This is a genomic window from Catalinimonas alkaloidigena, assembly GCF_900100765.1.
Taxonomy (GTDB): domain Bacteria; phylum Bacteroidota; class Bacteroidia; order Cytophagales; family Flexibacteraceae; genus Mooreia; species Mooreia alkaloidigena.
In genome coordinates this window covers 346,028-402,473 of sequence record NZ_FNFO01000004.1, presented here as the reverse complement: position 1 = coordinate 402,473, position 56,446 = coordinate 346,028, and the positions used below count along the sequence as shown (strand labels likewise).

At 58.4% G+C, this 56,446-nt stretch carries 53 protein-coding genes (2 of these 53 cut by a window edge); 14 read left to right on the top strand and 39 right to left on the bottom strand.

Annotated elements, in window-relative coordinates; genetic code table 11:
- From BLR44_RS12565 to BLR44_RS12540, 6 genes are all read right to left on the bottom strand, one after another.
- On the bottom strand, window positions 1–418 hold the beginning of the coding sequence (locus BLR44_RS12565) for a BNR repeat-containing protein (RefSeq protein WP_089682336.1). The gene continues 950 nt to the left of window position 1, outside the view; the window shows 418 of its 1,368 coding nt (coding positions 1–418); its start codon is at window positions 416–418; its stop codon lies beyond the left edge, outside the window.
- 130 nt (window positions 419–548) lie between these two features.
- Window positions 549–1,364 carry an alpha/beta fold hydrolase gene (locus BLR44_RS12560; RefSeq protein ID WP_089682334.1) on the bottom strand — a complete coding sequence of 272 codons (816 nt, stop codon included), beginning with the start codon at window positions 1,362–1,364 and terminating at the stop codon, window positions 549–551.
- Window positions 1,365–1,393: 29 nt separating this feature from the next.
- Window positions 1,394–2,050: a response regulator transcription factor gene (locus BLR44_RS12555; RefSeq protein ID WP_089682333.1), complete on the bottom strand. Its 657-nt coding sequence runs from the start codon at window positions 2,048–2,050 to the stop codon at window positions 1,394–1,396.
- A gap of 40 nt (window positions 2,051–2,090) precedes the next feature.
- A complete protein-coding gene (locus BLR44_RS12550) occupies window positions 2,091–2,903 on the bottom strand; it encodes a sensor histidine kinase (RefSeq protein ID WP_143017257.1) in 813 nt (270 codons plus the stop codon).
- On the bottom strand, window positions 2,888–3,520 hold the full coding sequence (locus BLR44_RS12545) for a hypothetical protein (protein ID WP_089682329.1): 633 nt from the start codon (window positions 3,518–3,520) through the stop codon (window positions 2,888–2,890). Before BLR44_RS12545 ends, BLR44_RS12550 begins: the two co-directional genes overlap by 16 nt.
- Before the next feature lie 29 nt (window positions 3,521–3,549).
- Window positions 3,550–4,086 (bottom strand): hypothetical protein, encoded by a 537-nt coding sequence (locus BLR44_RS12540; RefSeq protein ID WP_089682327.1) that lies wholly within the window; start codon window positions 4,084–4,086, stop codon window positions 3,550–3,552.
- Window positions 4,087–4,443: 357 nt separating this feature from the next.
- Between BLR44_RS12540 and BLR44_RS12535 the strand changes: the two genes are divergently transcribed.
- Window positions 4,444–5,556 carry a radical SAM protein gene (locus BLR44_RS12535; RefSeq protein WP_089682325.1) on the top strand — a complete coding sequence of 371 codons (1,113 nt, stop codon included), beginning with the start codon at window positions 4,444–4,446 and terminating at the stop codon, window positions 5,554–5,556.
- Between the two features lie 137 nt (window positions 5,557–5,693).
- On the opposite strand, the gene BLR44_RS12530 is transcribed toward BLR44_RS12535, so the two are convergent.
- Window positions 5,694–6,113, bottom strand: coding sequence for a MarR family winged helix-turn-helix transcriptional regulator (locus BLR44_RS12530; protein ID WP_089682322.1), 420 nt, complete (start codon window positions 6,111–6,113; stop codon window positions 5,694–5,696).
- Window positions 6,114–6,273: 160 nt separating this feature from the next.
- On the opposite strand from BLR44_RS12530, the gene BLR44_RS12525 reads away from it, so the two are divergent.
- The 4 genes from BLR44_RS12525 to BLR44_RS12510 all read left to right on the top strand — a co-directional run bounded on the left by BLR44_RS12525 (window position 6,274) and on the right by BLR44_RS12510 (window position 9,329).
- Entirely contained in the window at window positions 6,274–7,044 is a 771-nt protein-coding gene (locus tag BLR44_RS12525; protein WP_089682320.1) for a LiaF transmembrane domain-containing protein, read from the top strand.
- 66 nt (window positions 7,045–7,110) lie between these two features.
- On the top strand, window positions 7,111–7,473 hold the full coding sequence (locus BLR44_RS12520; protein WP_089682318.1) for a DUF4288 domain-containing protein: 363 nt from the start codon (window positions 7,111–7,113) through the stop codon (window positions 7,471–7,473).
- A gap of 6 nt (window positions 7,474–7,479) precedes the next feature.
- The gene (locus BLR44_RS12515; protein WP_218127062.1) at window positions 7,480–8,592 is read left to right on the top strand and encodes a sensor histidine kinase; all 1,113 of its coding nucleotides are present in this window, start codon (window positions 7,480–7,482) and stop codon (window positions 8,590–8,592) included.
- Complete coding sequence (locus tag BLR44_RS12510; protein ID WP_089682315.1) at window positions 8,589–9,329, top strand: LytR/AlgR family response regulator transcription factor; 741 nt, start codon at window positions 8,589–8,591, stop codon at window positions 9,327–9,329. Before BLR44_RS12515 ends, BLR44_RS12510 begins: the two co-directional genes overlap by 4 nt.
- 21 nt (window positions 9,330–9,350) lie before the next feature.
- On the opposite strand, the gene BLR44_RS12505 is transcribed toward BLR44_RS12510, so the two are convergent.
- From BLR44_RS12505 to BLR44_RS12495, 3 genes are read right to left on the bottom strand one after another with little or no spacing between them, the layout of a single operon-like run.
- A complete protein-coding gene (locus BLR44_RS12505; RefSeq protein ID WP_089682313.1) occupies window positions 9,351–10,124 on the bottom strand; it encodes a cupin domain-containing protein in 774 nt (257 codons plus the stop codon).
- A 12-nt stretch (window positions 10,125–10,136) separates the two neighbouring features.
- The gene (locus BLR44_RS12500) at window positions 10,137–10,838 is read right to left on the bottom strand and encodes a phospholipase D-like domain-containing protein (protein WP_089682311.1); all 702 of its coding nucleotides are present in this window, start codon (window positions 10,836–10,838) and stop codon (window positions 10,137–10,139) included.
- Between the two features lie 10 nt (window positions 10,839–10,848).
- Window positions 10,849–11,244: a VOC family protein gene (locus tag BLR44_RS12495; protein WP_089682309.1), complete on the bottom strand. Its 396-nt coding sequence runs from the start codon at window positions 11,242–11,244 to the stop codon at window positions 10,849–10,851.
- Between the two features lie 645 nt (window positions 11,245–11,889).
- On the opposite strand from BLR44_RS12495, the gene BLR44_RS12490 reads away from it, so the two are divergent.
- Complete coding sequence (locus BLR44_RS12490) at window positions 11,890–15,141, top strand: discoidin domain-containing protein (RefSeq protein WP_176956018.1); 3,252 nt, start codon at window positions 11,890–11,892, stop codon at window positions 15,139–15,141.
- Window positions 15,142–15,214: 73 nt separating this feature from the next.
- On the opposite strand, the gene BLR44_RS12485 is transcribed toward BLR44_RS12490, so the two are convergent.
- The 12 genes from BLR44_RS12485 to BLR44_RS12430 all read right to left on the bottom strand — a co-directional run bounded on the left by BLR44_RS12485 (window position 15,215) and on the right by BLR44_RS12430 (window position 30,833).
- Complete coding sequence (locus tag BLR44_RS12485; protein ID WP_089682306.1) at window positions 15,215–16,282, bottom strand: acyltransferase family protein; 1,068 nt, start codon at window positions 16,280–16,282, stop codon at window positions 15,215–15,217.
- A gap of 534 nt (window positions 16,283–16,816) precedes the next feature.
- Window positions 16,817–17,989 carry a glycosyltransferase family 2 protein gene (locus BLR44_RS12480; RefSeq protein ID WP_089682303.1) on the bottom strand — a complete coding sequence of 391 codons (1,173 nt, stop codon included), beginning with the start codon at window positions 17,987–17,989 and terminating at the stop codon, window positions 16,817–16,819.
- Between the two features lie 51 nt (window positions 17,990–18,040).
- Window positions 18,041–18,964 carry a glycosyltransferase family 2 protein gene (locus tag BLR44_RS12475; protein WP_089682301.1) on the bottom strand — a complete coding sequence of 308 codons (924 nt, stop codon included), beginning with the start codon at window positions 18,962–18,964 and terminating at the stop codon, window positions 18,041–18,043.
- A 57-nt stretch (window positions 18,965–19,021) separates the two neighbouring features.
- Window positions 19,022–20,269 carry a glycosyltransferase gene (locus BLR44_RS12470; RefSeq protein ID WP_089682299.1) on the bottom strand — a complete coding sequence of 416 codons (1,248 nt, stop codon included), beginning with the start codon at window positions 20,267–20,269 and terminating at the stop codon, window positions 19,022–19,024.
- Window positions 20,256–21,704, bottom strand: a complete 1,449-nt coding sequence (locus BLR44_RS12465) for an O-antigen ligase family protein (RefSeq protein WP_089682297.1) — start codon at window positions 21,702–21,704, stop codon at window positions 20,256–20,258. The genes BLR44_RS12470 and BLR44_RS12465 overlap by 14 nt, the downstream gene beginning before the upstream one ends.
- A gap of 30 nt (window positions 21,705–21,734) precedes the next feature.
- Window positions 21,735–22,994: a glycosyltransferase gene (locus BLR44_RS12460; RefSeq protein WP_143017256.1), complete on the bottom strand. Its 1,260-nt coding sequence runs from the start codon at window positions 22,992–22,994 to the stop codon at window positions 21,735–21,737.
- 47 nt (window positions 22,995–23,041) lie between these two features.
- Window positions 23,042–24,406: an oligosaccharide flippase family protein gene (locus BLR44_RS12455; RefSeq protein ID WP_089682292.1), complete on the bottom strand. Its 1,365-nt coding sequence runs from the start codon at window positions 24,404–24,406 to the stop codon at window positions 23,042–23,044.
- 54 nt (window positions 24,407–24,460) lie between these two features.
- Window positions 24,461–26,638, bottom strand: coding sequence for a GumC family protein (locus tag BLR44_RS12450; RefSeq protein WP_089682290.1), 2,178 nt, complete (start codon window positions 26,636–26,638; stop codon window positions 24,461–24,463).
- On the bottom strand, window positions 26,635–27,696 hold the full coding sequence (locus tag BLR44_RS12445; protein ID WP_089682288.1) for a TolC family protein: 1,062 nt from the start codon (window positions 27,694–27,696) through the stop codon (window positions 26,635–26,637). The genes BLR44_RS12450 and BLR44_RS12445 overlap by 4 nt, the downstream gene beginning before the upstream one ends.
- Before the next feature lie 90 nt (window positions 27,697–27,786).
- Window positions 27,787–28,812, bottom strand: coding sequence for a sugar transferase (locus BLR44_RS12440; protein ID WP_176956017.1), 1,026 nt, complete (start codon window positions 28,810–28,812; stop codon window positions 27,787–27,789).
- A 56-nt stretch (window positions 28,813–28,868) separates the two neighbouring features.
- Complete coding sequence (locus BLR44_RS12435; protein WP_143017255.1) at window positions 28,869–29,300, bottom strand: response regulator; 432 nt, start codon at window positions 29,298–29,300, stop codon at window positions 28,869–28,871.
- A 1,278-nt stretch (window positions 29,301–30,578) separates the two neighbouring features.
- Entirely contained in the window at window positions 30,579–30,833 is a 255-nt protein-coding gene (locus BLR44_RS12430) for a PspC domain-containing protein (protein WP_089682283.1), read from the bottom strand.
- Window positions 30,834–31,458: 625 nt separating this feature from the next.
- Here BLR44_RS12430 and BLR44_RS12425 point away from each other — a divergent pair.
- The 4 genes from BLR44_RS12425 (at window position 31,459) to BLR44_RS12410 (ending at window position 35,236) form a co-directional block, all read left to right on the top strand.
- Window positions 31,459–33,678 (top strand): TonB-dependent receptor, encoded by a 2,220-nt coding sequence (locus tag BLR44_RS12425; protein WP_089682280.1) that lies wholly within the window; start codon window positions 31,459–31,461, stop codon window positions 33,676–33,678.
- A 12-nt stretch (window positions 33,679–33,690) separates the two neighbouring features.
- Window positions 33,691–34,329, top strand: a complete 639-nt coding sequence (locus tag BLR44_RS12420) for a hypothetical protein (RefSeq protein WP_089682278.1) — start codon at window positions 33,691–33,693, stop codon at window positions 34,327–34,329.
- Between the two features lie 19 nt (window positions 34,330–34,348).
- The gene (locus BLR44_RS12415) at window positions 34,349–34,810 is read left to right on the top strand and encodes an SgcJ/EcaC family oxidoreductase (protein ID WP_218127061.1); all 462 of its coding nucleotides are present in this window, start codon (window positions 34,349–34,351) and stop codon (window positions 34,808–34,810) included.
- A 210-nt stretch (window positions 34,811–35,020) separates the two neighbouring features.
- A complete protein-coding gene (locus BLR44_RS12410) occupies window positions 35,021–35,236 on the top strand; it encodes a hypothetical protein (protein ID WP_089682276.1) in 216 nt (71 codons plus the stop codon).
- Here BLR44_RS12410 and BLR44_RS12405 read toward each other — a convergent pair.
- The 3 genes from BLR44_RS12405 to BLR44_RS12395 form a co-directional block, all read right to left on the bottom strand.
- On the bottom strand, window positions 35,231–35,590 hold the full coding sequence (locus BLR44_RS12405; protein WP_089682273.1) for a cupin domain-containing protein: 360 nt from the start codon (window positions 35,588–35,590) through the stop codon (window positions 35,231–35,233). The two genes, BLR44_RS12410 and BLR44_RS12405, sit on opposite strands and share 6 nt — an antisense overlap.
- Window positions 35,591–35,663: 73 nt before the next feature.
- A complete protein-coding gene (locus tag BLR44_RS12400) occupies window positions 35,664–36,041 on the bottom strand; it encodes an arsenate reductase family protein (RefSeq protein WP_089682271.1) in 378 nt (125 codons plus the stop codon).
- A gap of 30 nt (window positions 36,042–36,071) precedes the next feature.
- Window positions 36,072–36,707, bottom strand: coding sequence for a histidine phosphatase family protein (locus BLR44_RS12395; protein ID WP_089682269.1), 636 nt, complete (start codon window positions 36,705–36,707; stop codon window positions 36,072–36,074).
- Between the two features lie 92 nt (window positions 36,708–36,799).
- On the opposite strand from BLR44_RS12395, the gene BLR44_RS12390 reads away from it, so the two are divergent.
- The 3 genes from BLR44_RS12390 (at window position 36,800) to BLR44_RS12380 (ending at window position 39,694) form a co-directional block, all read left to right on the top strand.
- The gene (locus BLR44_RS12390) at window positions 36,800–37,189 is read left to right on the top strand and encodes a hotdog fold thioesterase (RefSeq protein ID WP_317042781.1); all 390 of its coding nucleotides are present in this window, start codon (window positions 36,800–36,802) and stop codon (window positions 37,187–37,189) included.
- Between the two features lie 71 nt (window positions 37,190–37,260).
- A complete protein-coding gene (locus BLR44_RS12385) occupies window positions 37,261–38,463 on the top strand; it encodes an isochorismate synthase (protein WP_089682265.1) in 1,203 nt (400 codons plus the stop codon).
- An 85-nt stretch (window positions 38,464–38,548) separates the two neighbouring features.
- Entirely contained in the window at window positions 38,549–39,694 is a 1,146-nt protein-coding gene (locus tag BLR44_RS12380) for a cellulase family glycosylhydrolase (RefSeq protein ID WP_089682263.1), read from the top strand.
- A 173-nt stretch (window positions 39,695–39,867) separates the two neighbouring features.
- Here the strand turns inward: BLR44_RS12380 and BLR44_RS12375 are convergent, their stop codons facing one another.
- The 7 genes from BLR44_RS12375 to BLR44_RS12345 all read right to left on the bottom strand — a co-directional run bounded on the left by BLR44_RS12375 (window position 39,868) and on the right by BLR44_RS12345 (window position 43,112).
- On the bottom strand, window positions 39,868–40,365 hold the full coding sequence (locus BLR44_RS12375; RefSeq protein ID WP_089682261.1) for an SRPBCC family protein: 498 nt from the start codon (window positions 40,363–40,365) through the stop codon (window positions 39,868–39,870).
- Window positions 40,355–40,681 (bottom strand): ArsR/SmtB family transcription factor, encoded by a 327-nt coding sequence (locus tag BLR44_RS12370; protein WP_089682259.1) that lies wholly within the window; start codon window positions 40,679–40,681, stop codon window positions 40,355–40,357. The genes BLR44_RS12375 and BLR44_RS12370 overlap by 11 nt, the downstream gene beginning before the upstream one ends.
- A gap of 151 nt (window positions 40,682–40,832) precedes the next feature.
- Complete coding sequence (locus tag BLR44_RS12365) at window positions 40,833–41,264, bottom strand: VOC family protein (protein ID WP_089682257.1); 432 nt, start codon at window positions 41,262–41,264, stop codon at window positions 40,833–40,835.
- A 38-nt stretch (window positions 41,265–41,302) separates the two neighbouring features.
- Entirely contained in the window at window positions 41,303–41,866 is a 564-nt protein-coding gene (locus tag BLR44_RS12360; RefSeq protein ID WP_089682255.1) for a dihydrofolate reductase family protein, read from the bottom strand.
- A gap of 5 nt (window positions 41,867–41,871) precedes the next feature.
- Window positions 41,872–42,090, bottom strand: coding sequence for a hypothetical protein (locus BLR44_RS12355; RefSeq protein WP_089682253.1), 219 nt, complete (start codon window positions 42,088–42,090; stop codon window positions 41,872–41,874).
- Window positions 42,091–42,291: 201 nt separating this feature from the next.
- A complete protein-coding gene (locus BLR44_RS12350) occupies window positions 42,292–42,723 on the bottom strand; it encodes a hypothetical protein (RefSeq protein WP_089682251.1) in 432 nt (143 codons plus the stop codon).
- A gap of 8 nt (window positions 42,724–42,731) precedes the next feature.
- On the bottom strand, window positions 42,732–43,112 hold the full coding sequence (locus tag BLR44_RS12345; RefSeq protein ID WP_089682249.1) for a nuclear transport factor 2 family protein: 381 nt from the start codon (window positions 43,110–43,112) through the stop codon (window positions 42,732–42,734).
- Window positions 43,113–43,239: 127 nt separating this feature from the next.
- Here BLR44_RS12345 and BLR44_RS12340 point away from each other — a divergent pair, with 127 nt between their 5' ends.
- Window positions 43,240–44,229 carry a GlxA family transcriptional regulator gene (locus BLR44_RS12340; protein WP_089682247.1) on the top strand — a complete coding sequence of 330 codons (990 nt, stop codon included), beginning with the start codon at window positions 43,240–43,242 and terminating at the stop codon, window positions 44,227–44,229.
- Window positions 44,230–44,266: 37 nt separating this feature from the next.
- Here BLR44_RS12340 and BLR44_RS12335 read toward each other — a convergent pair whose 3' ends face one another.
- From BLR44_RS12335 to BLR44_RS28875, 7 genes are all read right to left on the bottom strand, one after another.
- Window positions 44,267–44,992 carry a hypothetical protein gene (locus BLR44_RS12335; protein ID WP_089682245.1) on the bottom strand — a complete coding sequence of 242 codons (726 nt, stop codon included), beginning with the start codon at window positions 44,990–44,992 and terminating at the stop codon, window positions 44,267–44,269.
- A 250-nt stretch (window positions 44,993–45,242) separates the two neighbouring features.
- Complete coding sequence (gene galA, locus BLR44_RS12330) at window positions 45,243–47,666, bottom strand: beta-galactosidase GalA (protein WP_218127060.1); 2,424 nt, start codon at window positions 47,664–47,666, stop codon at window positions 45,243–45,245.
- 14 nt (window positions 47,667–47,680) lie between these two features.
- A complete protein-coding gene (locus BLR44_RS12325) occupies window positions 47,681–50,290 on the bottom strand; it encodes a glycoside hydrolase 5 family protein (protein ID WP_143017254.1) in 2,610 nt (869 codons plus the stop codon).
- 125 nt (window positions 50,291–50,415) lie between these two features.
- The gene (locus BLR44_RS12320; protein WP_089682240.1) at window positions 50,416–51,627 is read right to left on the bottom strand and encodes a glycoside hydrolase family 53 protein; all 1,212 of its coding nucleotides are present in this window, start codon (window positions 51,625–51,627) and stop codon (window positions 50,416–50,418) included.
- Between the two features lie 95 nt (window positions 51,628–51,722).
- On the bottom strand, window positions 51,723–53,210 hold the full coding sequence (locus BLR44_RS12315; RefSeq protein WP_089682238.1) for a RagB/SusD family nutrient uptake outer membrane protein: 1,488 nt from the start codon (window positions 53,208–53,210) through the stop codon (window positions 51,723–51,725).
- A gap of 26 nt (window positions 53,211–53,236) precedes the next feature.
- Complete coding sequence (locus BLR44_RS12310; RefSeq protein WP_245706043.1) at window positions 53,237–56,317, bottom strand: SusC/RagA family TonB-linked outer membrane protein; 3,081 nt, start codon at window positions 56,315–56,317, stop codon at window positions 53,237–53,239.
- Window positions 56,314–56,446 carry the 3' portion of a hypothetical protein gene (locus BLR44_RS28875; RefSeq protein ID WP_176956015.1) on the bottom strand. It continues 29 nt past the right edge of the window, so the window shows 133 of its 162 coding nt (coding positions 30–162); its start codon lies beyond the right edge, outside the window — the gene reads right to left on this strand; it ends in the stop codon at window positions 56,314–56,316. Before BLR44_RS28875 ends, BLR44_RS12310 begins: the two co-directional genes overlap by 4 nt.

Genomic DNA, 56,446 nt, shown 5'->3' with positions numbered 1-56,446 from the left:
CCGTCAGTTCCAGGGAGTTAGGTTCGACGCTGCGGCAGTAGCGCAAGGCATTGTTGTGATGGTCCCACGACAGGTGCAGGTATCCCCGGCCGTCGACCATCAGGCTGATGGCGTTGTGGGCGTCCTCCACGTGGCCTGAATAGGGGGTAGTTTTCGTTTCCCAGTCGGCGGTGCCCAGTCGGCGACGCGCCAGCACCACGCGGCCCTCCGGGTCGTAGAACGCGAGGTACTGCATGCCTTTGTGGCTGACGAGTGCGTTCCGCCGGAAGATGACGGTGTTGATGGAATTGCGTGCCCACCCGTCCGCAATGGGAATCATGCTGGTGGGCGGGGCGGTTTGCAGCGGCGGTGCCGTGCGGCACTGCGCTAGCAGCAGAAGTGCGAACAAAAAGGGCAGAAAGTGGCGAACGGTTCTCATGGGCAGTGGGTAGGGCGTACCGGGGTCACGGCACACAACCAAGGAAAATCAGAGCCGGAAGGATACGCAAAAAAGCGGGAAGGTGCGCGAAAGCGGGGAAATCCGTTCTTTAAACGAACGGCCGCGATGCTCAGTCTTCCTGCAAAAACGCCAGCACGTTTTCGGCAAAAGCTTCGGTGTGGTAGGTACGGTTGTGCTCGCCGGGCACGCGCACGGCCCGAGCATGCGGAAACAGGGCGGCCAGTTCTTCCGCAATGCCGTTGTCGTTGTCCTGATCGCCGGCAATGACCAACACGGGTTGTTGCACGCGGCCCAGCACGTCCGGTGGGGTGGACGGTTGTTCTTTTTGCAGGTACGCCAGGGCCCGCTGGTCCAGGCCCGCTTCCTGCACGTGCCGCACCATGCCAGCCAGTTCCGGCACGTCTTCGCCCATCAGGGCGTGGTAAAACTTCTCCCGGCGGGGCCATTCCGGCTTGGTAAAGGCGGCTCCCATGCCGCCCAGTACCGCCCGGTCGACGCGCGTATCCAACGCCAGTAGGCGTGCTGTGATGATCGAGCCCCGCGAATACCCCACCACCCGGTAATGTGTAATGCCCAGTGCGCTCATCAGCCCCATCAGGTCGCGGGCTTCGGCATCGTTCGCGTACGCTTCCGGCGTATGCGGTTTGTCCGATTGGCCGTTGCCGCGCAGGTCCGGCACGATCACCCGGAAACCGGCGTCCAGCAATTGCTGATAAAGCGCGGTCCGCTTCCAGGAAGTACCATCGACAATGAAGCCGTGGACGAGCAGAACGGGCGCGCCGCTGCCCGCGACTTCGTAGTAAATGCGGGTGCCGTCGAACGAAGTGAAGTACTGCCCGGTAGCGTCGGGTGCCGTTGCCCCAAGGCGGCAAACGGGGGCGAGCAAAAGCACCAGGCTACAGAAGAATACAAGGGAGCGCAACATAGGAGGAGAGGAGACGGCTGGGAGTGAAATCACACGTGGATCAGGCCGTTGCGAATGGCGTACATCACCAGCCCCACGGTATTTTTGGCGCCGATCTTTTCGAACAGGCGCGTGCGGTAGCCTTCCACGGTACGGGTGCTCAGGCAAAGTTGGTCGGCAATCTCGGCACTGGTGTATTCCTGGCAGATCAGGGTGAGCACCTCCAGCTCGCGTTCGTTCAGGTCCACCTGCGCGGCTGGTGGCGGGTCGGGCAGGGCTTGTGGGTTGACCAGCTTCTTGATCAGCGCGACCGACACGCGGTCGTTAAAGTAATACCCCTTGTGCTGAACGGTCGTGACGGCCTCGATGATTTCGTCGGGAGCGGCGTTTTTGAGGAGGTAACCGGCGGCCCCGGCCCGCATCATGTTCAGGATGTACTGGTCGTCGTCGAACATCGACAGGGCCAGCACCTGCGTGTCGGTGTACTTTTGTCGTAAGGCTTCGGTGGCTTTCATGCCGTCCATCATGGGCATTTTGATGTCCATCAGCACCACGTCGACCGGCGTGGCCTGCATCTTGTCGAGCAGGTCGCGGCCGTTTACGGCTTCAATCAACACGTCGATCGCGTCGCATTCGCGGAGGCAGGCGAGTAGCCCTTGTCGGAAAATCTGGTGATCGTCGGCGATGGCTAAGCGGACGGGAGGCATGGCAGGAGGGGAATTGGGGACTGGGCTGAAAGATAGGAGGTTATTTGCTGGAATTCAAGCTGCTGTCGGTCGGGGTGGGAATTATTATCTCCACCCGGGTGCCGCGTTGCGGGGCGCTGTCGAGGTGCATCGAGCCGTTCAGAAGTTGCACCCGGCTCTCCAGGTTTTTCAGGCCAAAGCCGGCCACGACTTTGTCGCGCTCAAAACCGATGCCGTTGTCTTCGAACGTCAGCAGAATGCGGGTCGGTTCGGCCGCGAGCGTGAGGTGCAGTTCCGTCGCCTGCGCGTGTTTGAGGGCGTTGTTGAACAGCTCCTGCGTGATGCGGTAGACCATCACTTCCAGGTGAGCGGCGTAGCGCTGGGTGGAGCCTTCCAGCCGGAGGCGTACGGGCATTCCGGTCAGCGATTCCTGTTTCTGTGCGAATTCGCGCACCGCCTCAAACAGCCCGAAATCCGAAAGGAGGGGCGGGAGGATGTTGCGCACGATCATGCGGATTTCGTTGATGCAGTCGTCGGCCAGTTGACGCGTGTCGCACAGCAGGTCCCGCTGAGGGGGGGGCACCTCGTTGCGTTCGGCCATGGTCAGGAGCCTATGCAGGTTGAGCCGCATGGCCGACAACACCTGCCCCACGCTGTCGTGCAGGTCCTCGGCCAGGCGATGGCGTTCGGCCTCCTGGGCGTCGAGCACAGCTTGGAGCATTTCCCGTTGTTTTTCTGCCTGAAGGCGTTGCAGCTCCAGTTGGTACCGGATGGTGCGCTTCTGGTAGAAAATCACGAACAGGAAAATAAAGACCGTCAGCACCGTCATCATCACGGTACCGACCAACAGAACAGGAATTAAGTCTTCTTGCAAAGTAGTCCGATGCCGAATAACGTGTTAGCAATGATATTGAGAACGGAATGGATGGCCCAATAGGCCGAGTAATCCGTGGCATGCGCATCCATCATGCGATTCCGTAGCATAAAAAGGAAAATGTTTCCGGAAAAATAAATCAACACGCCTGTATTGATCCAGAACCAGGGATGCTTTTCAATGTGCAAGATTTTTTGTTGCGTCAGCATCTGGTAGTAATACAGGAGCGCCAGGCAGGTGAGCAGAATGCTCTGTAGCGTTAAGGGTAAAGAAGGAAAATGCGCCAATCCTCCCCACAACAGTGCATTGGCAATGACCAGCAGCGCAGTTGTAGAAGCCAGTACCAGGAGGCCATACTGCGCCCATTTAGCGGACAAGAGCGCGTAATAGATGTAACAGAAAAAGGACAGGTTCACCAGCAGGAACAGGTGGGTAAGCGGAAGATTCGGGACTCTGTAGGCAGTGGTAACGGTTAGAGTAGTGTCGAATAGGGCTGATATGATGATAAAAAGCGTGAATGTCTTAAGGAGTTGCTCAAGTTGCGCGTAATAAAAAATTCCCGCTATCAGCGGGAAAAAGATAGAAAGAAAAGAAAGATAGGTGAGAACAGTAGACATAAACGGAAGTTTAGCGCATCAGCTGTTTCTTATCGATTGAGAGCATTGCCTTTCCCGCATTGATCGGGACACGTAGTCGCCATTTCGGCTAGCGTAAACGGTACCGGCGCAGCACGAACCGCTGCAGAAGCAGCTTGGGTGCTGTCGTCAGCGCTGCTCTTTTCGGCGGGCGCCGGCGCTTGCTGGGGTTCCTCACCTGGCAGCTGGTCGTTCATGTCGGGCGTAACCCCGGCGATGATCAAGTGCCTTTTTTCGCGGCCGGGCCGTTTGGTCAGGATAAAGTCACTCTTGCCGAACAACAATTTGATCTTCTGGTGCATCGAAAGCGAATCGAGTGCGATGGGGTGCGTATCCTCTTCGGTGCTGTCTTCCACGGCGTAATAAATGCGCAGACCAACGCAGTCGGGTTGCCCTAAAATTTTTTCCAGGATTTTTCGCCCGAAGAAGTGTCCCAGCGTCTGATCGGAGTTACGCTTTCGGTAGTTCGCCGTCCATTTAGCGGCTTTGTCCAGTTCAATGGGGCTGCCTTCTGAGCCATCGAACCGCTTTTGAGGTTTATCTGCCATGAGAGGAGAGTGTGGGTTGATAGGTTTTAGCGGAGGAGCGTATCGAAACGCTGCCTTGGTTGGTCAAGTTATAATTCTTCGGGACTGGATGCAACTACGCCTGACGAACAATCCTCTTATAAAGAAGGGTAATGGTTTAATTTTCAGCGATTTGTGGGACGTGTGGGGCGGAAGCGGACTCGAAATCAGGTGGAACTACGGGGCAGAAAGCGTAGAACTACGCTACACATATGGTAGAAACATCATCCGAATTTCAGGCATTTTCTACCTTGAACTTGGCGTCGGGTTCTGCCACCTTTGTCCTATGTTCTTCGGAACTGCCTCACCGCTGAACGCTGACTTAAACGACGACGCCCTATGCAGTACCACACGTCAACCTCCGCTCCCGTCCATCCTCCCTGCACTGACTGGCCCCTCCCGCATTTCCCCCTCTCGTCGGAACTCCCTACCGACCTGCCGAACGACCTTTCGGGGCGTTCGGCGCTAGTCACGCCTTACCGCCGTCAGGACCGCGTGGTACACCTTCATTGCACGCCTCCCGCCGATGTGGCAACCGCCCCACATGCGCCGACGTCGCCTTCGCTCGATCTGCTGAAAACCTTTCTGCGGGCCGCCTGGCAGGAAGGTTACGACGAGGTCGTCTTTACGGGCGGCGAGCCGTTTCTGTATCCGGACCTGGGGCCGCTTCTGCGCTACACACGTCGCCTGGGTTTTAAGAACCGAGTAGTCACCCACGGCCTGTGGCTCGACCTGGCGCACGTGCAGGCACTACTGCCGTGGATCGACCTGACTGAAATTCGGGTGGACGGACCGCCGCCGTTGCAGCCGTCCGACTCGTTTGCACGGCTGACGCAAAACCTCCAGGCCCTGCATCGGGCGGGGCATGCGTTCGGCCTGGTCCACGTCGTGACCGACGCCAGTTGGGCTTCGTTACTCTGGCTGGCCGATTTTGCGTACGAGCACGGTGCCCGCGAACTACACCTGCGGCCGCCCGTCGCGCCACGCAAAAACGGCAAAATGACGGCGCAACCGCAGGAGCTGCTCTACAAAACGTTCCTGATTGGGCAGTACCTCAAAAGCCAGTATGAGCCGGCCATGCGCGTAGAGCTGGACCTCTGGCCGGTGGCGCAAGTGCCCGACCAGCCCCGCTTTGGGTACCTGGCTTCGGTCTTGAGACCGGATTCGACCGGTGCCTGCCTGCCCACGCGCCTCAGCGACGTGTTGCCCGCCCTGGTCGTAGACGAACAGGGGAATCTGATGCCGCTGGCGTACGGCGTGGCGCAGCGTTTTCGGGTCGGTCACCTGTCGCACCTGGACATCCATCCTGACCTGTTCGACCATTACCTGCAACACCGCTGGCCGAACCTGCAACAGTTTCTGCGGGACGTCTGGCAAGAGCAAACCCACCAAGCAACCCCAACTTTGCTAAACTGGAACGACACCCTCGTGGCCCGAAGCACCGCGGGCTAGGATCGTCCCGGCGCGGCATGCCTTTATCCCTCCGCAGTGGGCCTGTTTCCTCCCACATCCTCCCGCATCCGCGGTCCACTGCAACAGCGTGCGAAAGACGTATCCCTGGAGATAGCGCTTTCACACGCTTTTTTTATCTATTCCAGAGTCGCTTCCAGGTTGGCCACGATCTGCTCCAGCACGCGTAGCGTCGTGGCGTACTGCTCTTCCGAAATACCTTGCAGGGTCTGCGTCCGCAACTGCTGTTGGGTCGTATGCATCCGCGTGTGCTGCTCCCGGCCGACCTCGGTAAGGTGGTAGCGCGCCTGTGCGTCGCGGGTCGCCCAGCCTTCGTCCTGAAAACGAGCCAGCATCGTGTCCAGGCCTGCGCGGTCTGTGAACGGTTGCATCGTCTGCGCCACCTGCACGGCCGTGCTCGGACCCGATTCGTATAACAGGTTCAGTACCTGCCATTCGAGGCGGGTCGCGCGGTGGAGGGCCTGGAGGCGGTCGGCATGGGCCGTAAGGAGCTGGTCGGCACGTTTCAGCCAGTAGCCGATGGGGCGCGTAGAGGACATGGGGCGTCGGGGAGGTTCCCTTCAAAGAAACCCATCGCCACCAGCGGAACCTAACTTTTTACCGACATTATTCGCCGTTTACCGGAATGCACCGGGGCGTGGCGGTGCAGGTTTTGGTAGCGCCTGGGGTTTGGGTTAGTTTTGGGAAAAGCGCATTCTGATGAATTATTCGAAGCATCCACCTCCTACGCGCCTGGGCGACATCCTGGCCGGACTGATTGTCCTGATGGTAGGGTTGGTGCTGCTGCTGGACCAAACAGGCACGGACCTGCCCGACTGGATAACAAGTTGGCCCATGATTCCGCTGACGCTGGGATTGGTGATCGGTGCCAAGACGTTGTTCAAAGGCCCGCCGGTGTGGATGCTCTTCACGGGGTTTGGGCTCGTCTACCTGATTAACTGGATGCATCCCGAAGTGCAAATCGTCAAGTTTGTGTGGCCCGCCGTGGTGATTGCCTTCGCCCTCTGGATGATTCTGGGCCGGCGGCGTGTCTGGCGAAACGAATCGGAAGGGGAGCACTGGAAGCACTGGGACAAGACTTTCCGGGAGCAGTACGAAGACGCAGGTGCGCACCGGAACAAGCAGGACCAACTGGAAGCCATTTCGGTGTTCGGCGCGTGCGAGATGAACATACTCTCTAAAAGCTGGAAAGGCGGGGAGGTCGTCACGCTGTTTGGCGGGGCGGAGATTAACCTCAGTCAGGCCGACATTCAGGGGCATGTGTACCTGGAGGTGGTCCAGATTTTCGGAGGTACGAAGCTGATCATCCCTTCGCACTGGCAGGTCATCTCGTCCGAAATGATATCGGTCTTCGCCGGCATCGAAGACAAGCGCATGCTCCAGAAACCGGCGGGGTTGCAGCAGGAAAAAGTATTGGTCCTGAGCGGCACGGCGGTGTTTGCGGGCATCGAGCTGCTCAGCTATTCGTGACGGTACGAGCGGCACCCGCTCGGGGTTATTTATCCGTCGACACATCTTTCATTCAGCACAAGGCTTATGAACTGGTACGTGGCTAAACTGATTTTTCAGATCGTCTGTGAGGAAGCACCCCATCAGGCCCAATTCGACGAGCAGCTGCGACTGGTCGCCGCCGACAGCGTGCCCGAAGCCCTGGCCAAGGCCCGCCACCTGGGGACGTCGGAACAGGAGCATTTCCTGAACCACCGGCAGCAGCGCGTCGAGTGGCAGTTTGTAGGCGTAACGGAATTGCAGGCGCTGGCCGATTTGCACGACGGCACGGAGCTGCACTATTGCATCACCACACCCGACGACCCCGATCATTATTTGCGTCACCTGCGCGCCCGGGCGTCGGACCTGACCGGGACGGAAGCGTCGCCCCGCGCAGTGCTCACCCCTTAAGCTGTTGTGACCTTGGCCCGTTCGCCCATTTCCGGTTATCAGGCATACCTGTCGTTTGCGGCATGGTGGGTGCTGATTGCGGCCTTTCAGGCCTACGGCTTGCGGGCGTTCGGCTGGGAAGTGGCCATTGCCGACGGGGGCGTTTCCAGCGCGCTGCTGGCGGTAGCGTGCCTGCTCATCAACAAAAACATGCGCTACTACGGCCCGCGCCGCAACCAGTTTGTCTACATGCTGGGCTGGTGCCTGATGCTCGATGTGCTGTGGCTGGTGGCGAGCTACCGCATTTTGTACGGGCTTTATAATCAGGAAAAGGCATTTACGGATTTTCTCTGGCAAACACTGCCCATCCGTTTCGAAATTGCGCTGTTGATTCTGGGCTGCATGGCGATGATGGTGGCGCTGTGGCAAAGCCACGAGGAACAGAAAAGGCACGAGCAACGCAAGACCGACGCCGAAAAGCTGGCCCGCGAGGCCGAACTGTTCAAACTTCACCAGCAGATGCAGCCCCACTTCCTGTTCAACAGCCTGAATTCGGTGATTGCCCTCGTGGGGTCGCGTCCCGAAGAGGCCCGCAAAATGCTGCACCAGCTTTCGGACTTCCTGCGGGGCACGTTGCGTCCGCGCGAAGTCGAATGGGTCACGTTGGCCGACGAACTGCAGCACCTGCAACTTTACCTGGAGATCGAAAAGGTGCGGTTCGGGCATCGCCTGGCCACCTGTTTGGACTACGACGAAGCGGCCGCGTCGGCCCAATTGCCGCCGATGCTGTTGCAGCCCCTTCTGGAAAACGCCATCAAATTCGGCCTGTACGACACGCTGGGCGTGGTGACCATCTCGCTCCGGGCCGAGGTGCAGGACGGCATGCTGCGCGTCACGGTACAGAACCCGTTCGATCCGCAAACGGCTCGCCCCCGGCAGGGCACGGGTTTCGGCCTTGGGGGGGTGAAGCGCCGCCTCTACCTGTTGTTCGGCCGCCACGACCTGCTGGAAACGCAGGTACATGCACCAACGGACGCGGCCCCGGCCCCGCCTGACGAACTGGTGCTGGACCTGGACGGTGAACCGGCCTTCGCCGAGCAACACCTGTTTACGACACTACTTAAAATCCCTCAGTTATGAAACGCGTGGTGATCATCGACGACGAACCGCTGGCCCGCTCGATCCTCCTGGAATACCTGCAACCGCTCGCCGGTGTGGAAGTGGTGCAGGAGTGCAACAACGGCTTCGAAGGCGTGAAGGCCATTCAGCAGCACCAGCCCGACCTGATTTTTCTGGATGTGCAGATGCCCAAAATCAACGGCTTCGAGATGCTGGAACTGCTCGACCAGGCCCCGGCGGTGATCTTCACCACGGCGTTCGAAGAGTACGCCCTCCGCGCGTTCGAGGCACATGCCGTGGATTACCTGCTGAAGCCCATTACCCGGGAACGTTTCGACGTGGCCATGCGCAAGTGGCAGGACCATGCCGCCCCGGCCGATGCCACCCAAACCCAGGCCCTGCTGGAAACAGCCGCGCAGGCACCGGGACAGCGCGACCGGATTGTGGTGCGCCACGGCTCCAAAATCCACATCATCCCCGTGCAACAGGTACATTACCTGGAAGCCAGCGACGATTTCGTGAAGATCCACACCGACCACGGTACGTTTTTGAAAAGTCGTACGATGCAGTACTTCGAACGCGCGCTGCCCGACCAACAGTTTGTGCGCGTACACCGCTCTTACATCGTGCAGGTACAGCAGATTACCCAGATCGATCCGTACCAGAAAGACACCTACGTGGCCATTTTGCGGTCGGGTGCGCAGGTGCCGATCAGCCGGACGGGTTACCCCAGGCTACGCGAGGTGCTGGGCATCTGACGACTGCCCGGCGGTAGCGTTCTATTCCCACTGAAACGCAAAGTATTCGGTGGGGCTGTCGCCGGTGTTGGTGATGGCGTGGGGCACCAGAGACGCCAGAAAAATCAGGTCGCCTGCGGTGGCCGGGCCGCGTTCTTCACCGATCTGTTCTTCGACGTTGCCGCGCAGGGGAAGTATGAATTCCTCGGCCGCGTGGGTATGAGGAGCGTGGCTTTGCAACCCGGCCTTCAGTGTGGTGGCGTGCATTTCGAAGCGCGAAAACATGGCCGTCGCCCGGTTAAAGTAGTCGCGTCGCCCCCCGTTGGCGTTGGCCTGAAGCGGCAGCGCCTGGACGTCGAGCAAGAGCGAGCCGCCCGCCTTCTGCCCGCGAGCAACGTCCATCGGAGCTTTTGACCGATACCGAAAAATGTAGTAGGTGACCGGCGTTGTGCCCGCATTGGTAAACCCGTGGGCATCGCCCGGCAGTGCCAGGGCCACGCTTCCCGGCCCCAAGACGCTTTCCCGGTCGCCGATGGTCACGCGCAGTTGCCCTTCTTTCACAATCACCAGCTCTTCCAGGTCGTCGTGCGTGTGCGGCGGATGCGGAGCCAGGCCCGGGTTCAGGGTCGTTGCGTGGATTTCTAGGTAAGCCAGCGGCGTAGTGCTGCGCTCGTCTACCAGTTGCCGCCGCGCACCGGTACGGGTCGTTTCGGCCGGGTGAGCGTCCCAACGAATCACGCTGGCGGGCAGGGGCGTGGTTTGGGCCAGCGCGTGGGTGGCCATGAACAAAGTACAGAGGAGGTAACGGATCGTCATGGTGGGAAAAGGTTAGGAGAGTAAGGGAACGCAGTCGGTCCAGAGGCGGTCGAAAGTGGCCCGGAAGGCGCTGAGCACGTTCAGGTCGGTCAGGACCGTAATGTTTTCCTGGTTGTAGTGTGAGGCGCTGCGCGTCCAGTTGAAGCTGCCGTTTACGAGCGTGTGCTGGTCGAAGATCGCAAATTTGTGGTGCATGTGGTTCGGGCTGGTGTCGATGCGAACGGCCAGTCCCTCTTCTGCAAAGTGGTACACGTCGCTCCCCCGGTCGTTCGATTTGTCGTTGTCCGTAACGATGCGTACAGCAATGCCCCGCTGGTGCGCCTCGACCAGGGCCCGGCTGATGCGGTCGTCCGAGATGGTAAACACGCAAATGTCGAGCGACAGGCGCGTGTGTTCTACCAGTTGAATGATGCGGTCGGCACAGGCGGAGCCCGGACTGAAATGGGCATCGGCCAGGGGGAGGGTGGCGGTTTCGCGCATCGTGTCGATGGTTTTGATCACGTGCTCCAGCCACCGCAGGGCATCGGGCGCAAACGTAGCGGTCCGCGCATGGGCTTCGACGAGGTCGAACGCACGATTGCGGGCAAAATTGAGGGTGGCGGTATCGTATCGGAACGGGGCCAGGGCCTCCCGCAGGGCCGATTTTTCTTCCTGCGACAGCAGGTAATCTTCGAACGTTCGGGCCAGGCTGGCTTCGAGGGCGTCGTGCGTCATGGGTGATGGGTTACGGATGAATGGGCTCCAACAGGTCCCAGCGATTGCCGTAAAGATCTGCAAAGACCGCGACGGTACCATACGCTTCCTGCCGCGGCTCCTCCAGAAACTGCACGCCTCGCCGACGGAAGGCATGGTAATCGCGCCAGAAATCGTCCGTGTGCAGAAAAAGAAATACCCGTCCGCCGGCCTGATTCCCGACCGAGGCCACCTGCGCGGGCGTGGCGGCCTGCGCCAGCAGCAGGCTCGTCTCCTGCGCACCGGGCGGCGTCACAACTACCCACCGCTTGCCTTCTCCCAGCGGCGTGTCTTCGCGTTTCTCAAAGCCCAGCACTTCGGTATAATAGGTCAGGGCTTCGTCGTAGTCGCGGACCACCAACGTCAGGGCCCCGAGGCGTTGTTTCATCTTTACCTTAAAGAGGGTGCAAAGGAGGGATTGATACTACCAGCCACCTTCACAAACGGCGTTGAGCTGAAAAGCCGGGAGGTGCGAAAGGCAAAGCGCACGTGCCATAAGGTGAAGTTTGGGAGAGGATTTGAGACGCATTTTTGACCTGTGTTTGAGTGGAGGCGTGCGACTGTTTGGTGGGGATGGATAGGCGAATTTGTACAGGTGAGTAATAGGTATGTGGTTGATTGATAGGATTTTATAAAAGAGTGGGACATTTTTGGTAAAATGCAGGAGGGCGTTGGGGATTTGTGAAATAATGTCTACCTTGAGTGAAGTCCACCACGCCTTTCTAATCAATCTCGCTTCCTTCTCTTTTTTAGAGAATTATCTTTTCAGTAAAACGTGCGCCTCCCACGCGTACGGTCGGTAAGCGTTTTTCTCAAAATGGCCGAGGGTACGTCGTACAGTGCAGTACCCTGCCCATCGTTTCGTACTTCCTTTTGAGCGCGTTGTATCCTCCCGCTCTGTCGTACCTGGAGGGGATCAGACCGCTTCCGCCACTCCGTCTGCCCGGCGTTATCTCGATCGCCACTACGTCTCCCAAAAATCCTCAAAAGGCTTTTTGTTCTCCTCGCTATAAAATCAACCCTGGCTATGATTATGTTTAGAAAAAGAATTTCGGTGAGCATTTTTTTGCTCGTCTCGGTATTTGTGGTGGTGACCGCCGTAGCCGTTGGCATTCGTTTTGAGCGGGCCGCCACTTTGGTAGATGATACCAAACTTCTCCTCACGCCGGCGATGATCGTCGGGGGAGGGAACGCCCGGCATCTGGTCGACGAACAGGCTTTGGTGGGCGATCCCGGCACGCAACCCGGCGCCAAGCCCGTCACCGCGTGGCATCCCGGCTGGAGTCCCGCTACCTACCCGGCCAGTATCTACCTCGACCTGGGCAAGAAAACGAAATTGAGCGCCGTTTTTTTACACGACGTGCAGGACATCGGTGATTTCATTGTGTCGTACGGTGCGCCGGGGCAGTGGCAACCGCTTTTTACTGATCCGTTGGAGCATTACCAGATGTGGAACCGGCACGACGTCAACGTGGAGACGCGCTACGTCCGGTTCACCATGACTTCGCCCAAAGCCAACGTGTCGGAAGTGGTGCTCTACGCAGGGGAAGGAAGTGGCCCGACGCCCACGCCCGCACCGGAACCGACGCCCGCGCCAACTCCTGAAACGGTGTGGCTGGAAGCGGAGTGCGCAACGGTCGGGAGCAACTGGCAAGTGCTGAACGAGGCGTCTGCTTCCGCCGGGAAGTACGCAACGGTGAAGGCGGGGATGAACAGCAAAAGCAACGCGCCGACCACTCCGGCCGATCGTGTGCGGTTCAGCTTTTCGGTGGCCGAGGCCGGCGATTTTGCCCTCTTCGCGCGGGTCAATGCCCCGAACGGCGACGACGATTCGTTCTGGGTGCGCCTGAACGGCGGACGCTGGACGGAGTGGAACAGCCTGCGCGGCACCAACGGTTTTGCCTGGAAAAAATGGAGCGCCGCGCTGAACTTGGCCAAGGGAGCCAACACGCTTGATTTTGCCTTCCGCGAAGACGGCGCGCTCCTCGACAAGGTCTACCTGAGTAACGAAGGGACACCGCCTTCCGGCCCAGGCGGCAGTGCTACCAACTGCACCACTACACCGCCCCCCAACAGTGGCGAATCGGCCAAAATTGCGCTGCAACCCGTGATGGTCGTCAACGAATCCAGCCTGGGTGATGCTACGAAGCTGGCCGACGAACAGGAACTGGCCGGTGATCCGCGCAGCGGATCGGGAGGGGCGCCCTCGTCCGAGTGGTGGGCCAGTTGGGAAGAAGCCGATTACCCCGCGCACGCGTTCATCGACCTGGGCCGAACCTACCGCCTGACCGACGTCTATCTGTACGATGCCAATCGGGTTGGCGACATCGTAATTTCGGCCGGAGCGCCCTTTGCTTGGCAGACGCTTTTCACTGATCCGATGCGATTATACAACACATGGAAGCGGCACCGGGTCAATGTGGAGACGCGTTACGTCCGGGTGACGCTCAACTCACCGCTGATCACCACGCCGGAAATCGTGCTCTACGGGAGCCCCGTCGGCAATGCTCCCGCGCCCACGCCGACGCCCCCGGTGGCTTCGCGTCCCACCATGGAGCACCTGATGGGCGTCAACTCGTTTATCGACGTGCCGATCGAAATTGAAGAAGTCGCATCGTTCGTGCGCGAGTACCACAACTGGAACTGGGACGAAGGCAACCAACCCTGGGGCAATCCTGCCAAAACCACCTACCCCGGTTTTCCGAACAACGCCATCAAAGTCAACCCCAGCTATCCGAGCTACAAGTGGCTGTTCGACGAATATTATGCCCTGCGCAAGTCCAAAGGCATCGTGGTGGTGCCCTGCATGCAGGGGAGCGTGAGCTGGCTGACGCCCGATTCGGAAGATAAGCCCCGCAACGCCGGCGCTGCCACCGACGATCCGCGCTCGTACCAGGCCCACGCCAGTTACCTGTACCAGTACGTGGCGCGGTACGGCAGCAAAACGGTGGACGAAAGCCACCTGAAACTGGCGGCCGATCAGCCTAAAAAGACGGGCCTGAATCTGCTGACCTATTTTGAAGACTGGAACGAACAGGACAAGTGGTGGCGGGGCGCGGATGCGGAATTTTCGCCGTATGAATATGCCGCAATGGCCAGCGCCGACTACGACGGGCATCAGCAGAAAATGGGTAAAACATTCGGCGTGAAAAATGCTGATCCCAACGCCAAGATGGTGATGGGGGGGCTGACCTCGCTCAACCTGGAATACGTAAAGACCATGAAGGCCTGGGCCGACCACTACCGGGGCGGAAGCTTCCCGGCCGATGTGCTCAATTTCCACCACTACTGCAATACGGGCGACCGGTGGTACGGCCACGGCGTGAGTCCCGAGGAGGGAAACCTGAAAGAACTGCTCAAAAACCTGGTGACCTACCGCGATCAGTTTCTGCCCGGCGTGGAGATCTGGCTGACCGAATTCGGCTACGATACGCACAAGGACTCGCCCCAGCGCGCTCCGGCCTTCAAGGGATTCTCGGCCGAGGAGGTGCAGGGGCAATGGCTGATGCGGAGCTACCTGGAAATTGCCGCTTCGGGCATCGACCGGGCCACCATGTACATGATCCGCGACCACAACACTACCAGCGGCACCCAGTATTCGACCAGCGGCCTGGTAAGTGACAAAAACCACGGACACAAGCCGAAAATCTCCTGGTATTACACCTACACCATGAAAAATCTGCTGACCGGCGCGCGGTTTGTGAAAGAAATCAATTCGAAAAACAGCCAGGTGAAGGTGTACAAGTTCAGGAATGCCTCTGCCAAGCAGGACATCTACGCGGTGTGGTGCCCCACGAGCAACGCCGTGACGGTCGACGATTTTGAGCTGGCGTTGGAAGGAAATCCTGCCTCAGTCCAACAGGTCAAAGCGGTGCCCAACCGCAAAACGGGGACCCCATCGGCCTTGACGCTAAGCGGCGGCCGCGTACGCGTAAATGTCAGCGAACGGCCCCTCTTCGTCGTCGCCTACGGGACCACGGCGCAGGCGTTGCGCTCGCCTGAGGCGATGACGGAAACGGCTGTGACCGCCGAGGAAAGTGAACTGGAAGTCTATCCCAATCCGGGTGTGGGTACTGTGGAAGTTCACCTGAAGACGCAGGAAGCGTTCCCGGCCGAGGCTACCTATACGTTCCTGACCCTGAACGGTCGAGCCGTCAAAACCGGCAAGGCCACTTCTGCGCAGGGGGGCGGCGTGCTTCGGGTAGAGGGCGTGCCCGCGGGGGTATACATCCTACAGGTACAGAGCGGGGCGAAGGTGTGGCAGACACGCGTGGTGATCAACTGATCAAGGCGCTCTACAAACGAAACGTCACTGCCGCAGACTCCGGCAGTGACGTTTCGTTTGTAGGGGCGCTAATTTACTTGGAAGCCAACGTAGGCACGGGCTGCGGAGCGCTCAGCTTCCGCACTACGTACTTTTTGAACGTGTTGATGTGAGGACTCACTTCGATCAACTGGTAACTCCAGTACGACAGCAGGTACAACAGAACCACAAAACTGGTAAAGAGCACCGCTTCAACGTAGGGAGAAGCCGCGCTTTTGTACGTGAGCTTGAACCAGCCCAGCAGGACCGGGTGCAACAGATACGTCGAATACGAAAGGTTCCCCAGATGCACCAACAGCCGAATCCCCGCGGACTGGATTTTGAAGAACGGTTCGGCCAGGAGAAACATCACTACGCAGGTGCTGGCTACCAGCAGCTTGGTTGGGTGATTCCACCCGCCGACGTACAGCACCGCTACCTGGAAGGCAAGGCCCGCCACCAGCATTGCCAGCTTCCAGCTCGGTTTGAAGTGGGCCACAAATCGTTCGAATCCGAACGCAATGACCAGCCCGATGTTGAACTCATACAGGAAGAAATTGCTGCTGCCCAGCGGCATGTAGTCGAGCAGTTCCAGCACCAACGGCAGCAAGGTCAGCGTGATGAGCGCCAGGCCAATGGCCCGCTTGCGGTCGAGCAGCAGTGCGGCCGAAAGTACGGTGTAGAAAAACATTTCGTAGACCAGCGTCCACCCGACGTACAGAAACGGATAGGTGCCGTGGCCGCTCGGGTTTTCGGAAGGAATCAGCAACAGCGATTGGAGAAGCGACTCTCCTGTGTACTGAGTGTTATACGAGCCGCTGGGAAAGAGCTCGTGCGAGAGCAACAGCAGGAGTGTCGCTGCCCAGTAAGCCGGAAAAATTCTGAGTAAACGGTCAAAGAAAAATTTAACGCCCGTTTTAGTGGATCGATTCAGGGAGTAATACATGATAAATCCACTCAAAACAAAGAAAGCGTCTACTCCGATCGTGCCGTAACGTCCGAAAAAGTGCCAGATTTTATTGTCTACCTCAAACGTGTAAAACGTCTGAACCACGTGGTGCAGCACAACAATCCATGCAGCAAGGGCACGCAAAATCTGTAATCCGTAATATTTATCTTTCATGCCGGAAGAGTGAGAGAAAGAAAAAATGATCTGGTTTTTTGTCGTAGCTAAGTTGCTGGTATCTAGCTAATTGTTCGTAAAAATGTACTAATGGGACAGTGCGTCAAAAGATGAAAGGCTGTCTTAGAAAAATGACATCAACCGAAATGTTTTACCAGCAAACTTAAAGCAAATAAAAGTGAACTACACAACCCTGATTAGCATATCGTGAGCAAATAAAAGTGTGAAATCCCTATTCGGTTGAAATAGAAGGTTTTTTCGATCTTTAATTTCTGTGGAATAGTTTAGTAAGTAACGTCGGGTCCTCAGGCGTGCTCAGAAATGAATGAGTTTTGTGCAATTTTGAGTGTCAAGATTCAAATTTTAGGCCTATAGCGGTGCGTAAAAATCGCGAAGCACATTTTATGTACTTTTTATATAAAAAATCGAAAAATAACTTAGCCGTAGTGAGTGTAACGGCGTAACACGATCTGGATCAAAAAAGTGCATGCCGTGCAGGCAAAACTGTACAGAAATCGTCTGAAGATCAGACCCTCACGCCGCCCGCCGGGCTTTCTCCCAGATGCCCGATTGCTGGCCTTTCATGTAGCGGACCAGCCCCAACATAACGCACCAGTTCATGAAGCTGAAATAGAAGGGCACGAACAGAAGTTTGATGCGTAACCGCTTCTGCTCCAGCAGGTACCCGACCAGCGCGCAGGTGTAGAATGCCAGTTGCGCGACCAGAAGCACTTGGTAGAGGGGGACGGCGGGTGCAAGTAAGAAATTGGTAACCAAAGCCACGATCAGGCAGAACGGCACCACCGCCCACCGCAGCACCCGGTGCGACACGTACTGAAACGTGAGCAGACCGTACCGGAACGGATTGAGCAGGTGCGACAGCCGTCGGATGGACTGAAACCCACCCGCGCTGATTCGGATTTTACGTTTCATCTCTTCTGCTACTGAGAAAGAAGGCTTCTCTAGTGCATAGGCCTCCGGTTCGTAGACGACCTGGTAACCTTGCCCCGTCAGCCGCAGAGAGATGATGAAATCATCGAGAATGGTGTCCGATTCCACCGGTTGGTACAGGTGCGTGCGCATGGAAAACAGTTCGCCCGCCGCGCCTACCACCGTTTGTAGTTCGGAATCGATGCGCTTCAGAAACGATTCGTATTTCCAGTACAACCCTTCGCCCGCCCCGGCGGCATTGTCTTCGGCACTGGCCTGCACCCGTTTCTCTCCGGCCACGCCCCCCACGCTAGGGTCCTCGTAATGGCGAACGAGGTTGCGTATGGCGTCGGGGTTGAGCGACGTGTTGGTATCAGAAAAAACGACCAGCGGGGTCTTTACCCGCTGCATGGCCTGGTTGATCGCCTCGATTTTGCCCCGGCGCGTGCTGCCGCTCACCACCTCGATCTCCGGAATGCTACGGAGATACTCCTGCGTGCCATCGGTCGACCCTTCGGCCACGAACAGGAAATGCAGCTTTCCTTTTGGGTAATCGAGCTGAAACGAATTTTCCAGCTTTTCGGCCAGGCAACTCATCTCGTTGTAGGCCGGGACGACCAGCGTAACGTCGGGCAGTTCGGCCGCTGGCGACACCGTTTTTTTACCAAGCCGCAGGCGTTTGAGGCGCACCATGCCATAAGCGACGAGACCGTAGCCGAGGTAAGTGTACACGATGATGAAAACGGAAATCCAGAAAATGTAGTGCAGCGTAAGCATAGCCAGGACAACAAGGAGTAACAGAACGTGAGATGAAATTTGAGGGGGCGATCAGGCGATGGCGGAGTCTTTCGTAAAATGCCAGCGCAGGGTTTCCCAATAGATCTTGCGTTGTACGCCTGCCTCTTCGCTGCGCACAAACGAAAAATTCAGGTACCAGAGCAGCATGTAGAAGATGGCGCGGGTGCGGTAGAGCCGGTACGACGCGAGCCCGTAGTGTTTCTTCAGGAATAAGTAGAAGCTTTTGTAATTCTGGATGAACATGGCGGACCGGCGCTGGCGCGAGCTCGACTGACCGTAGTGGATGATGTGGGCATCGGCGACGAACCAGGATTGAAAACCCGCCTTGCTGACCCGCAGAAAGTAGTCCATCTCTTCGGCGTAGATGTAAAACTGCTCGTCGAGTAACCCGACCTTGTCGAACACTTCCCGCGAAAACAGCATCACCGCTCCGTGGGCCCAGTCGATTTCGATGGTCTGCTGGTGGTCCCAGTAGCTCATGAAAAAGCGCTTCTGCATGTGGAACCGCTGCAACAGCCCGATCACGAAACGGTTCTCGACGAACGACTTCCAGAAACCGTAAAACGTATTCACCGACTTTTGCAACGAGCCGTCGCCGTTGAACAGCTTGCAGGTAATGATCCCGGCCGTGGGATGCGCCTGCGAAAATGCCAGCATCCGGTCAATGGCTCCGTCGATCACCTTCGTATCGGGATTCAGCAGTAGCAGATGGTCGCCTTTCGCCCGGCGCAGGGCCTGGTTGTTGGCCGCGGCAAATCCCCGGTTGTCTTCGTTGGCGACAAGCACCACTTGGGGGAAATCTTCGCGGACCATGTCGGGCGAGCCGTCGGACGAGTGGTTGTCCACCACAATCACTTCGAACGAATGGTGTTGGATGTCGCTGTAGAGCGAACGGAGGCAGTCGTGTAGTAAGGCTTTGGTGTTCCAGTTGACGATGATAATCGATAGATCCATGACGCAGGGGCCGAGGGTTAGCGTAGAGAAACGGAAGAAAAACGGAGTGCTGGCGGGTTACGCCCGGCTGGCGACGCCGTTATGCATTTTCTTAGACGGGGAGGAATTTGGGTGCATGACCTCTTCGAGGGAGAGGTGGTGGACGGAGCGCGTCACCAGGAAATCGCGGTTGGCTTTTTTCATGCCCAGCAACGATTTGATCTGACTCACGAGGAAGAACGGGATGTCGGCCAAGGCCCTCCACACCATGCGCGGCACCTGCTGGCGCTTAAGAACGAACAGAAAGTTCAGCGCGAACAGAACAAGGCCCCCCGCCAGCAGCAGGCTGTACCCCGGAAAAAGAAACAGGTTGAGGCCGATGAGCGCGAACGTCGCCAGCAGCAGCACCGACAGGGGCGGGTAGACCGTCATCACCCCGAAGTAGAGCTGGTTGAAATTCAGGCGACGCAGCCCACGACCGACGAGCGCCAGGCTGGCCGGAATGCTTTTGAAGAAACCGTTCAGCCAGCGGGTGCGCTGCCGTTGGATAGCCTCTTTGGTGTCGACTTTTTCGTCGTAAACTACCGCCTCCGGGGCGAAGGCAATGCGCACGCCCTGCGCCACCAACTGCCCGTGCAAGATCTTGTCTTCGGCCGCGACCACCTTGCCCGAACGGATGGGCTCGCTGGCCAAGTGCGCTTGGTAAAGGGGCGTCGCCACCGCCATGCCCGACCCCGCAATGGTGGACGAAGAGCCGAGTCGGAACGGCACGAGCCGCACCACAAAGTTGTAATAGAACTCACCGAGGCTGTCCAGACAGGCGATGGCCGTATTCAGGTTTTTGGCTGTTCGCATACCCTGCACCGCCCGGTAACCCGCCTGGAAATAGCCGTTCAGGCAACGCAGGTAGTCGGGGCGCACCAGATTGTCCGGGTCGAACACCACTACTGCATCGTGCGCTTCGGTGAAATGCTCGAGAGCGTAGGCAATGGAGCGGGATTTGGCGTTCAGGGGCACTTCCGGAAACAGAACTGTAAGCGACGGATCGTTGTACCGGAATGCCTTCGCGTCGCAGCCGTCGGCCACCAGGTAAATCCTGTAATGCGGATAGTGCTGTTGCAGCAGCGCGGCGACCAGCGGACCCGCTACGTCGGCATCGCGATAGGCCGTGATGACACAGGCGAAATTCTGGTAGGGACCCGCCTCATCGGGCACGACCTGATTATCTTTTGCCAGCAGCGAGAGCATGCCGCTTGCAAAATGAAAGACCAGAAAAAAGAAGATCAGCGCGGTGAGCACGGCCAGGGCGACATTAAGAACGATCATTTTCTTCGAGGTTAGGGGCGTTGAAAATCATACCGATGGAGAAGTAGATGAAGGGGGCGATGGGAAACTGCCCCCACAGTTCGTTGCCGTAACTGGCGACGATAATGCCTATTGTCCCGGCGTGCAGGGCAATGAGTTTATGGCGCAGGGCCGGCGAGGGGGCTCGGGCAAGGTGCCAGGCGCCTGCCCAACTGATGTACAGCATCAGCATGAGGTAAAAGGTCAGTCCGACCCAGCCCGTTTCGGCCCAGATGCGGACGTACCAACTGTCGGTCGGCATCTGGCCCAGGAATGTATTCGGACTGTAACGTCCCCCCCAGTAGCCGACGCTGCCGATGCCTGCTCCGAACGGCCGGGTCGCGAGGTAATCGGAGAGGCGCTTCTGGTTGTCGAGTCGTACCTGTAGCGACGGGTCATCAACGTTGAGCGCGCTGCGCATGCGGCGGACCTGGTAGAGGTTGTGCCCGACCATCGTGAACTTGAGCAGGCCGATCAGCAGCAGACCCAGGAGGAGGCCGGGGACGATGATTTTGATCTTTTTGTTGAGCAGCAGGTAGGCACCCATTCCGGCAATGACTACGAACAGGGCGCCCCGCGTCCCGGAGATCAACATGCCATACAGGCAAATCGCTGCCGTGGCCCCGTACAGCAGGCGAGCGCCCCAGCGTTGGCTGTTGAGCATACAGATGCCGGCCATCATGCCCGCCTGCGCCTGCGCCGCGCCGAACGTGCCCGCGTCGGTGTAGAATGAAAAGACCCGGAGGTGTCCGAAAATCATGTGGGTTTTGATGGGTCCCGAGGCCAGCCATGCATTTTCGTAGGCGTTGAGTCCCAGGTACAACTGTTTCATGCCGTAGAGGGCCCCCAGTACTGACCAGAGCAACCACGCGTGCATCAGCAGGTCGAGATCGCGATGGCTACGCACGAACAGAAAGGCGAGCACGGTGCACAGTACCATCTGGACCGAGGTGGAGCGGATCGCGTGAAACCACGCTGAAAAGCTGTGCGCCTCCGGGTTCATCACCTCCAGCACCGTGATAATGAGCCACCCCAGCATGAAGAAGATCAGCCCCTTAGGGAGCTTTTTCCATGCCACACGTTTCACCTGCGTTACGGCCGCTACAACCCCCAACAGTAGGAGCGGATCGAGGGCCGAGGAGAGCGGCAGGGCCACGTAGCGGTGCGATCCCGCCGCCACAAAGCTCAACTGAAGACAACAGAACAAGCCCCAGAAGGGGCGGTAGACGCTTATCACGATCACGCCTACTGCCAACGGCAGACATAGGAGTGCCACGCCCGCTTTCACGCCGCCCAGGCTGACCAGAATCGCTACCAGTATTGCCGCAGCCCCCGCACACAGCAGGAAAAGAATTCCCTGTTGGTCAACGGACGGTTGGCCGATGCGGGTCGTACGGGGCCAGGCGACAAGCTTCATGCTGTGGTCAGTAAATGGTCAGTGGTCGGCTCAGTGGGGTAGGAGTTCGTGCGGGGCGAGCACAGGCCGGCCGGCTACGTCGGGAACCGCTTGTGTCTGTTCAACAAGCTGCCAGAACAGCTCCACCCGGTGTGCCCAGGAATTGCCCTGCGCGCGCTGCACCCGTTGCCGGACTTGCATCTCGTCGGCTGGCGCAACCGCGTCGTTAAGCATCTTCACGAAATCGTCGTGCGATTCGGCCAGGTAGATGACGTCGCGGAACGGGGCCAGGTCTTCCGAAAAATTCGTGGTGACGATGGCCTTGCCGGCGGCCAGTTGTTCGTTGAGCTTGAGCGGATAGATGCTCCGCGTGAAGTCGTTCTTCTGGAACGGGATGATGGTGCAGTCCATAAAGTGGAGGTACTGCGGCAGGGCCTCCAGCGGCTTCGGTCCCACGAAAAGTACGTTCTCAAACGCATGGAAATCGGTAGACGTCGACTGCTGGTACTCGTATGGGCCGATAAACAGGAACAGTTTGTCGGTATGGTGCCGGATGACCTTCTCCAGCAGCGCGAAATCGTTTCTGCCTTCCAGATTTCCGATGAAGCCAATCACTTTGCGTGTGTTGCCTTCCAGCTCGGCCGGCACCGGAAACGCGTGCAGCGCCGTTTGAAACAGGGCGGTCTGGGCCGCGTTGGGCAGCAGATGCACCGGTCGCCCTGATTCCCGTTCCAGTACCCGCTTCAGGTTGGTCGACGTCGCCAGCAACAGATCGGCATGGCGCAGCACTTTGCGCTCTTGTTTCGGGCCGTGTTTGCGCAGGGCGTCGATGGCCCGGATGTCGTCGCGTGCCTGGTAGACGTACAGGTCGGGCGTCACGTCCCGTAGCACCTGCGCAACGTAAAATGGGTTGAAGGAATTGAACAGGATAAAGCGGTCGAGCTGGTAGTCGTGCAGGATGGCCCTGATCGTTTTATGCAGGATCTGGTTGTTGACGTATGAGGCCAACTCATACGCCGGTCCGGGTGGCAGGAAATCGAACGAGAGCGTCATGCTGGGGGTAACGGCCACGAAATTCTCGGGCAGATTCGGCACCTGGCGGTAGATGCTTTTCTGGTACAGAATGGCGTCCCGCCGCCGCTTGACAGCGTCCGTATGGCGTTCCGCTACAAATTCCTTAATCGTATAGGGGTAGTCGAGGTAAAACACTTGATTGTGTTTCGCCAGCTCCTTGGCCAGCGCGTAGGCCGCCGACGAGAGGGCACCGTCCCAACGGCTCATTGACAACATGATGATGGGTAAGTTTCTCATAGAAGTTCGAAGTGAAAAGTGGCGAATGCGTTTCGGTCTCGTGAAAATCAAGCGGCTTGTTTGAACACCATGCCGAACACCTGATGGGTCATGCTCCACACGTCCTTTCGGTAAAACTGTTTGAAGTAATACACGATGTTTTTGAGCCGGACCCGCATCTCTTTCCGTAGGATAAATAGCACTACCACCACGTTGACAGCCATCGCCAGGAGCGTTCCCCACAGCGCACCGGGAATGCCGGAGGTGTTGATCAACCCGTAGGAGAGTGCAATGGTCAGGGCGGTTCGGCCAATCAGCAGATAGAAGTTCAGGTCCGGTTTGCCGATCGAATCGATCACGACCCCGAACTGGCGGGAGAACGGCACCAGCAGAATGAGTAGAATGGAGATGCGCAGCAGGGGCGCGGCCTCTCGGTACTCGCTTCCGGCAATCAGCGTGACGATGGGCTCGGCGAAAAACTCCACCAGCAGCAGGGCGGGCAGGCAAAACGCCAGCAGACACGCCACCGACCGTTCGTAGAGGTACTTCACGGCGGGCAGCCCTTCCTCTTCGGCACGTTTGGCACTTTTTGGAAACAGGACCGTCGCCAGCGTGACGATGGGCACTTCGACCAGCGTGTTGACCCGAAAGGCGATCCCGAACAGGCCCACCGCGACCGGCGACAGCAGGCTACTCAACAGCACCTGCGTCACGATGCCGGACAACATGGAGCCCACGTTGGTGCCGAACGAAAATTTGCCGTAATGGAACAGCCGCAGCATCAGGGGCCAGTCGATGTGGCGGGAGAAGCGCAGGTACTTCCGTGAAATCAGCACCGCCACCACCGAGCCGAGCCCTGTGCAGATCCCCTGTGCTATAACCAGTTGCCACAGTGAGATTTCCAGCTCGCTCACTACCGCCACGACAATGACTACGAAGAATGTCACTAGTCGCGTAAAATTGCTGAAGAATACCCCGCGCAGATCGAGGTTCGACTGCTGGGCGTAATTGCACTGGCTGATGGGGATAGACGCTACCACCGTCAGGGTGAAGTACAGAAACATGATGCTCAACTGCGGTGCCCCCGTCCACCGGTCAATCACCGGTGCGGTCAGGTAAAGCAGGCCACAGACCAGGACGGTGAAGAGCACATTCAACACCAGCGAGGCGGTCATCACTCGCCCGTAGCCACCTTCGCCTTTCAGCATGGCGGTGAATTTGATCTGGGCGTTCTGCACCAGCCCGTTGCGGGCCAGTTCTACAAACGCGGCGATGGTGTAAAACAGGGTCCAGGTCCCAAACTCTTCCTTGGTCAGGGTACGTACTAGCAGGTAAAAGCCACCAAACCCAAAGAACAGCGATGCGACCTGCTGCAAGAGCATGTAGGTGCCGGACGTAAACCAGTACGAGGAGACGGAAGCGTAGGTACGCATGCGTTAGCGGGGAGTTGTGGTTGGAAAGGAAAGCGTTTGCCGGGCGATGTCGGCCTAGTAGGTCTTTTCCAAAGAAGGCAAGACGTGGGGCACTTCGTGCGGTAGGGTCTGGGCCGATGCCCTGACGACGCGAGGGACATGATGAGCCGTAGCCTGGGGCTTCAGGCGACCCAGTAGTTGTCTGGCCTGGTTCCATTCCATGCCGTTCAGAAAGCCGTATGCGGGTTGCGTCACGTTTTCCCGGTAAATGGCCAGCATGTGATCGTCGGCACGGGTCCAGTTCCGGCCAGCCGGGACCACCACCAGCGACAGATCGGCCCGTGCCACCAGGGCCGGGGGGAGCACCTGCTGCGCGACTGGTTCCAATTCCACAAAATAGAGGCGTCCTTTGGTCATGGGATCGGTAATAGCAGAGGGCGAAGCCTGACCGTTCCGCTCCTGGTACGGCAGTTGCGCAAGGGCCTCGTCCAGAGAGAGGAGCTGTGCCGTGTAGCCAAGTTCTTTTAGCTTGTGCACCAGTTGCTGACCCACGAACGTCTTGCTGGCCTGCGCCTGCGTGCTGTACAGCAACACCAGCGTGGCATCGCCTTTGAAATGCGTTTGGAGACGGTTGAGGCACTGGTTCAGCAACAGGTCCGACAGCGGATACTTTTGCTCCTTGCGGCCGGGCGAAGGAAGTGCGCCGGCAAACGGCAGTCCCGTGCGTTCGGTGCAGTCGGCGGCGTCGTTGATCTTCGTGTCGAGTAGCTCCTTACCGACCAGCAAACCGAGCATCATCCCCGCGCTGGCGATGAACGAAAGCATGACGAGCAGCAGGTTCTTCAGCGAACTGGGCTTGTCCGGGAAGCTGGGTTCGTCCAGAATCCGCAGGTTCGAGCTGGTCGTGATGTTCCGTTCCCGCAGGCGGCTGGCGTTCAGGTTGCGCAACACTTCCTGCCGCTGGGTATTCACCAGCTCGATTTCCCGTTCCAGGCGATTCAGCTCCGTACGCAGCGGGACCAGCGACTGAAAGCGGTTGGTCACGGTCGATTGCATGCCCTGCAAACTCCGGATGCGCGCCCGGCTGCGTTCTACGTCCAGCGAGGCCTCGTTGTAACTCGTGTGCAGTTCCTGTAACGTGACGCCGTCGCGCGAGGAGTTGCTGACCGCCGCCGTGGCTTGGCCCAGTTTGCGCTCCACCTCACTGATCTGTTGTTGCAAACGGGAGATCCTGGCCTGGTCCTGGTTGGGACTGACCTGCAACAGGGTAAGCTGATCGTTGAGCGTCGTTAGTTGGGTACGCAAGGTGCGGGCTTCGGCAGAGTAGCCTTGCAGTTCCTGCTTCGAGTTCATCTTGGTATTGAGTTGCTGCAACGCGGCTTCGGCGGCGGCCAGCCGGGACCGCTCTTGTTGCAACTCGTTTTCAATCGTGCTTTGCTGAGCCACCACGGCCTCGCCGTCTTTTTCGTAGTCTAATACCTGGTTGCTGGTTTTGAACAACTTGAGGCTATCTTCCTTCCGCGCCAGCACGGCCGAAATCTCGTCCAGCTTCTTTTCGAAATAAGCGACCACCGAGCCCGCTTCGCCGGTTTTGGTCTGGCGGTATTTTTCGATGAAGGTGTCGAACAGGATGTTCAGCGTCGTTTGTGCCTGATGCGGCTCTTTGGCCGCGTACGAAAGCTTGATCAGATCGCTGCTGCCCACCCGCGCGGCTTCCAGCTTGTCGGAGAGGCTGTGAACGCTGAGGGGCGACTCTTTCGCGTAGACAATGGCGCGCAACTGCGGATCGCCCGCTTTGAGGCGAACTTGCAGCGAATCGAACAGCTGATCGCGTTGGGCTTCCAGGTCGGGCGTAGGGGCGGCCAGAGTTTCCAGCGCCTGCCGGTACGCGGGCGGCAGGTGTTCCTCCAGGTAGGCTTTGTCTTCCTCGGCAGCATTGAGCGTAGGGTCCGGCACCAGGGCGAGGCGCGTCAGCATCCGCAGGCTGACCTCTTCCAGCGTACTGCGCAGCTTGATGGTGTTGATCAGGTTATCGAACGCGCTGTTGACCACGATGTAGTCGGTCGCTTTGGCCGCGTCGGGGCTTTCCAGGTTGTACCCGGACGCAAAGCCCGTGTAGAGCAAAGCCTCGGAGTAGTACAACTTCGATTTGTTGAAAACCAGCACAAAGGTGAGCAGGGCCGTCGCCAGTGGAAAACCCAGCACCAGCCACAGGTGCCGCAACACCAGGTTGATCAGTCGTTCTACTTTCATATGTCTAGACGTAATTTCTGGCCAATCATATTTTCCAGGAGCCGCCAGTGGGTCAGCAGCTGTTTTCGCAGAAGCTCGTACTCCATGTCGGCCGCGGCGGCTTCCAGCGTCACGTCCTTCAGGTTAGGCGGTGCTACACCGTTGACGTTGAGACTCTCTTCGGCCAAGGTTTTTTCGAGGGACAAGAACTGGCGGGTTTCGCTTTTGATCTTAAGCAGTTGCAGGTCGGCCACCACCTCGTAGTAGAGCGACGTGACCTGATTGGTGAGCTCCTGTGTAATGACCTCCCGTTTCAGTTGAGCACTTTGGTAGGCGGTTTTGGCGACGGTCACCTCGCGGTGTTGGTGGGTCAGGCTGGAAAGGGGCATCCGCACCAGAATGCCGGCCCGGTAATACTGAATCATGTCGTAATTGAGAAAGCTCACGTTGCCATCGTTCCCCTGCGACAGAAAGGGCTGGTTCGTGACGCCGGCGCCCAGGTCGGCAAACACAAAGTCGCTCCAGGTGCCCCGCCGGGTCTTTACTTCGTTGAAATACTTTTCAACTTCCGAGTCCTGGAGGCGCAGAACCGGCGAATACGCCAGACACAAGTCGATGATGGTTTCCAGACTGGGCAGTTGTTGCGAAGCCTGCGGCGGGCGGTTCGTCGGCAGGGTGTCGGATGCCGGACCCAAGAGGGTAGACGCGCGCGAATTTTCTTGGTGCAGGGCGAAGTTTCGCTCCATGCGGCCCGCGCGGGTCAGAACCGCCTCGCTGATGGGGGCGTAGCCCGGCGCCGCGACTTCCAGTTGGTAGGTTTTGCCGATCACCAGTGGCAAACGGTACGAGCCGTCAGCTTCCGGCACAATCTCGCCGATCTGACCTTCGTCCGGCAACTGATACTTCAGGGTGGCCGGCAGGGGGTGATCCGTAGCGGCATCGGTAATGGTGCCGAACAGTTCCATCACGGCGGTGGTGGCCCGTGCGGTGACCGGCGCGAGGAAAAGGAGCAGAGCAACACCCGATCCCATCAGGAACCGGCGGGGAAGGGAAGGCGTGTATGGGAAGCAGAGACGCATAGGCGAAAGAGGATTGACCCAGAAAGGCGAAGTGGGTTGAGTGGCGCACGGTTCGGCTGGGCCGGACGCGCGCCTGAAGCCCCGGAGGGCTCACACCGATTCTTTCTGTTTGATGGCGTTAAACGTTTTCAGAAAAATCTTCAGGTCTAAAAAAAAAGAAGTCTCCTGGGCGTACTGGTTATCGAGCTGCCGGCGCTCGTGGTCCGACATGTCCGCATGGCCGCGGCGCGTCACCTGCCACAGGCCCGTGATGCCGGCCGGTGCAAAAAAACGGGTCGCGTACTCGTCGGTCGTGAGCGATTCCGCTTCGTACAGCGGCAGCGGGCGGTTGCCGATCAGCGACATATCGCCCAGCAGCACATTCAGCAGTTGGGGAAGTTCGTCCAGGCTGTAGTTCCGCAGAAACGCCCCGAAGCGGGTGACACGCGGGTCGTTTTTGAGTTTGAAGAAGGAACCCTGGTATTGGTTGAGCGCCATCAGCTGCTGCCGTTGAGCGTCGGCATCTTTGCGCATCGTCCGGAACTTGTAGAAGTTGAAGGTTTGGTAATGCCTGCCCACCCGCTTCGCGACGTAAAACACCGGCCCTCTGGATTCAAGCTTGATGATAAGGGCAATCAGCAACAGCATGGGCAGCAGCAGCAGTAGAGCCAGCAGCGCGAACAACATGTCGAACAGGCGTTTGGTCCGGGGCAACGCCGCGTGGTAAGCCGAAGGGGGCGGCGCCAGCGTGGGTTGCGCGTGGGCAAGTTGCTGCAGGCGTTCGTGTACTTTTTCGGCCGTGATCGGGTCCAGCAGCATGGCGTCGATGCCTGCCGCCAGCAGGTCGGTGGTCGCTTCTACGCTGCTGCCGGGCGAGGCCACAATAAATTTCAGGTGCGCCGTCAGGCCCGCTTGTTGCACATGCTCGAACAGAGATCGTGCATTGCCGTCGGGCAGTTGGTCGTCGCAGAGCACCGCCTGGGGCAAGGGCCATTGGGCCGCCACCTGGTCGGTGAGCCAGTGAAGCGCCTGCGTGGCGTTGTAAAGCGAAACGAGTCGATACCCCAGGGATTCTAGGCCGGGAGCTAAGCCGTTGCGGTCGGCCCCGACAAGCAATAGGTAATTAGGGTCGGTCATAGCGTTGTGGTTTAAAGGAGGAAGAGAACTGCCGGCCGAATGCCGGACCGGAGGCGCTACCCTGCTTTGTACACAGGTGAGCGAAGTACGTACGCGGGTGCAGGTGGGGCGTTTTCGGCAAGCGTAGACGAGACTTTTTCCTGCAAACCAGCCGGTTTGAACGGCTTCTGTAGAATGCACTCGACCCCCAATCGGTGTAGGTCCAGGTCGTGCTGATGGGGCTCCAGCGCCGAAATGACAATGATCGGAATGTGGTGCAGCCACGCACTGGCCCTGATGGTTCTGATCAGGTCGAAGCCGTTGAGGGTGGGCATGCTCAGGTCCGTAATGATCAACTCCGGCGGCGGAGCCTTCTGCAAATGCAACAGGGCTTCGAAGCCGTCGGTCACGACCGTGACCTCATACTGTTGGTAAAAAAGCATGTAAAGAAGTCCGCACATCACGGGGCTGTCGTCAACGATGAGAATTCGTTTTTTAAAGGCAATCATGGTAAACGTCGAATAGGATCTCGGAATAAATGCAGTGAACAAAGGCAGCGCCGGCAACGGACCGGACGCTGGAGGAAAGCCGGCGGGTGCGGTGAGAAATGCACAGCACGTCTCCGTGGTTATGCCCTTGCACAACCGACATGCTGCAGACCGGGCAGAATGCCCACTGCACACCAAAGCCTACCTACACGGAAAGTCGGGAAAACGGGATTACACCATACGGCAAACGTTTCGTAGCAAAGCGTAATGGAGCGCAGTGCGGCAGAATGGGGCGGCACTGGCCGAGAGCCCTTGGCGAAGCACTTTCCGGCATCGGGTAGCGCCCGCAGAGGGGTAAGGTACTGGGGTGGTAGCCATTGCTGGCAACAGAACTGGGAGTTGCCGGCGCGCTTAGCCTCCTGCGAGAGGGGCCTGCCGGAACGCGTCTAGCCGCGGGCCTCGCACGTTGGTAGCGAAAGCGCTGGTGGGCCTACAAATAGGGCGGTGACGGGACTAGACGAAACACGTAGATTGATACGCTAAAATCAGTATACTTTGACTTGGTGGTATACTACCTTACGGTGAACAAACTACACGTGGTGGTACAGAGGAACGGGCGAACCGCAATGGGTAGAGGCTGAAACAACAACGCTTGGGTGTTTTACCAAGCCTCTCGACGCTACTTGGGGGCAATCCTGGCGCAACCGGTTCTTTACAAAGAGCTTGCGTACTAGTACGGATCTGCCTGAGGTAAAAGGGTAAAAGGTAAAAATGAAGAGGTAAGTCGAATAATGATGATGAATGCCCGAAAACTTACCTCAGATTGAAAAGGACTGAACGTGGTTGGTTGTGAAGATTTATGTAATAACCCCTTGATACACAGAGAAGTGAGCGGGGTAATGTTGATGGGCAATAATCAAAACTACTTTATTTGGTAATACAATGCAAGTATTTATTACATGCGTTATACGGAAAAGTAGGGCCCGAAGAGGAAGTCAGGTGGCCTCGAAATTAGAAGGCATCAAAATAGTGCTAACGAACCACTACGTAACCGGGGCTACGAATCGCTGAGGCCTTTTTGCGTAGCCAGGAAGTGAAATCGCGAAGTACTGAAAAATAAATTGATCGGGCGGAATAAATTTTTGCTCGGGCTAACGAGGGTCACCCTTGCACGAGTCCGGAGAAGCGTTGGTGGAAACTCTTTTCTTTTTTTGGAAAATATGGCAAAGCCGCCAACCCGACCGGTGTCCGGCGAGTGGCGGCTTTGCAGATCTATAAAGACGTCCGCTGACGAGAGCGTCAGTAGCGGCGATAGGAGTCGTGTCGTGACTCGTAGCGCGAGTCATACGGAGCATGGTACGGCTCTTCCGGCATCACCATCCACAGCAGCAGGTACACAATGGTACCGGGGAAGGCGGCCGATGCGACCGAAACGACCACAAACAAAATGCGGAAGATGGTCGGGTCGATGCCAAAGTAGTTGGCCAGGCCACCGCACACCCCACCGATCATACGGTCACGGGAGCGGAACAGGCGAGTGTTGTAAGCGTTCATGGTTTATCGGGTTAAGTTTTTTAATCTGTTTTTTGTCCGGGTGCCTTGCATTGTCCCGAAGCATGAACCAAAAGTAGGGGCGGCAGCATCCGAATCCCAGCCGGATTTGATAAGCGGCTCTACAACTTGATGTATTGGCTATTTTTTATGATAGTAATACTATCTTTCTGTTTGATCACTACGATACAACTTGGGAAGGCAGTCGCTCCTTTTCTCTATCTCCTTGAAAATCAGGTTCCTTATAATAATAAAAGGGACTTTGCCGCCGCATCCACATCCCAATAGAGATAAGAAGTACAGAAACGGTTCCGTGCTGAGGTCGGAGGTCGCACGCGCACGCATGACCTGGAAAGCCGGATGCCCTCATCAAGAATACGTGCTGCAACAGATCAGGAACGAGGAAGCATCATTCACGCTCCTGCTCTCTGTTCAACCGGCTCGGTTTTCATCCCTTCCCCGCTTATCCCCAAAATCGACCGGTGACAATTTCACCGGATCTTTTCGCCGTTTACCGGAACCTCTCGCCCGCTGACCCCACCTGCATTGAAGTGCGCTGGTGGGGTTCCTATTTTCGAAGCATCGTTTGTCCCTACAGCGCTTCCGCTGTCCTCAATCCCCTTCCGTTATGACACCGCCTCGCCCATTTGTTCGCGCTTGTTCACGCGCTTTGCGCATCGGCCTCTGGCTGAGTTTTTCGCTAGTTGCCGCCACGGGCTGGGCACAGACCACCCTCTCCGGAAAAGTGACCGACCCGCAGGGCGAAGTGCTGGTGGGCGCGAACGTCTATCTGCTCAATACACTAGACGGGGCCTCGACCGATGCGGAGGGGCGTTTTGCGTTTCAGACCGAAGAGCAAGGCGCGCAGGTGCTGGTAGTGTCCAGCCTGGGATTTGAAACTCTCAACCTTCCCGTGCAACTCACCGATGGCACGCAGGAAATACCGGTGAAGCTGCGGGAGTCGGTCAACAGCCTGAACGAAGTGGTAATTGCGGCCGGCAGCTTTGAGGCGAATAGCGACGGCAAAGTGGCGCTGATGCGTCCACTCGACATTGCCTCGACGGCCGGGGCGGGGGCCGACATTGCTGCGGCGATTCAGACGCTTCCGGGCACGCAACGGACCGGCGACCAGACGGGGCTGTTCGTGCGGGGCGGCGACGCCAGCGAAAGCCTGACGATCATCGACGGCATGGTGGTGCAGAACGCCTTCCAGAGCAATGTGCCCGGCGTGGCACAACGGAGTCGCTTTTCACCGTTCCAGTTCAAAGGCATTTCGTTCAGCAGTGGCGGGTACAGCGCGCGTTACGGGCAGGCGCTCTCGTCGGTGCTGGAACTGAGCACGCTCGACCTGCCCGAAGAAAGTACCGTCAGCTTCGGCCTCAACCAGGCGGGACTTTCCGCCTCGGCAGCGAAACTGTGGGAAAACCAGGCGGTAGAGGTGACGGCAGGCTACACCAACCTGGCGCCCTTTCTCAAAGTCATCCCGACCAATTTCGACTTCTACAAAATTCCGCAGGGCGGCAACGGCTCGGCGCGGTGGCTCTGGAAGCGGGGCGATACCGGCTTGCTGAAGGTGATGGCGATGTACAGCGTTACCCAGAGCTGCATCACGATTCCCAACCCGGCCGAGCCGGGCACGTGGGTGCGGTTCGGCCTCACCAACCACAACTCCTACGCAAATGCTTCGTACCGCGAAGCACTCAGCGCAAAGTGGTCGCTGTTCACGGCTGCCTCCCTCAGTTACAACCGAGACGACATCCGGCAGGGGAGCGTACCGGCGCGTAACCGCGACTGGCGCGCGCAGTACCGGGGCGAGGTCGCCTACGATGCCTCCGAAGCGGTGCATGTGGTGGCAGGGGTGGAGTGGCAGCGCTTCCGGTACCAGCAGACGTACGATACGTTGCAGTCGGGTTTTCAGGAACACCTCTGGGCGGCCTACGCTGAAGCCGAGTGGAAACCTCGGCGTTGGCTGGCCGTGAAGCCGGGCGTCCGGGCCGAACGGAGTACCCTGTTGGACCGGCAGAACGTGGGGCCGCGGTTGTCGCTGGCCGTCATGACCGGCGACCACAGTCAGGTGTCGGCGGCGGGCGGGCTGTTCTTTCAGAATCCCGGCAACCGGTATCTGCTGGCGGCGGGGCAGCCTTACCTGAGCACCCCGGCGGTGACTGATCTGCGTTTCCAGAAGGCGATGCACTACATCGCCAACTACCAGTGGATGCGCGACGACCGGACCTTTCGTGTCGAAGCGTATTATAAAGATTACCAGCAGCTGATCCGCGAGCAGGCGCCGTCGTACGATCCCAATCCCTACCGCTACGTGTGGTGGGAGTATAACAACGCCGGGACCGGCTACGCCCAGGGGATCGACTTCTTCTGGCGCGACAAAGCCTCCGTCAAAAATCTGGAATACTGGCTGTCGTACAGTCTGGTGGATACCAAGCGGTTGTACGAGAACTTTCCGGAAGCGGCGACGCCCACGTTTGTCTCCAACCACAACCTGAACGTAATCCTGAAGTACTACATTGAGTCACTCAAACTCTTTGTGGGGGGGAGTTACAACTACTCCAGCGGGCGGCCCTACTACCGACCCGACAGCCCGGACTTCCTGAGCGACCGCACGCCCGACTACCACAACCTGGCGCTGAACGCGGCCTACCTCACCACCATCGACAACTTCTTTACCGTCTTCTACCTCTCGTTCGACAACATCACCAACCGCAAAAATATTTTCGGTTACCGGTACGCCAACGAAGGGCAGGAGCGCTACGCCATCCAGCCGCTGCTGTACCGCTCGCTGTTTGTGGGCGTCAACATTTCCCTTTCTGCATTTAACAAAGACGAACTCTAATCCTCCAATCTCATGAAAAAAACAGGAATTTTCCTCACGCTTCTGGTGCTGGTAGCCCACAGTGCACTGGCCCAGGATTTCAAAGCAACCCTCGAAAAGACCGTGACGACCTTTCAGCGAGCACAGGAACTTCAGGAACGGCTGGCGGCCAGCAACCGCCTCGAACTGATCGCCAACAAGTTTGCCGACCAGTGGGCCGCGCCGTACTACGCCGCGTACAGCAAAGCGCTGCTCGGCGCCATGGAGACGGACCCCATCAAAAAAGATCAGTACCTCGACCAGGCCGATCAGTACCTGACCAAAGCCCAGGCGCTGACCCCTGACCAGGACGAGAATTTTGTGCTGGCCGCGATGATTGCCTCCACGCGTATCGGAGTCGATCCGGAAAACCGCTGGCAGCAGTACGGAAAGGAATTTGAGCAGAACCTGAAGAAGGCCAAAAAACTGAAAGAAGATAACCCGCGCATCTATTACCTGCAAGGCGTTAGTCTGCTGTACACCCCGGAGCAGTTCGGTGGCGGGAAGAAAGCCGCCTTGCCTTACTTCGAAAAGGCAGCGACCTTGTTCCAGCAGGAACCCGACGACGACATCACGGACCCTTCGTGGGGCGAATGGCCCAACACGGAATACCTGAAATACTGCCAGTCGTAATCGTAAAGTTCTGGAGCCGATGAAAGCCACCTTGCTTCGCATGATCGCCACGCCCGACGAAACCCAACTGATCGAACTGTTCGATCACCTGGCCGATGCCTGGAACCGGGGCGACGCCCAGCGGTTTGCGTCTTACTTCACGCACGACTGCGACTACGTCACGTTCGCCGGGCAGCACCTGAAGGGGCAAAAGGCCCATCGGGAGGCACACGAAAAACTATTTCGGGGCCTTCTGCGCGGTTCTAGGTTGCAGGGGCGCGTCCGCCAGATTCGTTTCCTGTCGCCCGACTTGGCCCTCGTGCACGGGACGGGCACAGTGCAACTGCGATGGCAACGGAAGCCCTCCACCCGACGCGAATCGCTGAACACCAGTGTGGTAGTACGGCAGGACGACGGCTGGAAGATTACGGCCTTTCATAACGTACGGATTCAGCCCCCCGGCGTCTTTCATCGGCTGCGGAACGCCTTGCGGCTGGCCTGAACAATAGAAAGTGCGGCACCTGCGGTAGTAGGTGCCGCACTTTTTGAACGCAGGTTCAATGCTTTCGCGGAAGTAGTAGAACGATGGTCTTAACCCACTACGAAGGCCAGTGACTTTTGCCGTCGGTAGGCGGCTTGTGCCGCTTGTCCCTCTGTGGCGGCGATTTCTTTACCGATTGCCTACCTTGGAGCCACACCAAAACTTGGTCACATGAATTTCAAAAAACTGCACCTCGCTTCTGCACTGTTGTGGGCCACGGCCATCCTCCTGGCGGCGCTGTTTTCAGCTCCGACCTTTTTTACCATCATTCTGCTGCCGCTCCTGGCGTTCAGTTCGCTGCAACTGATCCGGCAGGCCGCGAAAGCCGCCGGTACGACAGTTCAGACGTGTGGTACAGCTTCTGCTCCCGAATCAAGGCGGCTATAGTCGTTTCAGGTGATCGACTGTGCGTTCGTTGCGGACGTTGCCCGTGTTGAGGGTACTGGCGGGTTCGAAGAGCATTATCTCGACCTCCTCAGGTGCCACCGGGCGATGTTCGACGCCCCGCGGAACGATGAGCATCTCGCCGGCGTGCAGCTCGACCGTGCGGTCGCGGAAATGCATTTCCAGGGTGCCTCGTACCACCAGAAACAGTTCGTCTTCCGCCTCGTGGTGATGCCAGACGAATTCGCCCTTCAGCTTCGCCAATTTTACATGCTGCCCGTTGAGTTCGCCTACCAGATGGGGCTGCCAGTGCGCGTGGATCTGCGCTAATTTGTCGTCCAGGTTAATCTTTTCCATCGAACGTAAGGTAAAGAAAAACCCTCCGCGTGGGCGGAGGGTACAACGTTATTTTCCAGGATGCGCTGCCGGATCAGGGCCGGTTTTCGTTCAACTGCTCAATGTCGTTTTCGTAACGCACCAGCACCGCCCGGTTGCCGCGTACGGCAATGATCGACCACAGTTCCGGCGTGTGGGCCAGTACTTTGATCCACTCGTCGTCGGAAAGGTCGCTTTCGGCATACTTCTCCTTGTAGAGGTCACTTTTGTCGTTGATGATGTCGCGCACCGACGTTCCCGAGGGGAGCATGGACATCAGTTCGGCAATTTGCGTCTCGGTGACGGGCTGCTTGCGTACGTCGATCTCCTGCACGTGATTGCTGATGATGTGCGCGTACGGCAATATTTTGGGGATTACCTGCGATTCGTCGGGGTAATGGTAGATCTTTAAAGTTTTTTCGTCTTTCTCCATAAACTCAGTTTTGGATTAAGTACGAAAGAATCAGCCGAAGGATTTAACTTTTTGCAGGTGCGCGATGTCGTTGTACCGCTCTACTGAAAACATGCTGCCTGTGTAGTTCAGTTTGTAGAGGCCCAGGTTGTGGTGCTCGAACGTATCCATGCAGCGCAGTTCGTAGTGCAGCATCAGGCAGAGCAGAATGCGCATGGCCCGGCCGTGCATGCACACCAGAATGCGCTCCTCTTCCGGCCGCGACAGCATCAGCTCCAGCACCGGCTGCTGCCGGTCGGCCACGTCCTGCGGGCTTTCGCCGCCGTCGATCCGCAGTGTGGTTTCGCCCCGGTTCCAGGCGTCGATCACGCTGTAGTAGTATTCGTTCTCTTCCGGCGTAATGGCTTTGCCCTCGCGGTACCCCCAGTTGATCTCGTTCAGGCCCTGGTGCGCTTCCCACGGAATGCCCAGGTCCATAAACCGCTGGACGCTCTGCTGCGAGCGCTTCAGCCGGGACGTGTAGATCTTGTCGAACGGAATGTCGCGATACGCCTTAAAAAAAGCTTCGGCTTGTTGCTGTCCGGTCGCATTGAGATCGGAATCGACGCCGCTGCCCTGCACAATGCCTTTCAGGTTAAAGTCGGTCTGGCCGTGGCGTACCAAATAGATTTCTTTCGTTTTCTGCATATACTTACGTACTACAACAAATCGGCCGCAAACATAGTGCAAATCCTATACCTTTACTGCCGATGTTCCCTACAAATGTTACAGTAGCTCAGATGCAAGAACTAGGCCGGAACACCCTGGCCGAGCACCTGGGCATTGAGTTCGTCGAAATTGGCCCCGATTTTTTGACGGCCCGCATGCCAGTCGATCACCGCACGCACCAACCCTTTGGCCTCCTGCACGGGGGCGCCTCTGTGGCGCTGGCCGAAACGCTGGGGAGTGTGGCCGCGGCCCTGACGACTGACCCCAAGCGGCAGGCGTGTGTGGGACTGGAAATCAACGCCAACCACATCCGGGGCGTAAAATCGGGCTGGGTCTACGGCACCACCCGGCCGCTGCACATCGGACGAAGCACACAAGTCTGGGAAATTCGCATTCAGGACGAACAGGAACGCCTGATCTGCGTGAGCCGCATTACGATTGCCGTCCTGGAGAAATCCTAAAAAGATGATGCAAGAATAAACTTTCAGAATTTTTTGAATGTTTGTGCCAGTAAGAACGCACATTCCCTCTTATGAAAGTTACGACCGCCGTTCCTTCCGTACAGCTTCAGACCTTTAAAAAACTTTGGTCGGCCGCCCTGCAACACCACCTCGCGGTGGCGCTCTGGCGACATCCGCAGGAAGCACGTCAGCACCTGATCGTCGATTTTTCGGGCGAAACGAAGGTTGGCAAGGCCGATCTGGAAGAGACGCCCGCGGGGTTTTGGGTGAGTCCGTTTTTGAACGAAGACGGCACGCAGACCCGCCTGGTCCGGGCCGATTTTCATTACCATTCGGAATTGGACGAGTGGCCGGAAGAAGAAGATTTACCGGCTTCGGCGGCGCGTCGTGCGTTTTTCCGGACACTTCAGGAAGAAAATCACCGGCATAAAGCCCCTCTGCCGAAAGCCGAGGCACCTACGGCCGAAGCCACCGCACCCGGCGCATTTCAGGACCATGTGCGCACCGCCGTGGAGGCCATTCGGGCAGGGGCGTTTCGCAAAGTAGTGCTGGCCCGTACCAAAACGGTCGATCTGCCCGACGATTTCGACGTGCTCGACACATTCGAGCGCCTGTGTCGGCAGTATGCCGATGCGTTCGTCTCCCTGTTCTACCTGCCCGGCGAGGGTGTCTGGATGAGTGCCACGCCCGAAGTGCTGCTGCGCGTGGACCGCGACCAGCATTTTCATACCATGGCGCTGGCCGGTACGCAGCCTGTGGCGCCGGATCAATCGCTCGACGAGGTCCGCTGGGCACAGAAAGAAATTGAAGAGCAGGCGCTGGTGAGTCGCTACATCATCAGTTGTTTCAAAAGAATCCGCCTGCGCGAGTACGAAGAGGAGGGGCCACGCACCGTCCGGGCCGGACACCTGACCCACCTCCGCACGGACTATTCGGTCGACATGCAGGCGACCCGGTTTCCGCAGCTTGGCACCGTAATGCTGGAGCTCTTGCATCCGACCTCGGCCGTGTGCGGGCAGCCCAAAGCGCCCGCGCTGCACTTCATCCAGACACGGGAAGGATTTGACCGCCAGTTTTTCAGTGGTTTTCTGGGGCCTGTCCACCTCGAAGGCGAGTCCCGCTTGTACGTACACCTCCGCTGCATGCAGCTGCAACCCGGCCAGGCTACGCTCTACGCCGGAGCCGGCATTACCGCCGATTCTCGTCCCGACCGCGAATGGCAGGAGACAGAGCTGAAGTGCGACACGTTGTTGCGCGTCTTGAAAGGAGAATAAGCCATTCTAGCGACGGTGTCCCGTGCGTAAGCCGCTTTTTGGCTAAGTTGGTGGTGTCTTCAACATTTTTTTGACCTCACCACCCATGACCACGCTCAACCGCCGCACCTTTTTGAAGAGTGCGAGCCTCGCGACCGCCGGCCTGACGCTGGCCGGCAGTGCTGCACTGGCTTCGCCCCAGGCCCGAAACCCGCTTCCGAAATGGAAAGGCTTTAACCTTCTCGATTTTTTCTCGCCCGACCCGACGCGCTTGCGTCCGGGCACGCCGGAGCAGTACCTGGACTGGATGGCCGACTGGGGCTTTGATTTCGTCCGCATCCCGATGGCCTATCCGGTGTATCTGAAGTTCGATCGTTCGAAGCCCATCACGCCGGAAGAAGTTTACCAGATCGACGAACAAGCGGTAGAAAAGATCGATGCTCTGGTGTCGGCTGCGCATAAAAGGGGATTGCACGTCAGCTTGAACCTGCACCGCGCCCCCGGCTATTGCGTCAATGCCGGTTTCGACGAGCCTTACAACCTCTGGACCGATCCGGAAGCGCTCAAGGCATTCTGTTACCACTGGTCGATGTGGGCGAAACGTTACAAAAACGTGTCGTCGCAGAAAATCAGCTTCGATCTGGTGAACGAACCGAGCATGCGGGCCGACATGAACGACCAGCATTCGCAGCGCAGTACGGTGCCCGGTCAGGTGTACCGGAAGGTGGCAAAGGCCGCTTCGGAAGCCATTCGCAAAGAAAATCCGAACCACCTGGTGATCGCCGATGGGAACGACGTCGGTACCAGCGTGATTCCCGAAATTACCGATCTGAACATCGGGCAGAGTTGCCGGGGCTACCATCCGGGCATCATCTCGCACTACCAGGCTCCCTGGGCCGTGAAAGATCCGGCCAGCCAGCCGAAACCGAAATGGCCGGGGCAGGTGGGCGATCAGTACCTGAGTCGGAAGATGCTGGAGGATTTTTACCGCCCCTGGATCGAACTGGTGCAAAAGGGCGTCGGCGTGCACTGCGGCGAATGCGGTTGCTGGAACAAAACACCACACGACGTGTTTCTGGCGTGGTTCTCGGACGTGCTCGACATCCTATCGACGAACGGCATTGGCTTCTCGCTCTGGGAATTCAGCGGCGACTTCGGTGTGCTCAACTCGGGCCGCGCGGACGTGAATTACGAAGACTGGCACGGCCAGAAACTCGACCGCAAGTTGCTGACGCTTCTGCAAAAAATGTAAGCGCTTGTGCGCAGAGGCGGGCTGATTAGGTATCGCGCTGGTCGTGGTAAAAATTCTCCTGGCTTGGATACCGGACGGGTGGCGTCGTAGTGCCTCGGTAACCAGAAACAGATTCATCAAAAAGGCCAACGCCTCGGCGTTGGCCTTTTTACAACCTTTAGTGGGTGCGTGCGTTAGGCATGGGCCAACACTTCGTCCAGGTTTTCCAGGCCGGCCGTGAAGCCCTCTTTGAATCCCATCTCCAGGATTTTTTCTAAATCCGAGGCATGGTCGTACTTCAGGTGGACGTTGACCAGCGTCGCTTCAGAGGCTTTCTCGAACGAAACCAGCCAATACGAACGGGGCCCTTCGGTGTTGACCTGTCCTGATTCATCGCAGAAGGCATCCTGCGTCTCGAATTTTTGGAGGGGCACAATGGTGTGGAAGTCTGCCCGGCTCCAGTGGGTTTCTCCGTCGGGGCCGACCATGGCGTAGAGCCAGTGACCGCCCTCCGTGAAATCCAACGTTTTGGTCTCGGCTTTCCAGGGCTTGGGCGCCCACCATTGGTCGAGCCACCGGGCTTCGGTCCAGGCGGCCCAAACGGTAGCAAGCGGGGCGGCAAATTCGCGTTTGACGTGGATGGTGTTGTTTTCCTTGTCGACAGAAAACTCCATCAGAAGACTACTTTTCATGGGGATTGGGGTTTATGTGAGGTAATAATTGATCCAACTGGTGGAAGCGGGTGGCCCAGCGCTTTCGGAACGGAATCAGCCAGCGGTCGATTTCCTGCATCGCGTGTGCGTTGAGCTGGTAATGCATTTCTCGCCCTGTTTTGTAAGGTTCGATCACGCCACAGGCTTTAAGCAACTGAAGGTGCTTGGAGATGGCCTGTCGACTCGTGGCAAAGTGTTCGGCCAGTGCGTTCGGCGTCATGGGTGCCTGGGTCAACAACTCCAGAATGGCCCGGCGGGTAGGGTCGGCAATCGCCTGAAAGCTATCACGTTTCATGTTCCTCTATGTGCAACCAACCGGTTGCGAATTAGGGCATAATCAAGAGTTAGGAGGCGTAACCTCCCTTCGTTAAGAAGCGTGCTTCGTCAAAGCACCCTCGTCGACCGGGCCATGCACCCGCCAGGCCGACGAAGGCAGAACTCGTTGCTCAGGAGGCAGGGAGGGCGTTTGGGTCGTAGCTCACCATCCAATTGATGCCGAACTTATCCGTGCACATGCCGAAGTAAGCGCCCCAGAAGGTGTTGTCGAGGGGCATGGTCACGTGGCCGTCGGCCGAAATGCCGTGGAACAGTGCGTCGGCTTCGGCTTGACTCGTCGTGCCGATGGAAATGGAGAAGTTATCGCCGAAGGCGCCTTCGCCCAACGAAGCGGGCCGATCGCTGCCCATCAAAATGGTATGCGAACCAACGGGCAACGACACGTGCATAATCTGGTTGGCGTGGGCGGAACCGGGCTGATGGCCGGGGGCATCTTGAAAGCGCATGAGCGACACAAAATCGCCTCCGAAAACGGATTTATAGAACGTGAAGGCTTCTTCGCAGTTGCCGTTGAAATTGAGGTACGGATTGATAATGGTCATTGAATTGAGGTTGGTTAAGTCAGGAATGGAGGTGCGTTTCAGAAACTTGCGGCAGGGGCATAGGTCAACAGAACATTCCCCGATGCAAAAGGCCTGACACGCAGCAGCTGAAGTCGGAGGGACGTAGGCAGGCCTGCCAACAGCGTGCGGCCGGCTCCCAGCACCACGGGGTTGACGACCAGTTGCAGTTCGTCGATCAGACCGGCTTCGAGTAACGAACGGGACAGGTGCGCGCTGCCCAGAATGGTAATGTCTCGGCCGGACTGCTGTTTTCGGTCCCGAAGCTCGTCGGCTGCATCGCGCTGCGTTAGCTCCGTATGAGCCCACGCAGGAGACGCAAGCGTGCGAGAAAACACGAGCTTTGGCGTGGCGTGCATGCGTTCGGCCAGCGCAGGCGAGGCGTGGCGGGCGGTTTCGGTTGGCCAGTACCCCACCATGGTCTCGTAGGTTCTGCGTCCGAACACCAGGAGGTCGGTCGTCGCCAGTTGGTCGAGGGCAAAGGCCTGATGCTCCTCGTGGGCATGGTGCCAGTGGATTTCGCCGTGCGGTCCTTCGTAATACCCGTTGAGCGTGATCATGCTGTGTAAACTCAGTTTGCGCATCGGCGTTAATCGGGCAAGACTTCGGCCTGAACGCCAAAGTGGTGTAGGAGATCAATGAGAAAAGGCGCGTCCACCCCGCCGCTTTGGCTGGCCACCCGCAGAATGCGGTCGCAGTCGTCCAGGTCGAAATTGGCGCGGTGGCCATCGCACGTCCGATGGATCTGCTCCGTCACCCAACGGGCCTGGCGTGCCTCCCGGACATTTGTTTTGAAGACTTCTACCATCGGAAGCGATAGCCTGTGGTTGAAAACGTTTTTGTCGGTTCAGGTGAAATGATCGGATGAGGTGCCCACCGGGCAAGCGGCGGCGGATGGGCAGCAAGGTACACGGGCCAGGAACACGAAACACGGCGCAGTTGCCCAGCCGAGACGCGCGCCTCGCCAAGGCCGACAAATCCGCACCGGAAGCGCGGCCCGCGAGTTCCGTCAAGCGAAAGGTCGCTGCGTTTTGGCCGTATCCAGCTTTACCAGGCAGGTCACCCGGTCGCCTTCGTACCATTCGACGCAAGCGCCGTTGGGATCGATGCGAGGGTCTTGCAACAGTTCCAGAAACATCGCTCCGATGGTTTCGACCTGCAGCTGCCAATCGTCCAGCGTGGCCGACAGGTACTCGCCTTTCGGAAGCACAAGTACCTCGCAACCCGCCGGGGCCGGTTCGTCGGCGCGTGCTTCCAGGGCAGCCGCGTGGTAGACGATGGTTCCTTCGCGGTTCGGCCGCGAGAAGCCGACGTACGTTCTTGCTTCGGGAGCCGGAAACCTGGCGTACAGCGCCTCAAAGGCCGCCTGGATGCCCTCAGGGAACGAGGCGGCTCTGAGGGCAAACAACCGCTGGTCGCGTGCGAACGCAATGCGTTTCATGGGCGTGTCTATTGAGTCAGCTCGGCGGCCGCTTTTTCTTTGGTCTCCACGTAATACGACGTCAGCTCTTTGACCTTGCCGTCTTGCAGGCGGTACACGTCACAGTAGGCACCCTGGTGAAATTTTCCTTGGGTGTCGGTCATTTCCATCGTGCCTTCGCATGCAACGATATCGCCTTCGGCAATCATGCGCGTAGCATAAATTTTAGGCGCGTTGGCCGGGTTCATTTCGCCCATGGCTTCGCGAATGGCGTCTTTGCCGATCCAGGGTGCGGAACCGAGCATGTTCCAGCGGACATCGTCGGTACAATGGCGCAGAAAGGCTTCGATGTCGGCTTCTTCGAACGTGCGGTTGATCTCTTCAACGAGGGTTTTGGGGTTGGTCGTCATGATGGAACGTGGGTTTGGGTAAGCAATTGAACTGACTCAAAAGTAAAATATCGGGCTTGGGTTGATGAGGGGTGTCTGCGCCAATATTCGGGTTGTTTGCGACAATCGGGAAGGGTATTTTTAGTACATGAAACACGTCTCAATTCTGGTGCCGCAGGGGCACACCAGCGTGGTCAATATTGAGGGCACACGCCACATTTTTAGCGAAGCAAATGCCTGCTTGGTCGGGCAGGGACACGGGCCCGCCTTCGAGATTAATTTAGTCGGATTGGGGCGTGAGGTGAGGCAAGCCACGGGCTTTTTTACCGTAAACCCCGACCGGCTGTTGCAGGAGGTGACGCACACCGACCTGATCATCATTCCGGCGCTGCACGGCGACCTGCCCCAGGCCATTGCCCGGAACGAGGCGTTTCTACCCTGGATTGTGGAGCACTACCAGCACGGTGCCGAGGTCGCCAGTTTTTGTGTCGGTGCGTTTTTTCTGGCGGCCACGGGGCTGCTGCACGGGAAGCAGTGCGCGACCCACTGGGCACACGCTCCTGCATTCCGGCGCATGTTTCCGGACGTGCATCTGGTCGACGACAAAATTCTGACGGAAGAAGACCGCATCTACACCAGTGGCGGGGCGTATTCGTACCTGAATCTGCTCCTGCATCTAATCGAAAAGTATGCCGGACGTGAGCTGGCGATCCTGATCGCCAAGATGTTCGCCATTGAGTTGGACCGGAGTAGTCAGTCGGCCTTCATCATTTTTCAGGGACAGAAAGCGCACGAAGACGAGGCGGTGCGCAAAGCGCAGGCGTTTATCGAACAGCACGTGCAGGACCGAATCACGGTCGATCAACTGGCCGACCTGCTGGCTGTGGGGCGACGTAGCCTGGAGCGCCGGTTCAAAAAAGCGACGGGCAACACCGTGACAGAATACATCCAGCGTGTTAAAGTCGAGGCCTCGAAAAAATGCCTTGAGACCAGCCGTAAAACCGTCAACGAGGTGATGTTCGACGTCGGTTACAACGACACCAAGGCTTTCCGTACCGTCTTTAAGAAAATCACCGGCCTGTCGCCCCTCGAATACCGCAACAAGTACAACAAGGCAACGATGCGTCTCGCAGGGTAGATCAAACGCCCCCGATGCGAGCACCCTCTGAAAGAGCTTACTGCTCCAACTGACTGCAAAATTCCAGAAGCCGCTGGAGGTCGTCTTGCTTCGAAAAATCGGTCGGCTGCTGATGAAGATACCGTTCGAGGTCGCGCCGGTGGCCGGGAAATAGCGTACGAAGGGTGGATTTGCGGACTTTGTGCAGGCGTTGGTTGTGGTCGACCAGGAAAAATTCGTCCTCCCTCAAAAAGACCAGACGGTCGGGTGACTTTTCGTTGTATAGCGCATGGGCGGTGTGGCGTTGATAAGGCGGCTCGCTGATCAGGTTATCGGTAAAGTCGGCAGCGGGGCCGTAATACCCGTTGGCGCGTTCTATGTTGCCTTGAATCAGGCGGAGGACTTGCCTGACGGCCAATTTCACGCCCGGATAGGCGGCTACTTCCTCTACGTACCCAAACTGCGGATCATAATAGAAGTGCGTCTGCCCGATGGAAAGGTGCTTGATGAGAAGTTCCTGGGCTGGCGAAAGCGTATCGCCTTCGGTGGTGATGAACTGGATTTCGCCGAACAGCCGGTTGTAGTTCAGCCGGGCGGGCAGTGTCTGGTCGTTGTAGAGCAAAATCACCCCTTCCTGGAACGTGGGAAAGCGGTACCTCGCTTCCGCCGGAATGACGTGCATGACGACTTCGCCCCGGTCGACCGTGAAGCGTTGGGGCGCTTGTACCTGCGCAGCGAGGGAACTACAGCAGAGTAGACTGCAAAACAGGTAGGCGTTCTTCATGAGGGAAGGGCGTGGGTGGAAGCTCAAGATACAGCAAAATCTGTGCCTTTGTGCTACCTGCCTGGTCAGCCTGCTGCCATCAATTTGTGCCGCAAAGTGGCGCACTCTCGACGTGTGTAGGCCTTACTTACGATTTAGCGTGACCTGCTCGCAAAACGCTCGTACAACACGGAGGCGCCTCACTAAAAAGTGGCTCTGTGCCCTGTACAGCCACAGGCAGAGGCGAGTTACCCTCTCTCAAAAGTGAGTACTACGGCATCTGTATAACCACCGAAGCCGCTTTCAAGCCTTCCGCGGTGGCGCCGATGGTGAACGTGCCGGGTTGCGTTCCGGCCTGTACAATCAACTGACACTTGCCGTTGAAGAGATGACGTTGCCACTGCCCGTCGGGACACTGATCGGGTTCGTGCGAACTGGGATCGCCGTTGCCCACGCCCAGCATGCGCCCCGTGCCGTCCAGCGAAAACCGAATCAGGTGTTGGGCGTCGGGTACCTCCCGGCCCTTTTTGTCCTGCACCGAAACGTTGAGCACCGTTGCGTCGCGACCGTCAGGGGTGAGGGTGGTGCGATCGGGCGTCAGTACAATGCGGTAGGCGGCGCCGGTCGTTTCCATCTTCTTCCGGATCTTCCGACCGTCTTTGAGGGCCACGGCTTCCAGTTTGCCCGGCTGGTAGGGCACCATCCACTCCAGGTGCTCGTTCCGGGGCATGGTTTTCGTACCCAGGCTTTTGCCGTTCAGAAACAACTCGACCGTTTCAGCATTGGTGTTCACCCATACTTTGATCGGTTGCCCTTCGCGGCCCGGCCAGTTCCAGTGGGGCGTCAGGTGCAGTACGTCTTCATCGGTCCACCACGACTGGTAGTAGTAGTAAATGTTTTTCGGAAAGCCGCACACATCCATCACCCCGAAATGGGAGTTGATGTTGGGCCACGCGTAGGGCGTGGGCTCACCCCGATAATCGAAGCCGGTCCAGATGAAGCCGCCCATCCAGTAAGGATGCGCTGCCGCCTCGGTCCACCACGCTTCGGCCGTCGACGACCACCAGGGGTGCGTAGAGTCGTAATCGGGAACGTAGCCCCGGATCGAATCGACCACGTAGATGCCGCGCGTCGTCACCGTGCTGCCCATTTCCGTCCCGACGAGCGGTTGCTCCGGGTGGTCGGCGTGGTAGGGAGCGACGCCCTCGTGGCGGTAGTTGAAGCCGCGCACCGGAATCACTTCGTTGATGCCTTTGTATACGTTAGCCAGGTCGGCCGCGTAGGTGCTGGTCCGCGTCGGGTCCAGTTCCCGCTGTTTTTGCAGGAGTGTCTGGGCAATCCGCCGCCCGATGGCCGAGGTCTGCGACGGCTCTTCGTTGCCGATCGACCACATGAAAACAGACGGATGGTTGCGGTCGCGGACGATCAGGTCTTCCAGTTGTTGCAGATACGCCGGACTGCTGTTGAGGAGTCGGTTTTCGTCCATCACCAGCATGCCGAGGCTGTCGCAGGCGTCGAGCAGTTCCGGCGTGGGCGGGTTGTGGCTGGCCCGGTAGGCGTTGACCCCCATTTCTTTTAAGAGACGGATGCGGTAGTACTGCAGCGCATCGGGCACCGCGCTGCCGACTCCGGCGTGATCCTGGTGACAGTTGACACCCTGGAGCATGACGTGCTGCCCGTTAAGAAACATCCCACGGTCAGGCGTGATCTCAATCGTCCGTACACCGAAGCGCGTCTCGACCCGATCCACCACTTTGTTGTTCCGCTGAATCTCGGTCACCATGCGGTAGCGATAGGGATCGTCCAGCGACCAGAGGTGAGGAGTGGGCAACGTCAAGTGTTGCACTACGGTCTGCGTATCGTGTGCCGGCAGTGCCGAAAAATCGGCTTTGCTTTCGGCGAGGCGCTTGCCGTCCCGGTCCAGTAGGTAGGCGGCCACCGTGCCCTCGACCGGCGTGTCTGTTTCGTTTTCTACCGACGCTTCGACGGTCACGATCGCCTGTGGCCCCTCGACTTTCGCGTGGACAAAAACGCCGTGCAGGGGTATGTGGAGCGGATCGTACTGGTGCAGCCACACATGGCGGTAGATGCCCGCACCTTCGTAGAACCACCCTTCGTATTGCGTGGCGTCGACCCGCACCACCAACACATTCGCTTCGCCGTAGCGCAGGTAATCGGTCAGGTCGTAGGCCACACCGGTGTAGCCGCTCGGATGGTTGCCCAAGTAAAATCCGTTCAGCCAGATTTGACTGTCCCGGAAAACCCCGTCGAATTCGATCACGAACCGCTGCCCGGAGTCAGCCCGGGCCACCTGAAAGTGCTTGCGGTACCACCCGATGCTGGTTTCGGGAAATAGACCGCCGACGGGTTTGTAACCGTGCGCCATCACGTCGAAATTATCGACCTCCACAAAAGGAAGTTGCACCGCCCAGTCGTGCGGGAGTTGGAGCGTTTGCCAAGTACTGTCCGCAAAGCGCGGATCGATGGCCGTGCCCACGGCTTTACCCGATTTCGAAAAGATGTTGGCGACGGTGAAATCGAAATCCTGTTGCGGGTCGGCCGCGTGCCCGAAGTGAAACTTCCAGTCGTTGTCGAAGAGGGTCTTCTGACGAGGAACCGTTTGCGCGAAACAGGAAGCCGTCGGCGCAACCAGTCCCAGGAGGCCGAAGAAAAGACAAAACGTGCGATGCATCATAAAAGGCATAAAAATTATTCCAGCCAGATTCCTTCCAGGGTAAGGGTTGACGGCTGCGTTTGTGCGGAAGCGCTAGGGTCGATCGAAAACTGTACGCTTTCTACCGCATGCAAGTCAAACGGAATCGGCGCTGGATTCTCGAAATAATAGGGCAAAAAGGTGGGGTAGGGGCGCGGCAACGTGACCAGCGCCACCGGTTGCAAATCGGCCAAAGCGACGCGGTGCGCCTCCGTTGCCGACGATAGGGTTAGCGTGGCACCGTAGACGGAGCCGTCGTTCAGCACCAGCGCGACCTGTACGGGGCAGTGGGCCGATGAACCTGAGTTGCCCCTGACGACGAGGTGCGTTTGGGTACTTAGCTCCGCTGCACGACGCGCAACTTTATCGCCGACAAAAAGCCGGAAACTGTGGTCGGTGATGGGCTCAGCTTCCGGATTTTCCGGATCGAGGGGTTGTTGGGACGGAAGGCGAAGCTGCAGCGTAGGAGGCGTTGGCCCCGCGCCCGGGAGCAGTTGATAGCGACTGGCATCGTTCGTGTGCAGGAGAAAGGCTTCGTCTTCCAGCGGATTGAATAACGTGACCGGCGTTCCGGCGACCGGCGTCCCGGCATTGGGTGCCACGACAGAGAGACGGTAGGAGGAACTGCGGTCGAAATCCCAGTCCGTTGGCGCTCCGGCCTGATCGTTCGGGTACGTGCGTGCCTGCCCCTGGCATTGAACGGTAATGTAGTAGCGCAGAAATCCCTCCCGCACCTGATCGGCAGGCAGTACGGCGCGATACCGATACGCACCTTGCGGCGTCATCTTGATTTTTTCCGGTCGCCAGCCTTGCGTAGACGCCCAGAGTTCTACGGCGTCGGGCGTTTCCGGGGCAACCACCTGCACGTCCAGTTCCACCGGCTGTCCGGCCGAGACGGGGGGCGTGTGCGTGTGCCGCACGTAGGTCTGGGTAAGAGGCGACGAGGGGCCGTAAAACTCCCCGAGCGTGATGTTCTTCCAGCGGTCCGTGGCCTTCCATTTCGCTTGTTTGCCCTGACGCGTAAGCAGATACGTGCCCGGACGAACGGTGCAGGTGGAGCCTTCGGCTTGCGTTTGATAGGAATTTCCCTCGTTAAGGGGCATGAGGGTATAGCCTTCGCCCAGGTCGGGCAGTTGCACCGTCAGCGAACGATCCTGTGCGCGGGTTACCGCCACCGTTTTCTGCAAACCCGTGGCCGAAAAGGGATCGTCGACCCAGACGGCATCGGGCAGCACTTCCAGCCGCCACACGCCTTTTTCCAGTCGGTCGAGGAAATACGCCCCCGTGCCATCGTACTGCACCAGCGGCGATCGGCCCCACCCGGCAATCTGTTCCAGCTTCTGGAGCCGTTTTGGCGCCGAGGTCGTATGGTGGGTGTAAATGAATTTCTGATCGGTCACCAGCTCGGCCAGATCCTGCCCGTAACTCACCCGGAAGCCGGCGAAGGCCGTGTCGGCGGGATAAGTGCCGTAAGAAGCGTGCCGCGGCACCCGGTGAAAGATCTCTCCGGCCAGCATCAGGCTCAGCGCTTTTTGCGGTGCATACACCAGGTTCATAAAGTGGGTGCTGTACTCGGTATTGGTGTGGGCCAGGAAGGTCGGGTCGTACGCAAAGTGGGTGGCCGTCTGCATCCCCGCTGTGCGGAAGCTGCGCGCCATCGCCGGATAAATGTACGACCGACCGACGTCGGCGGCGTCAAACTCATACACGACCTGCGCCATCTTCCGGTAGGCGGGTCGGTCGATGAACGGAATCGTGTACGCATCCACGTGCGGCAGCAGATTGCCCCGCAATTCGTGGCGTGCGCCCAGGCCGGTCGGGTACCACTGAAACGTACCACCCTGGATGTCGGCCTCCGCGTAGGCGTCGGCCAGGTGAATGCTGTGGCTAATGTTGTAGAAGATCGGTTTCCGGCAGCCCGTCCGTCGCATGGACGCCACCATCCGGTTGATGAAAGCCGTCACCTCTTCGGGCGTTCCCCGGTGGTGCGGTTCGTTCGATACCTCGAAAGCAATCAGGTCAGGATCGTCCTTGTACGCCACGCCCGTGTAGGGATTGACGTGGTTCAGAAACTGAAACAGGTAACGTTCCTGCGCTGCAATGGCCTCCGGATGGGTCAGACACGCCTCTTTGCCGTATTTGGTCGCAAACCCCGGTGTCGGCTCGGCAGGTTCCGGGTAGCCGTTGGGCCAATAGGCAATGGGAGTCAGAAAATAGTGCATGCCCCGCTTTTTCAGTTCGTTCAGCGTGAAGTCCAGCAGCCGCAGGTGGTCGTTGTCCAGCAGATTCCCCACAGTATCGCTGATTTCTACGTCCCACACGTGGACCCGGTACAGGTCGAAGCCCAGCCGTGCCAGGTGGTAGACGTCCTGCGCAATGGCCTGTTCGCGGTCCACACCCAGCCGGTCGGCCGCGCGGTAGGCGTAGGCAAACGGTACCGTGTAATTCACCCCGAAGCCCTGCACTTCCTTTTTGGTGTCGCCCCAGCGCATGACACCTGCGTCGTCCACGTACACATCGCGGGACGATTGCGCCCTGCACGGGGCGAGTACCGGCGCAAGCGCCACGAGCCCGAAGAACAGGCAAGAAACCAAAGCGTTTTTCAAAGCACGTAAAAAGTTAGGATTGATCGGAACATGATTCGACAGGGCAGGAGCGGCCCGTGTGGTGTGGTGAGCGACTGATAAATCGCTTTCCCCGATTGACCGCTTTGCACATTACGCCCCGCGGACTATTCTTTCAGGTAAGCCATGCCGGGTAGCGGTGCTCCCTGAAAATCGAACAAGGTGGCGTTTTCCCAGGAGGAGCCGGTGCCCCACAGGTCTTTCATCTGCGAGGTGATCCAGGCGGGCTCCCAGTAGATGATGCCGTAGCCGCCGCCGTTGCGCATCTGGCGCGTCATCTCCCGCAACAGTTGCGCCTGCCCGGTCTTCGTGAACGGATAGCCCGCCAGCGGAGTGCCACTACCGAAAATGTTGGAATAGCTGTCGGCCCCTTCGGTGGTCCAGGGATAAGCCGTTTCCAGAATCATCACTTGTTTGTGGTACTTGCTTTTGTAGCGCGCCACGTGCTCGCCCAGGTTCTCCAGTTGGACCCCTTCGCTGTGCCAGAGGGGGTAGAACGAAAACCCAAGCACATCAAAGTCGTGTACCTGGCCCGTGGTGGTGACGTTGTCGAACCACCACGTGATGTTTTTCGGGTCGGCTACGTGCAGGAGGATCTGCGGTTGTACGTCCGTTGATTTCGCCACCTCGCGCACGGCCCGGATGCCGGCGTTCAGCAACTGCCCGAGCGCCTGCCAGTGGGCAGGTTCCTGACACACAGAAGCTTTCGGCAGGCCCGCGGGCGCCTCAGTAAAATAAAAGCCGCAGTTGATCTCGTTGCCGATCTGCACCATTTCCGGCATCAGGCCCCGTTGCGCGAGGTGCTGCAAGGTCTGGTAGGTGTACTGGTAAATCGAGTCGGCCAGGACATCGAGCGAGGTGATGTCGCGCCAGGCGGCCGGGACCTGATTCTTACCGGGATCGGTCCACGTATCGGAGTAATGAAAATCCAGGTTGATGGCCATGCCCTGCGCCTTGGCGAGCCGGATGGCTTCCGTCACGTCGGCAAGGTCGTTGTAAAGCTGCGTTCCGGCACTGCCGTACACGTCTCGGGTCCAGGTAGGCTGGTGCCACAGGCGGAAGCGGGCCAAGTTGGCACCATGATCTTTGAAAATCCGATACGGACTGCGGACTTCGCCGGAATCCCGGTAGGTGCCGCCGTGGTCCAGAATCTGGTTGACGTACGAAAGATCCACGCCCTGGTAAAACGTGACGGCAGGGAGCGTGGTGTCAGGGGTGGGCACGGCGAGCGTGTCTTCCGGGTCGGTAGGCGCTTCCGGGGGAGTACAGCCGAACAGGCACGTCAGTACAACCAGCAGAAACGTAGCGAGGTGGTGCATGGAACGGGGGTGTCGTGTGAGAGAACTTAGCGAAGAGGGGCACCTCCCGCCCGCACGGACGGGAGGCTCGACCTCTTTCTACTGTCAGGCAACAATTAGTATCCTTCGTTTTGCGTGAGTTGGCCGCCGCTGTTGTTAATGGCGTAGTCGGGGAGGGGGAGAAGCGTCGGCCCCGGCGTTTTGCCGACCGACTGCAACGCCGCTTCCCATTTGCCGTGGCGAACCAGGTCCATCTTGCGGTAGCCTTCAAAATAAAGCTCCCAGCCGCGTTCGCGGAGAATGGCATCGCGTAGGGCCTCTTTCGAGGCGATGTCGGCTTCGGGCAGATCGCCAATGCCCGCCCGGCGGCGCACCTGGTTGATCAGCTCGACGGCCTCGGCCGTAGGACCGCTGGTTTCGTTGATGGCCTCGGCCAGCATCAGCAGCACGTCGGCATAGCGGGCCAGCGGCAGGTCGTTGCCCTGGAAGGCGTTGGTGCCTCCTCCTTCGTCCGGATACTTGGCTACTACTGCTCCGCGCAGGTTGCTACGGTCGCGGGTTTCGCCGCTTTTGTTGACGTATTCGGCTACCAGCAGATTCCGCCGTTCGTCGTTCGGGTCGAACGAATCGTAGAACGACCAGTTGGCGGCGTAAACGCCGTTGGGGCTGGGCCAGCCGCCCTGCACTTTTTCGCCGGGGTAATCAGAGGGGTAACAGTAAAACGCGAAGGCGTTCATGTTGCCCTGGTTCTGGTTGCCGCTCTGGTCGGGCTGGCAGGAGACCGCAAAAATGGTTTCGTTGTTGATTTCCGTCGCCTCGCGGAACAGGCTCGTGTAATCTTCCACCAAACTGTAGCCCATCGTCTGAATTTCGCGCCCGATTTCCTCGGCCTGTTGAAAATTCTTCTCGTTCAGGTACAGGCGCATCAGCACCGTCAGGGCAATGCCGCGATTAAACCGGCCGTATTCGGCGGGGTACGCGTCCAGGTGCTCTGCCGCAAATTGCAGGTCTTCCGCAATGGCGCTCACGTACGTGGCCCGGTCCGGACGGGTGAGGTTGTCTTCGGCGTCGGTGCCGATCAACGCCGGGTCCAGAATCACCGGCAGCGGGCCGTACAGGTGCAGCAGGTAGTACATGATCCAGCCGCGGGCCATGTGGGCCTCGGCCAGGAATTGATTTTTAGGCTCTTCCCGAATGTCGGCTTGTTCCAGGTCGTCGATGATCTTCGTGATGCGGGTCACAAACCGGACTTTCTCGAAGTGACTGGTGCGGCCCTGCGTCTTCAGAAAGACGAAATTGGCCTTGCTGAAGGCTTCGAAAAAGCCGCCCCATTCGGGAAACTCCGCAAACAGATCGGTGGGTGCGTCGAAAAGCTGCACGTAGCCGTACTCGTAGCTGTAGAAGTTGTTTTGCCAGTCCAGGTCCTGGTAACCCCACTTCGCATTGAAAGGCTTGTACACTTCCAGCATGTAGAGCTCGAAATCGTTTTCCGATTGCGGAAAGTTGACCGGCGAGAGCGATCCGTAAAGTTGCGGGTCCAGGTTTTCGGTACAGCCGCCGGCCAGCAGCACCAGCGTACTGAGCAGAAAATATAGTTTTTTCATGAGATTTCGGTCAAAAGGTGGTGGAATCAGAAGCTGGCTTTTACGCCCAGCGAATACGTACGCGCCATCGGGTAGGGGGCCGGGCCGCCCTTCACGTTCGCGGCCTGCGTTTCCGGATCGGCGCCTTCGTACTTCGTAATCAGGAAGGCGTTCTGCACATCGACGTAGACGCGCAGGCTCTGGAAATACTTCCGCTCACTGCCCGGATCGACGTTGTACCCCAGCGTGAGGTTGCGGCAGCGCAGAAAGTCCCGGCGTGCCAGGCGCGTGTCGACACTGGCGGGCAGTCCCAGGGTGGTTTCGTTGTAGCTGACGCCCGGCCAGGTGCCGTCCGGGTTGGCGGTGCTCCACACGCGTCCCAGGGCGTCGGTACCGCTCTGGTTACCCGAAATCAGGTTGTTGGGATCGGCCCAGATGCTGGTGTAGTTCCAGCCGGTGGCGCCGCGCTGTCCGTACAGAAACACGTTCAGGTCAAAGTTCCGGTAGCGGAACGAGTTGCCGAACCCGAGGATGAACCGTGGATCGGCGTTGTAACGCACCACGTCCTGGTAGTCGAGGGTGTTGTCGCCGTTGCGGTCGACAAACCGCGGGGCACCGGCCATCCGCGCACCTTCGGGCTGCCATTCGGGTATTTCCTGGTTGGGTTGCAAAATGCCGTCGGTCTCAAACACGTAGATGGCATTGACCGGATCGTCCACCTGCACATACGGTTGCAGGTCGTTGTTCTCGAACCGCCGTACCCAGTGGTAGTAGTAGTGCGAGATGTTGAGCGTGCTGTTCCACTCGAACACGTCGCTCCGTACGTTGGCCGTGCTGACGGCCAGTTCCACCCCCTGTCGGATGGTGCGCCCCCCGTTGCGCGGCACAGACGAAATGTAAGAAAGCTGTGGCGTGTTGGCGTTGGCGTTCAGCAGGTTCGTGATGTCGTCGTGGAACCAGTCGAGCGAGCCTGAGATCCGATCCCGGAACAGCCCGAAGTCGAGTCCGATGTTGGAGTTGACCGTTTTCTGCCACTTCAGGTTGGGTTGGTCCAGGGCCGTCTGGTAATAGGGTGTGTAGACAACGCCGCCGTTGTTGAAGACGATGATGTTGGGGTCGGGCACAAACACACCGTACGCCACCGAGCCGATGGTGTTGCCGGTGGTGCCCATGCTGGCCCGCAGTTTCAGCAGGTTGAGCGTCGTATTGTTTTTCAGGAACGATTCGTTCGAAAGTTTCCAGCCGACCGAAGCCGACGGAAAACCGGCGTATTTCTGGTTCGGGAAAAACTTGTCGTAGCCGTCGTAACGGTAAGTGAGCGTCAGCAGATACCGGTCCAGCACGTCGAACGAGGCCCGCCCGAAAAACGACCGTTTCTTCTCGAAATACTTGTACGACGTGGTGGTTTTAGGACCCGTAGCCGACGCCAGATTCGTGGTGTTGATCACGTCCAGCATGTCGGACGCCTCAATGCCAAAGCCCGTCCCGTCTTCGATGTATTGCCCCACACCGCCCACGGCATCGACCGAGGCAATGGCCCCGAGCGATTTCTTGAAGGACAACGTCGCTTCCATCGTCTGGTTTTGACGTCGGGCTTCGTTCAGCGAGCCACGGGCGCGGAACAGTTGCCCCCAGAACACTGTGGACGGAATAAAGAAGTCGCGAACCGAGTTTTCGCTGTTGTTGCCGTAAAGTACTTTTCCCGTCAGCATGCCGGGAATGATGTCTACGTCCAGCGACAAATTGGCCAGCAGGCCCGTAAACATCGTCTGGTCGTTGATGTTGAGCAGTGAAACCGGGTTGCCGATCACGGCAAATTGCGTGAAATTGCCGTCCGCGTCGCGCACCGGGACCGAACTTGGGTACGCCAGCGCCGCTTGCAACGCGCCGAAGCTTTGTGTGCCCGCGTTGCCGGTCTGCCAGCCCGCCGTCGAGTTGCCGTAGTAGTTGCGGCTGGCGTTGACGCTGGTGTTGAACGTGAGCCGCTTGTTGAGTTGGAAGGCTACGTTGAGCCGCCCGTTGTAACGCGTCAGGTCCGAGTTTTTCATCGTCCCCACCTGATTAAAATAGCTGCCCGAGAAGTAATAGGTAGCGCGTTCGGAGCCGCCCGTAATGCCGAGCGTGTGGTTGTCGATGCTGCCGTTGCGCAGCACTTCCCCCAGCCAGTCGGTTCCTTCGCCGGCGTTCTGAATGTCCGTTTCAGAATATTTGGGCTGGAAACCTGTGGCCGCATTAGGCCCGAAGGGTTGCATCTGGTTGTCGGCCAGGTACTTGTCGAGGGTAAACTGATTGTAGTTCCGCATGTACTCCTGTGCGTTCAGCGGCTCCAGGTAAGGCAGGTTCGTGACTAGCGACCGGCTGCCTGAGTAGTTCACGTTCATCCGGCCGGCTTTCCCTTTTTTGGTCGTGATCAGGATGACCCCGTTGGCCGCATTGACGCCATAAATCGCCGCCGAAGCGTCTTTCAGGACTTCGATCGATTCGATGTCGTTCGGGTTGAGGCCCGCCAGACCGCCCCGCTGCACGCCCTGGAGTTCGAGCCCGCCGTTGTCGGGTTCCAGTCCGGAATAAGGAAACACGACGCCGTCGACCACCACGAGCGGATTGCCGCGACCGCGGATCGAGAGGTTGATGTTCCCGCCGGGTTCGGAGCTTTGCTGCGTGACCTGCAAACCGGCCGCCCGCCCGAACAGCAGTTCGGGGATGGAGTTGTTGGCCGGGGTAGGAATGTTCTTGGGATCGACTTTGGCGACCGACGTTGTGATGTTCTGGCGGGTTGTGGTACCGTAGCCGACCACCACGACTTCTTCAAGCGCTTTTACGTCTTCCTGCAAGGTAACGTCCAGGGTAGCGCGGCCTGCCAGCGCAATTTCCTGCGCCAGGTAGCCTACCGCGCTCAGCACCAGCGTAGCGTTGGCGTTCACGTTGAGCGAAAAGTGGCCTTCCACGTCGGTGATGGTGCCGTTGTTGGAGCCTTGTTCCAGGATGTTCACCCCGGGAATGCCTTCGCCGTTGGCATCGAGCACGCGGCCCGTGACCGCCACGGACTGGGCCCGGAGCACATCGCCGGTACACAACAGGGCCACCAGCGCGAAGAGTTGTAACAGAGAATGTAAGTGTGTTTTCATAAGGTGTTGTTCATAACGAGGTGGTTGGTGCGGTGCAGTGACCGGTCGTCAAGTGCCAGGAAAAGAACCGTGAGGGCATAGCCGGGAATCCGCGGGCGGCAATTCCAGAACGGAATCTCGCAGCCGCGA

Bases quoted from the DNA above. Each gene is read 5' to 3' on its own strand.
- BLR44_RS12520 (WP_089682318.1), top strand. From the start codon at position 7,111: ATGAACTGGTACGTGGCTAAACTGATTTTTCAGATCGTCTGTGAGGAA.
- BLR44_RS12335 (WP_089682245.1), bottom strand. From the start codon at position 44,992: ATGAAGAACGCCTACCTGTTTTGCAGTCTACTCTGCTGTAGTTCCCTC.
- BLR44_RS12385 (WP_089682265.1), top strand. From the start codon at position 37,261: ATGAAAGTTACGACCGCCGTTCCTTCCGTACAGCTTCAGACCTTTAAA.
- BLR44_RS12425 (WP_089682280.1), top strand. From the start codon at position 31,459: ATGACACCGCCTCGCCCATTTGTTCGCGCTTGTTCACGCGCTTTGCGC.
- BLR44_RS12310 (WP_245706043.1), bottom strand. From the start codon at position 56,317: ATGAAAACACACTTACATTCTCTGTTACAACTCTTCGCGCTGGTGGCC.
- BLR44_RS12475 (WP_089682301.1), bottom strand. From the start codon at position 18,964: ATGGATCTATCGATTATCATCGTCAACTGGAACACCAAAGCCTTACTA.
- BLR44_RS12430 (WP_089682283.1), bottom strand. From the start codon at position 30,833: ATGAACGCTTACAACACTCGCCTGTTCCGCTCCCGTGACCGTATGATC.
- BLR44_RS12365 (WP_089682257.1), bottom strand. From the start codon at position 41,264: ATGACCATTATCAATCCGTACCTCAATTTCAACGGCAACTGCGAAGAA.
- BLR44_RS12340 (WP_089682247.1), top strand. From the start codon at position 43,240: ATGAAACACGTCTCAATTCTGGTGCCGCAGGGGCACACCAGCGTGGTC.
- BLR44_RS12400 (WP_089682271.1), bottom strand. From the start codon at position 36,041: ATGGAGAAAGACGAAAAAACTTTAAAGATCTACCATTACCCCGACGAA.
- BLR44_RS12495 (WP_089682309.1), bottom strand. From the start codon at position 11,244: ATGAAACAACGCCTCGGGGCCCTGACGTTGGTGGTCCGCGACTACGAC.
- BLR44_RS12490 (WP_176956018.1), top strand. From the start codon at position 11,890: ATGTTTAGAAAAAGAATTTCGGTGAGCATTTTTTTGCTCGTCTCGGTA.
- BLR44_RS12470 (WP_089682299.1), bottom strand. From the start codon at position 20,269: ATGATCGTTCTTAATGTCGCCCTGGCCGTGCTCACCGCGCTGATCTTC.
- BLR44_RS12415 (WP_218127061.1), top strand. From the start codon at position 34,349: ATGAAAGCCACCTTGCTTCGCATGATCGCCACGCCCGACGAAACCCAA.
- BLR44_RS12370 (WP_089682259.1), bottom strand. From the start codon at position 40,681: ATGAAACGTGATAGCTTTCAGGCGATTGCCGACCCTACCCGCCGGGCC.
- BLR44_RS12390 (WP_317042781.1), top strand. From the start codon at position 36,800: ATGCAAGAACTAGGCCGGAACACCCTGGCCGAGCACCTGGGCATTGAG.
- BLR44_RS12465 (WP_089682297.1), bottom strand. From the start codon at position 21,704: ATGAAGCTTGTCGCCTGGCCCCGTACGACCCGCATCGGCCAACCGTCC.
- galA (WP_218127060.1), bottom strand. From the start codon at position 47,666: ATGATGCATCGCACGTTTTGTCTTTTCTTCGGCCTCCTGGGACTGGTT.
- BLR44_RS12435 (WP_143017255.1), bottom strand. From the start codon at position 29,300: ATGATTGCCTTTAAAAAACGAATTCTCATCGTTGACGACAGCCCCGTG.
- BLR44_RS12560 (WP_089682334.1), bottom strand. From the start codon at position 1,364: ATGTTGCGCTCCCTTGTATTCTTCTGTAGCCTGGTGCTTTTGCTCGCC.
- BLR44_RS12355 (WP_089682253.1), bottom strand. From the start codon at position 42,090: ATGGTAGAAGTCTTCAAAACAAATGTCCGGGAGGCACGCCAGGCCCGT.
- BLR44_RS12410 (WP_089682276.1), top strand. From the start codon at position 35,021: ATGAATTTCAAAAAACTGCACCTCGCTTCTGCACTGTTGTGGGCCACG.
- BLR44_RS12320 (WP_089682240.1), bottom strand. From the start codon at position 51,627: ATGCACCACCTCGCTACGTTTCTGCTGGTTGTACTGACGTGCCTGTTC.
- BLR44_RS12455 (WP_089682292.1), bottom strand. From the start codon at position 24,406: ATGCGTACCTACGCTTCCGTCTCCTCGTACTGGTTTACGTCCGGCACC.
- BLR44_RS12485 (WP_089682306.1), bottom strand. From the start codon at position 16,282: ATGAAAGATAAATATTACGGATTACAGATTTTGCGTGCCCTTGCTGCA.
- BLR44_RS12505 (WP_089682313.1), bottom strand. From the start codon at position 10,124: ATGACGATCCGTTACCTCCTCTGTACTTTGTTCATGGCCACCCACGCG.
- BLR44_RS12460 (WP_143017256.1), bottom strand. From the start codon at position 22,994: ATGAGAAACTTACCCATCATCATGTTGTCAATGAGCCGTTGGGACGGT.
- BLR44_RS12500 (WP_089682311.1), bottom strand. From the start codon at position 10,838: ATGACGCACGACGCCCTCGAAGCCAGCCTGGCCCGAACGTTCGAAGAT.
- BLR44_RS12510 (WP_089682315.1), top strand. From the start codon at position 8,589: ATGAAACGCGTGGTGATCATCGACGACGAACCGCTGGCCCGCTCGATC.
- BLR44_RS12440 (WP_176956017.1), bottom strand. From the start codon at position 28,812: ATGACCGACCCTAATTACCTATTGCTTGTCGGGGCCGACCGCAACGGC.
- BLR44_RS12445 (WP_089682288.1), bottom strand. From the start codon at position 27,696: ATGCGTCTCTGCTTCCCATACACGCCTTCCCTTCCCCGCCGGTTCCTG.
- BLR44_RS12545 (WP_089682329.1), bottom strand. From the start codon at position 3,520: ATGTCTACTGTTCTCACCTATCTTTCTTTTCTTTCTATCTTTTTCCCG.
- BLR44_RS12535 (WP_089682325.1), top strand. From the start codon at position 4,444: ATGCAGTACCACACGTCAACCTCCGCTCCCGTCCATCCTCCCTGCACT.
- BLR44_RS12360 (WP_089682255.1), bottom strand. From the start codon at position 41,866: ATGCGCAAACTGAGTTTACACAGCATGATCACGCTCAACGGGTATTAC.
- BLR44_RS12405 (WP_089682273.1), bottom strand. From the start codon at position 35,590: ATGGAAAAGATTAACCTGGACGACAAATTAGCGCAGATCCACGCGCAC.
- BLR44_RS12345 (WP_089682249.1), bottom strand. From the start codon at position 43,112: ATGACGACCAACCCCAAAACCCTCGTTGAAGAGATCAACCGCACGTTC.
- BLR44_RS12530 (WP_089682322.1), bottom strand. From the start codon at position 6,113: ATGTCCTCTACGCGCCCCATCGGCTACTGGCTGAAACGTGCCGACCAG.
- BLR44_RS12525 (WP_089682320.1), top strand. From the start codon at position 6,274: ATGAATTATTCGAAGCATCCACCTCCTACGCGCCTGGGCGACATCCTG.
- BLR44_RS12395 (WP_089682269.1), bottom strand. From the start codon at position 36,707: ATGCAGAAAACGAAAGAAATCTATTTGGTACGCCACGGCCAGACCGAC.
- BLR44_RS12555 (WP_089682333.1), bottom strand. From the start codon at position 2,050: ATGCCTCCCGTCCGCTTAGCCATCGCCGACGATCACCAGATTTTCCGA.
- BLR44_RS12315 (WP_089682238.1), bottom strand. From the start codon at position 53,210: ATGAAAAAACTATATTTTCTGCTCAGTACGCTGGTGCTGCTGGCCGGC.
- BLR44_RS12375 (WP_089682261.1), bottom strand. From the start codon at position 40,365: ATGAAAAGTAGTCTTCTGATGGAGTTTTCTGTCGACAAGGAAAACAAC.
- BLR44_RS12420 (WP_089682278.1), top strand. From the start codon at position 33,691: ATGAAAAAAACAGGAATTTTCCTCACGCTTCTGGTGCTGGTAGCCCAC.
- BLR44_RS12540 (WP_089682327.1), bottom strand. From the start codon at position 4,086: ATGGCAGATAAACCTCAAAAGCGGTTCGATGGCTCAGAAGGCAGCCCC.
- BLR44_RS12450 (WP_089682290.1), bottom strand. From the start codon at position 26,638: ATGAAAGTAGAACGACTGATCAACCTGGTGTTGCGGCACCTGTGGCTG.
- BLR44_RS12380 (WP_089682263.1), top strand. From the start codon at position 38,549: ATGACCACGCTCAACCGCCGCACCTTTTTGAAGAGTGCGAGCCTCGCG.
- BLR44_RS12480 (WP_089682303.1), bottom strand. From the start codon at position 17,989: ATGCTTACGCTGCACTACATTTTCTGGATTTCCGTTTTCATCATCGTG.
- BLR44_RS12350 (WP_089682251.1), bottom strand. From the start codon at position 42,723: ATGAAACGCATTGCGTTCGCACGCGACCAGCGGTTGTTTGCCCTCAGA.